This is a genomic window from Ruegeria sp. CK3 (assembly GCF_056536565.1).
Map to the genome: position 1 here is coordinate 1 of NZ_JBQFPV010000011.1, position 55,784 is coordinate 55,784.

Sequence of the window (55,784 nt, forward strand, 5' to 3'; positions counted from 1 at the left end):
CTCCACCGTCTCTCCAGTGCGTCTCACCGTCTCGCCGGTGTGTCACCAGCGCCTCAGCAGCGCCGGTGAAGGGGGTTCTAAGGTTTAGCGCAGAAGGCCGCAAGCGGAAAAAGCAAAAAAGCGGAGAAAAATTCGGATACCCCATTTTGTTACACAAAAACATAAACTTAATGAAGGCGGATACCGCGCAGACACCCCCAATCGCCGCCCCGACCATCCGGAATCACTGCCACCAGATCATTGTCCACACAGTTACCCACAGACTCGGTCAAAACTTACGCGGAATCGGCCTGCCTCAGCCGAGTCAGCAGGCCCGGTATCGGCAGACGCGCGAGCAGCAGCCCTATGATCGCGGCGAGATAGAGAAGTGGCTCCAGCTGGAAACCCTTCGCCAACATCACATAGTGGATACCGCCAAGCAGAACGACCGGATAGACCAGTTTGTGCAACTTGCGCCAGCGCGGGCCAAGTTTTCGCACCGACCAATTGTTCGATGTCATGGCCAAAGGCAGTAACAAAACGAACCCCGCCATGCCGACAGTTATATAGGGGCGCTTGAGGATATCAGCCCAAATCTGGCCAAGCAGCTGAACGTCGAGCACCAGCCAGACCAGCAGGTGCAGCGCGACATAGGAAAAGGCCAGCACGCCGATTGCTCGGCGGAACTTCATGAGATTCAAGCCAAGATGCTGGCGCAGAGGGGTCACTGCCAGGCCAAGAATGAGCAGTTGCAGGGCCAGCTCCCCCAACTTATGTTCGAGCGCTGTGATCGGCTCGACCCCGAGCCCCCCTGTGAGCGCAAGATACAGGAACCAAGGGGCCGGAAGGGCCCCAGCCAGATAGACCGCCCAAACGGGGATCTTGCGTATGGCCTGGTTCACTGCTTGCATGGCTCAATAGTATTCCTTGAGGTCCATACCTTCATACAGGCTGGCGACCTCTTGTTCATAGCCATTGAACATGAGGGTCGGGATACGCTTGGCAAACAGACCGCCGCCGATCTGGCGCTCGGACGCCTGCGACCAACGCGGATGGTCCACATTCGGGTTCACGTTACTATAGAAGCCATACTCGCGCGGTGCGGACATGTTCCAGCTGGTGGGCGGCTCATCCTCGGTCAGAGTGATCTTCACGATCGACTTGATCGACTTGAACCCGTATTTCCACGGCACCACCAACCGCAGCGGAGCGCCGTTCTGGTTGGGGATCGGACGGTCATAGATGCCTGTCGCCATGATGGTCAGCGGGTGCATCGCCTCATCCAGACGCAGACCCTCGCGGTAGGGCCATTCCAGAATCGGGAAGCGCGTGCCGGGCATCTCATCGGGACGGTAGGCCGTTTCAAAGGCCACATACTTCGCGCCCTCCTGCACACCCGCCATATTCAACAGGTCGGCCAGTTCGAACCCGTTCCACGGAATCACCATCGACCAGGCCTCGACACAGCGGAAGCGGTAGATGCGTTCTTCGACTGTCATCTCGGAAATGATGTCCTTGAAGTCATATGTTCCGGGGCGATCCACCAGACCGTCGATCTCAATGCTCCAGGGTTCGGTCACGAGGGTATGGGCATACTTGGCCGGGTCGTCCTTGCCAGTGCCAAACTCGTAAAAGTTATTGTAGCTGGTGATCTCTTCCCAGGTGTTCGGCTCCAGCGCCTCTTGCGCCGCAGCGGGGCGGGCCATCGCGGTCAGCCCGACACCTGCCAGCCCGGACATAACCTGCCGCCGGTTCAGAAACGCCGCCCTTGGGGTGACGTCGGCATGTGTCAAAGTGTTGGTCCAGCGATGCGCCATTTGGGTCTCCGTATTGAATCCGCCTCAGGGTGAGGTAGTCCGCTGATAGCACAGAGCCAAGGAAACAGGCGTCACGATTGAGCGAACTGACTGTAACGCAACTGCGTCAGCCCGCGACTAAGGCATTTTTGGCGGCTGGTTCTAGCAGTCTCAATCAAGTATGCGGGAATCATCTAATAGTTGATCAGAGTTGGTCCCGTGCTCGTATTTCAGGCCTTTCCTTTTTCGCTGTCCGTTTTGTGGCGCTATATTATTGTCTTTCCCGTCCTGCTGGTCGCGCTTGTCGTCTACGGGTTGATAGGCGGTATACTGAGCGCGCTGATCGGGCTGCTCATTCCAGGCCTATCGGTTCTGATCTCGTTCTTTGTAGGCGCATCCTCAGGCGTAATCCCAATACTGGTCGGCAGCCGTTTGGGCCTTCAGGCCTGCGAGGTTTCTCCGAGTAACGGTTACCGCAAGTTTGTCTTTCCGGCAGTTGTCTACGGCGCCGTCGAAGCCATTGGGATCAGTGTGGCCGCCGCCCTGATTGCCGCGCTCGCCGTCGGTGCCGTCAGCGTAGGTGGCGGCGTTCCCGAGGACCCGGCCGCATTTTTTGCGAACCTGACGCCCGTGCATATCACGATGTTCTCAGGTGTTGTGATCCTGCTCTTTGCAGCGATCTGCGCGCTGAGGGCCGGATTTCTAGTACCGATTGCGGCGGCCTCGATCGGGCGGGACCCCAATGGCCGCCCTTATACGCCATTCAACCATTTCGGTGCTTTCTTTCTGCAGCTTTTCGCCGTGGTGGCGATCAGCTTTGTCGGTGCTATCTTTTTCTTTGCTCTGTTTATCGTTGGACTTACCGCAATCTACGGTCCGAGCACACTGGTCAACGACGTTCAATTGATCGGCGAGATGACGGCCGGGACAGCCCCGTTTTCCGTCACTGCGCCGATGATCGCAACTGTCGTGGCCTATATCCTCCTTGCCAGCTGGGCCTTCAGCTATCAATGCGCAGGCGGGGTTCTGGCTTATCTGCGCCTCAGCGGTGGTGCCGCGCGCAAGACCCCAAGCACCGAGACATTGATTGAACCCACGCCGCAGCCCACGACCAGCTCAGGCCCCAAAATGAGTTCGGAAGAGCTGCGCGCCCTGCGTAAAAGCCGTGAGTTCCGCTAGGACGCCCTGTACGCCACAACAGACAGCACCCTTTACACAGAAGGGGTCAGCGCGGCACTCTACTTGACAGGTGGTACGGTCCGCGACACCGGTCGCCCGACCCTGCCACCCATCAGGGAGGATACCGTATGTGTGATATCTGCGTAATGAATGCCGTCAAAGACAAGATGCTGTCCCGTCGGAGCTTCTTCAAAGCCGCCGCAGCCACTGGCGTGGCAGCCGCCGCAACAGGCGCGAGCGCTCCGGCGGCCTTGGCCGCAGGGCATGGCGGGGTCGAGGACATGACCCACACCCTCAGCCCCGAGTTTCCGACATGGGGAGGAGAACCCGGCGTCTCCGCCGAACAGGCGTTCAACTTTGCGGATCACGGGTTCAACCTGTTCAACTTGTCGATCAACGAACATACTGGCACTCATATCGATGCGCCCCTGCATTTCTCGGCCGACGGAACCTCAGTCGATGAGATTCCAGTGACAGATCTGGTTGCGCCGCTCTGCGTCGTGGATATCGCCGCCCGCGCCGCCGAAGATGCCGATACTCGCGTGACGCCCGATGACCTCAAGGCGTGGATCGCGGCGAACGGAGACATCCCCGACGGTGCCTGTGTCGCCATGCATTCCGGCTGGGGTGGAAAAACGGCGACCGACGCGTTTCGCAATTTCGACGGAGAAGCGCAGCACTATCCCGGCTTCCACGTTGAGGCCGCGCAGATGCTGATGGAGGAAACCGGCGCGCGATCCATGGCGGTCGACACGCTGTCGCTGGATCACGGCATGTCCGCCGATTTCGCCACCCACTACGCCTGGCTGCCCACCGGCCGGTTCGGGATCGAGTGTCTGGCCAATCTCGACCGCGTCCCAGCCGCCGGGGCCACCCTGGTGATAGGAGCGCCCAAACACAAAGGCGGCACCGGAGGCCCCGCCCGGATTTTCGCGTTGATCTAGAGGTATCTAAACGCAGAGACTTGTTTACGTTCTCTTGTAAGCCGGGTGGATCTGCATCATCGTTCAAAATCCACCCGGTTCCTTGAGAAGACGCAAAACCAATGATTACAAGTCAACAAATGATGGATGCAACGGCCCTGCCCCCCGTGGCCGACCTCTGTTTTGATGCTTTTTCCAAGCAGGATCTCGTGAACCTGATCATGCAAAGATCCAGGATTATTTTCGACCAACCTCGTTCTGGCAGAATAACCAAGGCGTGGAGCGCCGGAAACGCTGAACCCGCTCTATCGCTAGTCGAAAAACACGGTATCGAGCTGGCCAAGCGAGCCGCTGCTGTCATTTATCTTGAATACCTGCAGATCCGAGACGCGATTCAGGACTTGAATCCACGATCTGTCGCAGACATCGGGTGCGGCTACGCCATGTTTGATTTGTTTTTGTGGAAAGATTGCCGATGCAGCCTGAACCTCATTGATCTAGAAACCTCTGAGGAAAGGCATTTCGGTTATCAGGAAAAGGGGGCAGCCTATTCAAGCTTGTCTGTCGCTCATTCGTTTTTGACACAAAATGGCGTCGACAGTAGCGACATAACTTGCTTGAATCCCAGAACAGACGATCTGGGCGAGGTTGGACCGATCGACCTTGCCATGAGTTTCATCTCCTGCGGCTTTCACTATCCGGTAAAAACCTACGAGACGTTCTTCAAGACCGCCGTCAAACCGAACGGTGTCATAATTCTTGACCTGAGACCGCGTCAATCAAGAGAGGGCAGGCGGATCCTCAAAGAACTTGGATCAGTTTCTAGCCTTATTGACATTGAAACAGGTGGTAAGGATCGGGTGCTGGTCAGAAAACAGTAGCAGATTGCCAATCTTTTGCTCATCTGCGTGACTATGAGTAGATCCGCGAACCTTTTGTTTTACAGTCCAGATCAAACGGTCTGGAACTCAACACCTTAAAATGGCGACCCGCCGCGTTTGGCGGGTCGCCTTTCACTCAACGTGTTTAATGCACTACGGCATCATCCGGGCGGGGGCGGTCGGAGGTGCCCAGTCGGTCGCCGATGATCAGGCCCTCAGCGCCAGCGGTGACGGGGACGGTCTCGCCATCCTTGATCTCACCGGCCAGCAGCGCCTCGGCCAAGGGGTTCTGCAACGCGCGCTGGATCACACGCTTCAGTGGGCGCGCACCGAAGACCGGGTCATAGCCTTCATCGGCAAGCCACTGTTTTGCGCCCTCGTCCAGAACCAGCTCGATCTTGCGCGCGGCCAGACGTTTTTGCAGACGCGCCATCTGGATATCGACGATGCCATCCATATCGGCCCGCTTGAGCCTGTCAAAGATGATCGTCTCGTCCAGTCGGTTTAGGAATTCGGGCCGGAAATGTGCCCGGACCGCGTCCATCACATCCCGCCGCGCCTGCGCGCTGTCTGCCCCTTCGGGCAGTTGGCTGAGCGCCTGAGAGCCAAGGTTGGACGTCAGGATAATCAGCGTCTGCTTGAAGTCCACAGTGCGGCCCTGACCGTCGGTCAGCACGCCATCATCGAGAACCTGCAACAGCACGTTGAACACATCCGGATGCGCCTTTTCGACCTCGTCAAATAGCACGACCTGATAGGGTCTGCGCCGCACGGCTTCGGTCAGCACACCGCCTTCGTCATACCCAACATAGCCCGGAGGGGCACCAATTAGACGCGCGACCGCGTGTTTCTCCATGAACTCGGACATGTCGATGCGCACCATCGCATTGTCGTCGTCGAACAGGAAGTTCGCTACGGCCTTGGTCAGTTCGGTTTTACCTACGCCGGTGGGCCCGAGGAACAAGAACGAGCCCAGCGGGCGGTTTTCATCGTTCAGGCCCGCGCGCGCGCGTCGCACGGCGTTGGACACGGCGGTCACGGCGGCATCTTGGCCGATCACACGGGAGTGCAGATCGTCTTCCATCCGCAGCAGTTTCTCGCGTTCCCCTTCCAGCATCTTGGCAGTCGGGATACCAGTCCAGCGTTCAACCACGGATGCGATCTGTTCCGGGCGCACCGTTTCCTCGGCCATCATGGCGTTGCTTTCGGCGTTTTCGGCCTCGGTCAGCTTTTTCTCAAGCTCGGGGATGATGCCGTAGGACAGCTCACCTGCCTTTGCCAGATTGCCTTCGCGTTTGGCGATTTCCAGATCAGCGCGCGCCTTGTCGAGCTGTTCTTTCAGATCACGCGCACCCGCGAGCTTGTCACGTTCGGCCTGCCACTGGGCGGTCATCTCAGCCGATTGCTCCTGCAGATCGGCCAGATCCTTTTGCAGGGTTTCCAAACGATCCTTCGAGGCCGCGTCGTCTTCCAGTTTCAGCGCCTCTTCCTCGATCTGCATCTGCAGGATCTGGCGATCCAACTGATCGAGCTCTTCCGGCTTGGAGTCCACCTCCATCCGCAACCGCGACGCCGCCTCATCGACAAGGTCAATGGCCTTGTCGGGCAGGAACCGGTCGGTGATATAACGATGCGACAAGGTCGCCGCCGACACCAATGCGGAATCCGAAATACGCACGCCGTGGTGCAGCTCGTACTTTTCCTTGATGCCACGCAGTATGCTGATCGTGTCCTCGACGGTCGGTTCGGTGACCATCACGGGCTGGAACCGGCGCGCAAGGGCCGCGTCTTTTTCCACGTACTTGCGATACTCATCCAACGTGGTCGCGCCGATACAATGCAGCTCACCCCGAGCAAGCGCAGGCTTGATCAGGTTGGCGGCATCCATCGCGCCGTCAGATTTGCCGGCACCGACCAGCGTGTGCATCTCGTCGATGAAAAGGATGATCTCACCAGCGGCCTCGGTCACTTCGGTCAGCACCGCCTTGAGGCGCTCTTCGAACTCACCGCGATACTTCGCACCAGCAATCAGCGCGCCCATGTCAAGCGCCAGCAGCTTCTTATCTTTCAGCGATTCCGGCACGTCGCCGTTGATGATGCGCAGGGCCATACCCTCGGCAATCGCGGTTTTACCAACGCCGGGTTCCCCGATCAGAACAGGGTTGTTCTTGGTACGGCGCGACAGAACCTGCATCGAGCGGCGAATTTCCTCATCCCGCCCGATGATCGGATCGATCTTACCCTCGGCCGCGGCCTCGGTCAGATCGCGCGCATATTTCTTGAGCGCGTCATAGCCCTCTTCCGCCGACGCACTGTCCGCGGTGCGACCCTTACGGATATCATTGATGGCTTCGTTCAGTTTCTGAGCAGAAACGGCCCCGGCCTCCAAAGCTTCCTTGGCTTTGGATTTGACCATGCAGAGCGCCATCAGCACCCGTTCCACGGGCACAAAGCTATCGCCTGCTTTGGTGGCAATCTTCTCGGCCTCGTCCAAAACCTTGGCGGTCTGGCCATCCATGTAAGTCTGGCTAGCGTCACCGCTGACCTTCGGGATTTTCCCCATCGCGGCATCCAACGCCTCAACCACGCGGTTCGGCGCGCCGCCCGCGCGGGTGATCAGGTTGCTCGCCAGCCCCTGATCATCGTCCATCAACGCCTTAAGTATATGTGTAGGCTCCAGCCTCTGGTGCCCCTCGCGCAGCGCAATAGTCTGCGCTGCCTGCACGAATCCCCGTGCCCGCTCGGTGAACTTGTTCAAGTCCATAGCATTCTCCTTTTCTCAAGCGCCCCGTTTTGATGCGCCCGCTTGGCGGCACGCGTCGATTGAGGCCTCACATTCAATTTGGGTAATGTCGGCGTGTATTCAAGATTGTCTTGGCAGAATAACATGATGCATGCTGGGAACCTGAATGATCTCGGTCAATTGCGAAAAAAACCGTCTTAGGAGCGCACCTCTATGATCTCAGCCTCCGCGCTACGCAGCTGCATTGCAGAACAATGGTCGCCCACCATTGGCGACCCAAGCGTGATCGGTTGGCTCACGGTTGCCGCATACGGTTTCGCCGCACTGCTATGCCTGCGCGCAAGGCGAAATTCCCACGTCCGGTGGTTCTGGCTGATCCTCGCGCTGCTGTTGTTTGCTTTGATGATCAACAAACAACTGGATCTGCAATCCGCGCTTACGGCCAGCGCCCGCTGTCTGTCGCAGATGCAAGGCTGGTACGAGGATCGCAAGTCTGTCCAGATCGGCTTTATCATTGTTGTCGTGTTCAGCGGCTTCTGGATCTCGCTTGTCAGCCTCTGGTTCCTTCGTAAACACTTGCGAGAGGTCGGCATCGCCCTGATCGGCTTTGTCACTCTGATCTGTTTTGTGATGATCCGCGCCGCCGGGTTTCACAACTTCGATGCCTTTCTGGGCGCCGAGATCATGTCGATCCGAATAAACTGGCTTCTGGAACTGTCCGGAATCACCCTGATTGCGGCGAATGCAGCATGGGTGGGCAGACGCCGTCAGCCGCGCGGAATGGAGTATACCGAATAGCCGCCGGTTTGCGCCACCGGCTCTAACGTATATGTCTCGACCAAGGATTGTTCGGCGCTGCTGCCGGTCGGGCACGAGACAAGATCGGCGGTGTGATCCAGAAATTCGACGGTAAAGGCGCTCTCACCTGTAAGCTGGCACCAATCATCCTCGGATCGGTAGCCGCGAACCAAAGGCAGGTTGTCATTGGTCGGCGCGGGCGCCGCGCCTGTGTCCGATGTGCCTGAGGCGGGTTCGTCGCAGGCGCCCATCATCAGCGCCACTCCGAGCAAGGCAAGCTTTCTCATCTTCTGTCCCTTCATGTGACCTATTGATCGATTTGAGCCACTGTAACACAGATCATCCTCTTTCGATTGGGCGGACCCGCATGGACAGTTGCGCCCGAACCCGCTAGGAGGCAGACGTTTGCCAGCAAGGAGACCCAACATGTCCGATGACCGCCTGATCGTAGCCCTTGACGTCCCGAACGCTCTGCAAGGTTTGGCGATGGCCGAACGGTTGGGTGATGCGGTGTCGTTCTACAAGATCGGGCTGGGAATGCTGACGGGCGGCGGTCTGGCTTTGGCCAATGAGCTGAAACAGGACCATGGCAAGCGCATCTTTCTGGACATGAAGCTGTTCGACATCGGCAACACGGTAGAAAACGCGGTGCGTGGTCTGGCGCAGTTCGATCTTGATTTCCTGACCGTTCATGGCGACCCGCATGTGGTGCGCGCGGCGAAAGAAGGCGCATCCGGCAAGGACCTGAAGATCCTTGCAGTGACTATCCTGACCTCGCTCAACCGTGATGATTTGGATGCCAGCCTGTTGAAGGCAGGCGATGTGCAGGATCTGGTGGTTGAGCGCGCGGCCAAAGCGCTGGAGGCCGGAGCCGACGGTGTGATCGCCAGCCCGCAAGAGGCCGCGCTGATCCGCGCCCTGCCCCAGGCCGAGGGCCGCTTGATCGTGACACCGGGCGTGCGCCCTGCCGGGGCCGCTCTGGGCGATCAAAAACGCGTCGCAACGCCGGCCAGTGCGATCGGAGATGGGGCGGATCATATTGTTGTCGGGCGTCCGATCTATCAGGCGGAGGACCCGAAAGCCGCAGCCGAGGCCGTTCTGGCCGAGTTAAAATCATTGACAAGCCATTGATCGCAGACGGGCATTCAACGCCTCAGACCTCCGAAACAGCAGTGATTTCTTTACCTTAGGTCAAGAGGGGGAATGTTCCCCTGGTTTCCCCCTGTGCCCGAAAACACACAAACCCGGCACAAGTTTTAGGGAATAACGCGGCCACCTATCTAAATATAGCGTTTTGAGCGATTCTGGGGCGGAGTTACTCCCCAACGAACTACCTCTTCCTGTGGTTCGTTACCTTCCCCCCGCCCCAAGCGGGGGGTTTTCTTGACAGTGCGACTCTCAGCTCAAACCACTAGATTTCTGAAGACTGTCCAAGCCTCTGTTGCGTTCACACGAAAGCCGATAGACACTATAGCTTCGAACACCCAGAGCCACCCTTTTCGGGTCGCGAAAAGTAGCCATGCCCACGATCTGCCGCGAATGCCTGACCAGTTTCCCGGACGCGCCGCGCTGCCCGTCCTGCGGTAGCCCGCGGCTGAAATCGCACCCTGAGCTGTTTGACCTTTCGATTGCGCACATGGATTGTGACGCGTTCTATGCCTCGGTTGAAAAGCGCGACAATCCTGAATTGGCGGACAAGGCAGTGATTGTGGGGGGCGGGAGACGCGGGGTCGTTTCAACCGCTTGCTACGTGGCGCGCATCCGGGGCGTGCGCTCGGCCATGCCGATGTTCAAAGCGCTGCAACTGTGTCCGGACGCTGTGGTGATCAAACCGCGCATGTCGGTCTACGCCGAGGTATCTCGTCAGATCCGCGCGATGATGGATGAGCTGACGCCCAAGGTCGAACCACTGTCGCTGGACGAGGCTTTCCTCGATCTGTCCGGCACCGAACGCCTGCATGGCGCGCCGCCTGCGGTGATGCTGGCGCGTTTGGTCAAGCGCATGAAGGATGAATTGGGGCTGACAGGCTCCATCGGTTTAAGCCACAACAAGTTTCTGGCCAAGGTCGCCTCGGACCTCGACAAGCCGCGCGGGTTTTCCGTGATCGGGAAGGCCGAAACGGCTGACTTCCTGCACGACAAACCTGTATGGCTGATCTGGGGCATCGGCCCGGCAGCGCAGGAATCGTTGGAGCGCGCGGGGATCCGTACCTTCTCGGACCTGCTGCGCTGGGATCAGGAGGCGCTGACCGCGCGGTTCGGATCGATGGGGTATCGCCTGTGGCATCTGGCACGCGGCCAGGACAAGCGCCGGGTCTCGGCCCACGAACCGATGAAATCGATCAGCAACGAAACCACGTTTTTCGAAGACACCTCCAACCTCGAGATTCTGGATGGGCATCTGTGGCGCATGGCGCTGAAGGTCTCGGACCGGGCCAAGGCCAAGGATCTGGCGGGTCGGGTGGTGACGCTGAAGCTGAAAAAGGCGAATCACAAGATCATCACGCGCCGCGTTTCGCTGCGCGATGCGACGCAAATCGCGGATCGCATCTACAGAACCGCGCGCGGGCTGTTCGATCAGGTGGGAGATAAGGGTCCCTATCGCCTGTTGGGATGCGGGCTGTCCGATCTGTGCCCAGCGGAGCAGGCAGACATCTCAGGCGACTTACTGGACCCTAACGCGACACGCAGGTCTCAGGCCGAACGCGCCACGGATGAGATTCGCAAACGGTTTGGAACCGATGCAATCGTTAAAGGCCGCGCGCTGCGGTGACGCCTATTCCGCCGCCAGCCGCTGCGGTTCGGAACCGATCTCGGCAATCTCCGCGATCACTTGCCGCAGTATCTTGGAGAACGCCATGAAATTGGCATTGGGCGAGATCGTGTCTTCGTTCATGTAGATCGAGCGGTCGATTTCAACCTGAATCGCGTGTTGCTGACGACCAGGGCGACCGTAGGTTTGGGTCACATAAGCCCCAGCAAAGGGCGCGTTCCGCGCGACGACCAATCCCGCCGAGGTAAAGGCAGCCTCAATTCGGTCCACGATCTCGGTTGATGCCGATGCACCGAAACGATCGCCCAGCACGATCTCGGGGCGTGTGTTGCGTGCGGTACTGGCCATGGCCACCGCCTCATGCGGCATCGAATGGCAATCGACCAGAATCGCCTGCCCGAATTTCGCATGTGACTCCGCCAGCAAGGTCTTGAGGCGGCTGTGATAGGGGCGCCAATAGGTGTCGATGCGCAGGCGCGCCTCATCCATGGTCAGTTTGCCACGATAAATCGCACGCCCATTTGCCACCACGCGGGGAATCACCCCAAGCCCCGAGGCCACGCGCGGATTGTGCCCTTGCCGTTTTGCGCCTTGAATCAGGGCTGGGTCCAGTTCATCCGCGCTGCGGTTGAGGTCCAAATAAGCCCGTGGCATTGCCGCCTTGATCAGCGGCGCCCCGAAATCCGAGGCCGAGGCAAAGAGCTGATCTACAAAGGCATCTTCCGAGGATCGAATCACATCAGACCCCAAAACCGAGCGCTTCAGAAACGCTTCTGGATAGTCACGGCCACTATGCGGCGATGAAAAAACAACGCATGAACTGCGGTTTTCGGGCATATCCAGAAAATAGGAAGGGTTCTTCATGGTCTCTCCGTGTTCAGGATTAACATAGACTGGAAAATAGTTCTTCCAAACCCCTTGAACCCATTTGCGACTCCTTTTATAGACCCCGCTACCGGCGCGGGTATCCGCGCCCCATTTCGTTATGGGGCAGGACACGCAAAGGGACGTGGGCGGTTAGCTCAGCGGTAGAGCACTTCGTTGACATCGAAGGGGTCACAAGTTCGATCCTTGTACCGCCCACCATCTATTCACTGCTTCGGCTTGCCGAGGCACCCGACAAACCCAGGCGCTGGCCACGTCTTTGATGAAGGCGCCGCAGATTGGAGACAGACCCATGAAGGTCAAGAACTCGCTCCGCTCGCTCAAGAACCGGCACCGTGATTGCCGTATTGTGCGTCGCAAAGGCCGCGTCTACGTGATCAACAAGACGCAGCGCAAGTTCAAAGCTCGCCAGGGCTAAGAACTGCACATATCTCTTCGAAAGAACCGCGCCTTTGGGTGCGGTTTTTTTTGTGCCTGTTGGCTTCGTTCAGCGTCGCCGTCCAAAGCGCCCCATATGTCGCACGATTTTTGTCGGGTTTTACTTGCAAACCGAAATCAATACGTTAATTGAGTGTTTAACTCGGGTTTACCCCGGTGGAATACTCAATGTTGGGAGCAATCATGTTTAAATCCACGACCTGTATCGCGGCTGGCCTTGCAGCCATGGTCGCCACGTCCGCAACAGCAGAAGGCGAGCTGAACATCTATTCGTCGCGCCACTACGACACCGACGAGCGCCTTTATTCGGATTTCGAGGATGCAACCGGCATCACCATCAACCGAATCGAAGGCAAGGCAGATGAGCTGATCGCGCGCATGGAAGCCGAGGGCGTGAACTCCCCTGCTGATATTCTGCTGACCGTCGACACCTCGCGTCTTGAGCGCGCGAAGAACGCGGGCGTGCTGCAGACAATCGACAGCGCCGTATTGGAAGAGCGTATCCCGTCGAACCTTCAGGACAGCGACAACCAGTGGTTCGGTTTCTCGCAGCGGGCGCGCATCATTTTCTACAACAAGAACGCAGTCTCCGAGCCGCCGCAGACCTATGCTGATCTGGCAGACCCCAAATACAAGGGCCAGCTGTGCATCCGCTCGAGCACCAATGTCTACAACCAGACGCTGCTGGCCTCGATCATCGAAAACGCCGGATCCGAAGCCGCCAAAACCTGGGCCGAAGGCGTCGTGGCCAACATGGCGCGTGACCCGCAAGGCGGTGACACCGACCAGCTGCGCGGCGTCGTCTCGGGTGAGTGTGACCTTGCCGTGTCCAACACCTACTACTTTTCCCGCGCAATCCGGAAAGACGTCGATGGCGTCTCGGCCGAGCGTGACGTGATCGGCTGGGTGTTCCCGGATCAGGACGGCAATGGCGCGCATGTGAACCTGTCGGGTGGGGGTGTAGCCGCAAATGCGCCCCACAAGGACAATGCCATCAAGTTCCTGGAATACCTGGCAAGCGATCAGGCGCAGCAGTACTTCTCGGCCGGCAACGACGAATACCCAACGGTTAAGGGCGTCGCCGTTTCCGAGTCCGTGGCCGAACTGGGCGATTTCAAAGCAGACGATGTCGATCTGTCTGCCGTTGCCAAGAACCTGCCCGAAGCGCAGAAAACCTTTAACGAGGTTGGCTGGAAGTAAGACGCCTCCATACTTAGGAAGTATAAGGGGCGCGGTAAATTCCGCGCCCTTTTTCTTTTGCAAAATTATATTTTAAAGCTACTATTCTCACATGCGGAAATTTCTCTCATAATTGATCAATGCTGGATTCCCTCGCAAACCGCCTTGCCATTCGCCTGAAAGAGCTGCGCCAAAGCCGCGGCTGGTCATTGGATCAGCTGGCGGACAGTAGCGGCGTCAGCCGGGCAACCCTGTCGCGTATGGAAAAGGCTGGGGTCAGCCCGACGGCAGAAACACTCGGCCGACTTTGCGCCGCTTACGGTTTGCCAATGTCGCGTCTGCTGATGATGGTCGAGGAGAGTTTCGACCCCAAGGTCCCGTTTGAACGGCAACCCGAATGGCGGGATCCGGAAACAGGGTTCACGCGCCGATCCGTCTCACCCCCTTCAACCGGGTTGAGCGGTGAGGTGCTGGAATGCCACCTGCCGCCGGATACGGTGGTTCGGTACGAAACGCCTCCGAAACCGGGGCAGGAACACCACCTGATCGTTCTGGATGGAAGCCTAACGCTCACCGTGGACGGCACCGCGCATACGCTCGGTGGAGGTGACTGCCTGCGATACCACCTATCCGGCCCAACACAATTTGAAACCGGCGCCACCCGGGGCGCGCGCTACATGCTGGTGCTGATATGATCACACGACTGACCGATGCCACCTTCGACGCGGCGCTCAATGACCTGACCGAGATCCTGCATGGTTGCGTGCATGCGGGCGCGAGTATCGGGTTCATCTTGCCGTTCCACCACGCAGACGCCCAGCGCTATTGGGAGACTCGCGTTCGCCCTGAACTGCGCGCAGGGGCCTTGGACCTGTTTGTTGCGGAAAGCGGAGGGCGTATCCGTGGGACGGTACAGTTGATTCCGGCCTCAATGCCCAATCAGCCGCACCGCGCCGATGTCGCCAAGCTTTTGGTCCATCCCGATGCGCGACGCCAGGGCCTAGGGCGCAGCTTGATGAACGCGCTCTTCGCTCGCTCATCTGAGCTGGGCAGAACAACGCTTGTGCTCGATACGCGCAGCACCGACCCATCGCGGATTCTCTACCAAGGCCTTGGCTTTCAAACCGCAGGAGAGATTCCGAACTACTGCCGCAACCCGTTCGAACCCGCGCTGGAGCCGACAACCTTCATGTTCAAGGACCTCACCCAAGCGCTAAAGCCATAGACCGGAGACGCACTTTGAGTTGATCTGTCCAGGTCGTCAGGTTTTCGGACGGAAAGCATGCGACCCTCGCGACAGATCAAGCAGGACTATTTGAACAGAGGCCATGGGTGCCTCGTATCAAGAAATGAGCGATCCTTGCATGTGTAGCGCAGTCACCCCGCAGTTCACTTTTCGATCTTGGTGATCTTAGTGCCCTGAAGACCGGCGCCTGCCATAAGCCCTTCTTGACCAAAGATGATTGGCACGATGTCGCCCTGCAGATCGTTTGTTCCCATCGATGCCGACCAGCCTTCGTCACCGCCAACGAGCGTGGGGCCACTGCCGACCTCCCACCCATCGTTGTTCTGCATATAGGCAAGGGCGTCAGAATTGAGGAAAAACAGAGCGTAAGAGAAATGCTGAATGCCAGCCTGAAAACCATAGGACGCACCGGCAATATTGTAGTACCCGGTCGTGACGCCGTTTTCCCGCATCGCGCCTTCTCCAAACTGACCCCCAACCATCAGGCCACCTTTGGTGATCCTGGGAAAAACCAAAACAGCGACTGACTTGTTGGACAGATCCGCCGCCTCAGGGGAACTCGCGAGAAGTTGCGCCAGTGCGGCATCTACACCGGCGTCGATCTCGGACGCAGACGCACCGTCCGCCGCATGCAGTACGGTCTCACCCGCCGATTCAGCGACATCCCCAACTTTTTTGGCCGCATCAGAAACCCCTTCTGTCACTTTGTCTAAAAAGTTCTGAGCGTTGGCAGTTGAACTGCTTGAAAGGTGGAAAAAAACCACCATCGCGATGAAAGCCAAAGGCATAAAGCGCAGCATTTCTTCCTCCTCTCGGTTTTGTTTTTTGCAGAATCGTACCTGAGACCCTTCGCGGTGAAAACCCGTTGGCTAGCATGTGGTACGAACGCTTGCTTCGCATGGCTTTGGTGTCCGAAACCGCCAGCCTTCGACCGATTGTTTTCACAAGTGAATTTTCGCCGCCAGCCTAGTTCAGATACCGGTTGCGGAGGGTTTCAAAATCCGCATCCGTCAGCCCCAGCCCCTGGCGAAGGTAGTCGTCCACCGAGCCATAGCTTGCCTCAACGCTCTTGTAGAACTCATCAAGATAGGCCTCTCGCACCCCCAGCGATGGCCAGACTGCTTCCGGCGTCATATTTGTCCCTTCGGCCGCATTGACTTCGGCCGCGATCTGTTGGGCCTTGTTGTCCGCGTCCTTGAGCGCATTGCTCATCATGAAATCCGATTGGATCTCGTCTTTGGAAACACCAAGCGCTGTTAGCACAAGCGCGGTCGCGACACCGGTACGATCCTTGCCGCCCGAACAATGATACAGAACCGCCTCACCCTCCGGCTGGTCCAGCAAGACATCGAACAGATCTCGATATTCCTCAGTGTAGTCAGTTGCGATATAGCCAAAGGCCCCCAAGAACAAAGCATCTGTTTCTGCTTCGGTTGCCGTGCCCGCCTTGATGCTGGCACGCATATCATCAATCATCTGGCTTTCATTCTCCATCACCGGGAAATGATGGCGCGCGGGCCCCTCTCCTTCGGGCCATTGCGCGGGATGCGCCGTTGCCTCTGACGTTGTTCGCAAATCAACGATTGCGCTAACACCCATATCGTCCAGGCGCTGCATGCTGGGTGCGTTGATCTGATCGATCTCACCGGATCTGATGAGCTGCCCTGCCCGTACGGTGCGACCGTCTTCGGTTGTAAGGCCACCCAGGTCGCGCGTATTCAAGACACCCTCTAGCGGGATGGCACGATCTTCGGCTGCAAGAACAGGATGAAAGGTACCGGCGACAAACAGCAGGGTCGCAGCACCGATAGATCTGAAAAGACTCATGTCTCTCTCCATTGCTGTATCGAGCGGGACTGTGATCGACGCGCCCCGAAAGGCGCGCCGTTGAAGGCTATTCTTGCCAGCTCATGAACACCTCGCGGGCCTCTTGGCTTTCGGGGCGCAGGTTTTCGATGCCGCCATAGGGGATATCTTTGCCGATCTCAGAGTTTGGATACTTGGCGATCATTTTCTGATGGCGCTTGATCATATCCTGGAACGAGGCACCGGCCCAAAGAGAGTATCCAACCAGCGGGTGTTCTTCGCGGGGGTCGCGATAGACGTTATAGGTCGGCGCTGCGGCCCCGGGGGCGCCGGGCGCGGGTAGATGCATCTTGAATTCCTGCTTGACAACCGAACGCAGAACCGGCCCCTCGTAGACGTACACGTAGTCGCGGCGGCCATTGCCCTCACCCTCAAGCAGCAGGGCGGTCTGGTCGATACCGTCAATCACCCGGTCGCGCGGGATGAAATCCGTTGCACCTGCAATGCGGGCCATCGTCGTGTAGATATCCGAGACGTGAAAGATGTCACCGGCAGCACTGTCAGCTTCAATCACTCCGGGCCAGCGAATGAAGGCATCTGTGCGGACGCCGCCCTCAAGATGCTGGGTCTTGCCGCCGCGATAGATCAACTGGTTCAGGCCCGACGTCCCCTCGTAATGATACATCAACCCGTTATCCGCCATGATCATGACGATGGTGTTGTCGGCCTCGCCGGTCTCGTCCAGTTTGGCCAGCACCTCTCCGATCCAGCCGTCGAGCAGTTGTAGCTTGTCCGCATGAAAACCCCCATTCCGCGACAGCGCCTGATCCGGGTAGGCGAAGTTCAGCGGGTAAAGCGGCCAGTATTGCAGAAAAAACGGCTCATCCTGCGCGGCGACTTGTTCAAGCTGCTCCAGTGCCTGCGCCTGATAGCGTTCGTTCATCTGTTCGTACTTGGCCTGCGTCCATTCTTCGCCCGCTTCCATGTCAACCTCGCGCGCGGTGCCGCCTGCCTGCGCCTCGACACCGGTGACCAGACCATAGGGCTTGAACCGTTCATCCAGCAGAAACTGGTTGTTCTGCCCCGAGGAGTGATATCCCAGCATGTTGTTGGCCTCCATGGCCTCGCGGGTCATCAGGCTGAGTTGAACCTGCTGGTGCAGCGGAAAAACCGCGTAGTCAAAGCCCTGATTGTGCGGATAGGCTTCTTCGATATCGCCCTGATGCCACTTCCCTACATGCGACGTGTTGTAACCGGCCTGTTTCAGGATCTCCGGCAGGGTAACCTCGCTTGCGGGCAGTCCCTCGCCGACCAGGGCAACCTTAACCTCTTCCACTCCGGCCCGGATCGGGTGCCGACCGGTTAGCATGGCCGTGCGTGTTGGCGTGCAGGAGGGCTCCGTATACATGCGCATCAGCGACATGCCTTCACTGGCGAAGTCGTTGATATTGGGGGTCTCGATCCCCATCACATAGTTCATCTTGCGCTCGCCCATCTGGCCGAAGCTGATGTCGTCGATAAGAATATAAAGAAAGTTCGGAGGCTTGCCGTCATTGGCCTCGCGGATCTCGGCCAACCTGGCCTCAATCTCAGCATCCTGCGCGTCCCATTGATCCCCGAACTGGGCCCGCAGGAATTCGAACTCACCATCATGAACGATCGCCTCTTGCTGCGCGCTTGCAGGCATGACGCCCAGCATGGCAAACAAACAGGCTGCGACACTGGTCTTACCTAAGGCTTTAGTCACTCTCGGACCTCCTTTTGACACTCGTAGATTCCAACGCCTGAACGATCAGTTCGTGGCATTTTGCGGAAAGGGATTGATTTGATCGTTTTGCCAGCTCTGAAAGCTGGCAATGTTCCGAAGGCGTCAGGAACGTCACCACCCGTTCGGATCGGGCATCCCCCTTCGGTAGCCGAGGGCGGCCCATTGTCGTATCGCTTGAAGACTCCGGCTTCACTTGACATTCCACCTATCGAATTCGTTACATTACCGGTAAACTGTCAGGATCTGGGGGTGGACCACATCAAGAATTCGCCAAATATGCGAAACGCGGCGCCGTCCGGTTGGGGCGGAGCGTCACCGGCGATGGCCCTATCTCTTGATCATCCAAACAGAATCGGAGAGCTCACGCCTTGGGAGATCGACTTTCGGCAGCTCGATCCCGGTCGGTTGTCCACAGCGATAACCGTGCGTTCAGGACAGGCTGTTTCTGCCCTCAACATCTCGATGAACCAGCGCGTCCACCAGCGTGGTGTTTCGCCTGACGGATGGAAGACATTTGGTATCCCCATGCGCGGCTCAATCGAAAAATGGCAGGCCAAAGACGTCACGGACAGCGCCTTTCTGGTCTTCGGTGATCAGGATGGCTTTGATGGCATCACGACCGCAGGGTTTTCAGGAAGCGTTGTTTCGTTTGCAACCGAAAGGCTAGAAAAGCTGGCCGAAACCTGCGGGTTTTACATCGAGGGCGACGAACCGGAAGCCCGCAAATTGGGCACCAAAGCGGGGTTGGCCAGCATGGCGCGACTGCAGGGGGCCGTCGTCCGATTGCTGAACGACGCAACTGCCATCTGGTATCAGGACACTGAAGAGGCGCTGATGCTTGAGGCCCTCAAGATCCTGACCGATACGGACGCGCATTTTGACAAAAGCCAAGCCGAAACCAGGCGGCGCGCCCTGAGCCGCGCAATTGATCTGATGCTTGCCAATCTGGAGGACCCGATCTCAATCGAAGAGATCTGCTCGGAATGCGCAGCCTCGTGGCGCACATTGGACCGCGCCTTCAAGGAACAGTTCGGCCTTGGCCCGAAGTCATATTACATGAGGCTCCGGCTGAACCGGGTTCGCGAGGACCTTCTGAACAGATCCTTCGATGGCTCAATAGCGGATGCTGCCAACCGCCACGGGTTTTGGCATATGGGCCAGTTTGCGAAAGACTACCGACTGTTTTTCGGCGAGCTGCCTTCGGAAACAAGATAAGGTGCCCGCTGGAGGGTGGGATCAATTACATTGATCATACCTGTAGTCCCCGTACTCCAGCCAGTTTGACGAGCCTTCGCTAAAAATCAGAAACTCGGATCTGTCTTCCCCAAGCAGGGCAACGACAAATCCGGCGGGCGGCTCATAGTTTCCGAAGTAACTGTAGGCCGTCATGGCTCTGATCGACTCGCCGTTGACCGTTACTCGCGCGTCCCACTCTCCCTCCGGGTTGTCCAAAATTACGGGTTCGATGACTCGCTCTACCGCTCCGCCACCACAATAGACGATGCCTTCTGGGGGTTCGTAGGAGGCCCCCTGGCTAGCACCTGAATCGCAGACTGAACGAAGGGACTGAATTGCCGCGCTGGAACCTTTCAATTCAAAGATTCCGTAGCTCACATCTTGATCAATCATGGACAGATTGACGGATGCATTGGCAGCAAGCTGGTCCAGTACAAAACCATAATCCTGCTGGCTATCGAAACTGACTTCGACAGGATAATTGTCGACGATCTGCACAGCAGCGTTTTCTGCGCCAACCTGAAATGCGCCAACTTCGGTCGTGCCGTTCTTCAAAAATCGAATGGAGAGCCCCTGCTTGTCCACAATATCCTGGCTGTCCTCATATCCAGCCGGAGCAAAGCGGATACGGTTACACTGAAGTTCCAGGGTCATGTTTCCGGTCTGAATAAAAGCATTGGGGTCAGGCCCGGAGTTGAACGACCACTCCGCTGATGCTGTGGTTGCCATTGTCATCATCAGCGTTCCAATGGAAATCTTTTTGAAACTCATTTTCTCTCTCCATGGTGTTGTGGTTCGTACTGTCATTCAGCCAGAGTTTCCGGGCCGATACTCGGGCAACCAGGTTAGGAAACAGGTGCGCCGTATTCGTTTGCGCCTTCTTGGGAAGGTCGTGTCAGCCACCAGATCATAAGGATGGACAGAACCAATTGAAGAATTGAGACAACAACAATACCGGTCACGCCCAGGACGGCCGCAGGTCCTCGCAATGCATCGGGGTTTTCGGTCCCTTGCTCCAATACCGAGAAGAACGCCACCCCACCCAGCATAACAAAAAGAGTTACAATGCTGAGCGCCATCGGCAGCAGCAAGTACCAGCCAGGTCGCCCTGTATCATGTAGCCTCCGCCAACCGGCGGCCAGCATAGGTATGAGAACCGCCATTTGGAAAACAGAGGACAGAACCCGTGATCCCTGCCCTGTTTCGGGGTTGGTCCCGAATAGGATCGTATCCAACACAGCCAAAGCCGCACTCACGAGAACCACAAACAAGAAGAACCACCAGTATTCTGAGCGTATAGCCCGACCGGAGAACTGGAAGTATTTCGAGAAACACGTTTTAACGGCTTCACCAAATCCCATTATTCAATCCTTTCTTCGTTTCTGTGCGGCCTCAGAACGCCTCGCGGACCCAAAAGTACGCCTTCGCCCTTCTGGGTTTTCCCGCCTTCTATTTTTGTTTGAACGCCAAAAACCTATCTTTCAAAAGGGTAGCGAAATTTACGCGCGGAAAAAATGTTGATTTATGAAAAATAAGATTCAAACATGCGAATTCGACTAGGCTTTATTTGACCCCCGTTGTTACCGGCCCCGGCAATCAACTCAATATCGATCTCCCGACCAATCCGTTGGCGACAAATCTTTGGGATAGGTAAGCACCGGATCGAGCTGTGCTCAATTGGCTGAATAGAAGCGGGCGCTTCAAAAAGGAGTGTCCAAATTCATTAAGTTCGAAGGACCCTGATGGAGAAGAAAATGACCAAAAAGACAGTGATGATTGCAGGCACAACTTTGTTTGCATTGCTTGCGGCATGTGACGAAACGAGTACGTCGGGCGCATCTGCCGAACCCACGCCCGCTCAGCAGGCGTGTTTGCGAGATGTGGCCAAAACAACGAACAATTCGCAAGTCGTTGTTCTCTCGTCCGCGTTTAGCGAAGCTGGAACACAAGTCACTGTCGGTGTTGGTGAGGATCGCGCTCCTTGGAATTGTATTGCTTACACGGATGGTGCGACAGCTGGTATCGAGTTCCTGGGCGACGAAGGCGCGCTGTAATCTGGTCGCTGTGTATCTCGAAAGCACCAGTCGTGATCAAATTTGAATACCGGCAAGCTCAGACATTCAAACCTCGTAATAGGATTGGGTTCTAACATGCTCAATCATGCTAAGGTTGTGGAAAATGCCCGTACCAAACTCGGTTGTATTTGCGATCATCTGCACTTTTGTGGCTATTGTATCGGTCCCAAAATACAGCGTGGCCCAGACTTGGGACATAGCATCCCAGCACTCTGTAAGCGGCGTAACTGTGTATGATACGGATGAGCTGCTAACTTTTGCCGGTCAATTGGCCTTTGATCGGTCGGGGCGCATCACAGCGGCGGAGGTCGCATCAACGATCACGCAGATCTACCGAGAAGACGGTTACTTCTTGGCTGAGGCCTGGCCTGGTCCCGATGGACAGAGCATTGTTGTTGATGAAGGGCGTATTCAAACCATCGAAATTGAAGGTGTAGATACGCGCACGTTCCAAACCTTGGAAAAGATTTTTCGCCCCCTCACCACCGCATATCCAATAACTCTCAAACGATTTGAGCGGGCCGTTATGTTGGCCGAGGACATACCCGACTTGGATGTGTCGACCGAACTTGATTACCCGGATCAAGCTGGTGCTCGGCTGAGAGTATTGGGAGAGCCTTTGCGCAAACAAGCCGGCAGTGCGACACTCGACAACCCTCCGCGAGAGCTTGGAGAGGCGCTCAGTTTTTATGTCGTACAAGAGTTTTATTCGACGCTGACCGTCGGGGATTTGCTGCGCTTTGAAGGATCAGGCAACTACAATTGGGACAAAGACGACGAACACTCTTTGTGGGGCGCTGTTACCTATCGCACGCCGCTGAACAGCAATGGTCTGTACGGTGAGATTTTCTACGGAAACATAAATGCAAAACGTGACCTCTCGGGTGATTTTGCAAGAACAGATGTTGATGGCGAGAACTTCACCGTCGCGTTGGGTTACCCCGTGATCCGCGATGTGGCCCGCTATGGTTATCTTCTGCTGGATTATCGCCTTTCCGAAGCGGACTCAGTCAGTGGCGGCGTTCCATTGTCCAGTGACGCGAGTGTCGTTGGCCTCACATATCTTTACGGGCAAAACTATCCAAAAGGACAAGCTCTGGAAGCGGGGCTAACCTTGTCTTTTGGTGATAATGACAACGACACGACAGACGCGAATTTTGACGACGGAGATTCTTCGTTCTGGCATCTGCGGGGCGGCATCGGGTATGAAAGCCCGCTAACAAGCTTGTCGCCCAACACAGCTTGGCGCACTGAGATTTGGGGGCAGTACACAACCGATCGGCTGCCCTCGGTCGAGGAGTACTTCCTTGGTGATCGCTATGCTTTGCGTGGATATCGGTTTGACGAAGTGGATGGTGATTCCGGGATTTCCGCGATTTTCGAAGTGTCTCACTCCTACTTTCCAAGTTCCCAAAGCATTCATCGCTTAACGCCCTTTGTCTTTTTCGACGTGGGCTACATCTCGAACAATGACCCTGCGAGTTTTGAAGTTGATAATGCTACACTGGCCTCGACAGGTCTGGGTTTGGACATTGAGTTTAAGCAAAACCTATTCCTGTCCGGATATGTCGGTGTCCCTTTGAGAGACGGTCCGTTGACTGACTCTGGAGATCCTGGCGCGTATCTTGCTCTGACAACAAGTTGGTGAGGATGTTATGAAACTGAACCGCATTGCTTTAATTGCCGCAGCTTGTTTGTTTGCAGAACTGGCCGCGACGCAGGTCGCCGCGCAGGGAAATCATTACGGTTGGTGCCGTGGCGTAGGGAATCCGCACCGGTCGAGCCAAGGATGTGGGCAGGCCGGTGGGCAAGGGGTAGGCAACCAAATTACTGGCCCAACGCAACCGGTAGCAAATCAATTGCCGCCTCAGGGAACACAGCAAACACCCACGTCCGTTGCTGTGCCGGTCCTTGCGCCGGGCGCGGTCCCGAACGCAATTCCCGGTCGGGTTCCGATCGCAACGCCAATAGCGGTTCCGGGTCAAGTTCCAACGCCCGTCGTAGCGCCGACCTTAGCTCCGCCCTTGGTGCCAAATCCGACACCAAACCGGGTTCCGACAGCCGTTCCCAATCAGGTTCCGCCATTGGCTACTGTGCCGCCGCAAGTTCCGACCGCGACTCCTAATCAAGTTCCGATAGCTGTCCCTGGCCAGGTTCCGCCTCAGCCTAATGTGCCGCCCCTTGTGCCAACCGCGACACCCAACCAAATACCAGTCGCCGTTCCTGGTCAGATCCCGCCTCAGCCTACCGGCCAAACTGCTGTGCCACCGCTTGTCCCAACCCCGACTCCCAATCAGGTTCCCATAGCGGTTCCTGGCCAGGTTCCACAATTGACACCAAGACCCACGGCAACTCATGTAGCCGTCCCAGGACATCAGAATCCACAAGGGGTCGTGACAATCATGCGCCCAAGGCCGAGGCCGACAACCGGTACTGTTCAGCAACCTGGCTCAACACAAGTGATCCACCATTTAACCCACCAAAGCAATTCAAAGAAACACGATCATGTCGCAGCGACACCTGGACGGCATGACCCGCACGACCTACCGAGATTCCGCAACGCTGCGGCCAAGGAAAACTGGGAATGCGTTGCCAGCGGATTTGGACAGCGCCGGTATGATGCTGGTCGAGGCGTGTTGCTGAACAACGGAGCGTTGCGGCATCTCGGAAACGTGGACGCAATGGCACGGGATGTACCAGCGCGGCATCCAAAACACTCTGGCTGCATTATATCGGTGAAACGAAAGCAGCGGTGACAAGGTTTGTTGGATTGTAGGTTTACGAATTGCATTTCACACACCTAAATCTTGTGTAGGTGAGCGCGGAACGCTGCGCCACCGTCACTGACTACATTCAGAAAATTACTGAGTACACGCCCATAGTCTTGCGCGCCGTTTGCGCAAAAGTTTGCACGATTTACCCAAAACGCGGCTCTGTTCAAATAGCCTATTCAATTGCTGGCAGTTGTCAGGCAAACCCATCAATTATACGCGTTACTTCTCAATCAAAGGTGCACTTTGACTAGCAGAGTTCAGCCCCTTCGAGAAGGATGCAAGGCGACTGACAACGACTTGGGACTAGCTCACCGATCTTCTTGTTGGGCATCAAAACCACTTTTTGGTGCAGTCTTGTTATAAGCATAGAAACCTTGATCAGCATTGGCACCGAGATGGTCAGGCCCGCCCTTTCTCCAAATTCCTATAAGCTGACGGCGACATTCCAGACCATTTTCGGAAGGCCCTCGAAAACGCGGTGGAGTCTGCGTAACCAAGCCGCAGTGCGGTCTCACCAACGGACTTCCCTGCCGGACCCAGCAGCTTCCTTGCTTCTTCCAGTTTGACACCAGATATGACCTGAGATGCTGATAGTCCATAAGGGGCCAGCCGATTGTTCAAAGTCTCCCGGTGGAAACCACACAGGCGCGCCAGTTCGTCTACGCCAAATCCCGGCTCCCCAAGATGAATCCGTATTAGGCCCTGAAGCCCGGCTAAGAAATCTTGAGGCGCATGCTGATTGAGGGTAGCGCTTGTCAGGTCTGACGGGTTTTCCAATATTTCCGAGAGCAACTGATGGCTAAGCCAAGGTGAAGGAAACCGGATCGAAAAACCCTGTGGGCCGCACTTGATGGCTTGAACACCATGAAAGTGCCTAGGTAGCACGTCAGGTTCGCTTACCCGTAAAATGATTTGGCTCGGGTCCCACCTGAAATCCAGAACCCGGTGCAGTAGTGATATCCAAATGCTCGCCAGAAAGGCGTCGGTCTGTCCGGGCGAAACCGAAATGCTGAAATTCCGCTTGGCACTGAAATAAGCATGCTCGCCTTCCACAAGCAGCGATTGTGTAACCGCATTGGATTCTTTCGAGACGGCTTGAGTGTAGCGCGTAAAGAAGTCGCCCAGCGTCAACGCCTCGGCCAACATGTCACCAAGAGGCAGAAACCGAACAAGGTCAATTGATTGACCAACTTGCGCGCAGAAGTCTGGTGATGTTGCGTCAGCAGCGGCTTGATGGATTTTATAAATCGTCTCGTGCGGCAGGAAATTCTGGCGATCCATCACCTGAGCTTCGCTCACGCCCAGAGGGTCCAGAACAAAAGCCGGTTCAACACCGGCGCCACGCAAAGCAGCTACCACGGGTGCAGCAACTGATGCCCGAACCAACGGCAAGGCCTTTTTGGCGTTTTGGTCAAATGCGTCCATGCCGACCTCAAATATCATGAAGGTAACGACAGAAAGACAGAAAGCACACAAAAAGGTGCCAAAAGCATGCAGAATGCCAAATCAATTTGGCCAAGCCCGCCATACTGTCAGGCAAAATCCGGCAATCACTCTAAAATCATATTCAGAAACATACATCTGTGATTCGTATTTGGAGGGCCTCAATGACACCGAAATTCAAACACCTGGTGGCCATGACAGCCTTTTCTGCAGGCCTGGCAATCGCGGGCCAAGGTTTGGCGCAGGAAGAGAGCTTTCCGATCCTATTTACCAACGTGCACGTTTTTAACGGTGTCGATGAACAGCGAATTGAGAACGCAAACGTTCTGGTCGTGGACAACCTGATCGCAGAAGTATCGGCGGAATCACTGGTCGTCGCCAATGCCCAAATCATTGACGGCGGTGGTCGCACACTAATGCCGGGCTTGATCGACGCACATGTGCATATGACGGTCACCGAACCGGTGGCTGACCTGCGCGATAACTTCGACTGGATGTATTGGGGTGCAGTTTCGACGATTGAAGCTGAGAAAATGCTTCTGCGAGGGTTCACAACCGTGCGGGATGCGGGCGGCCCGGCAATTGGTCTTCAAAAAGCGATTGATCGGGGTAAGGCTATTGGCCCGCGTATCTACGCCTCTGGGCCTGTGATCTCGCAAACCTCGGGGCATGGCGAACACCGGGTCTATACCGAACCCCATCCGAACTTCATGGGGGCGCAGCCGTCTTTCTTCAACCAGCATGTCGAGTTCTTGGCCGATGGCGTGCCCGAAGTACTGCGGGCAACGCGCGAAGCGCTGCGTATGGGCGCGGTGCAAATAAAGGTGATGGCAGGCGGTGGTGTGTCATCTTCGGTTGATCCGTTGCACACTGTTCAAGGATTGCCGGAAGAGTTGGAGGCATCGGTTCGCGCGGCGGCCGATTGGGGAACCTATGTCATGGTCCACGCCTATAACGACGACTCGATCCTGCGATCGCTGAAAGCGGGCGTCATCAGCATAGAACATGGGCAACTGATGACTGAAGTGTCGGCGCAGGCCATCAAGGATTCTGGCACCTGGATTGTCCCGTTTTATTCTCTGCTTGGGCTTGATGAGGAAGTTGTCAAGAAGGCGCTTGGCCCGGCAGCAGCGCCCAAATTCCTTGATGTTCAGGCCGGTGCGCGTAACCAGATGAAACTGTTGAAAGAGTACGAGATCGAAAACGTCGCATTCTCGACCGATATCATCGGCGACCCGGTGGCTCTGACCAAGCAGAATGACGAGTTCAAATACCGGCTGGAGGCGTGGACTTCGTACGAAATCCTGCAACAGGCCACGTCAAAATCGGCCGAACTTCTGGCACTGTCAGGAAAACTCAATCCCTACACAGCAGGCCCGCTGGGCGTGATCGAACAAGGCGCATACGCCGATCTGCTGCTTGTTGAAGGAAACCCGGTCGAGGACGCCGAGATCCTGGTCGACTACACCAACAACATCGACCTGATCATGAAAGATGGCGTGATCTACAAGAATGCACTCGATTGAGTGTCGCGCGGGGTGAATTTACCTCGACATCCCGCGCCCCCTTAACTTGGAAAATGGGAGTACTGACACGTGAAAACACTGGCCTCACTGACAGCAATCGCTGGTTTTGTTTCCTTGGCAGCAAGCGACGCGTTGGCGCAGGACGCACTCCCGCAGACCTTGTTCACCAATGTGCATATCTTTGACGGAATTAGTGAAGAGCGGATCGAAAACGCGAATGTTCTGGTTGAAGGCAATCTCATAAAGACAGTCTCGACCGACGGTATTGATGCGCCCGAAGCGACGCTTGTTGACGGAGGTGGGCGCACGCTGATGCCAGGCCTTATCGACAGCCATACCCACATTTATGCTACTGGTGTGTTTCAGACATTCGTCGGTATGCAGGCGGCTAAATGGGATCAGATTGGAGCGGTCTCTACCGAGAACGCAGCCGACTATCTTTATGATGGCTACACGACTATTCGAGATACCGGTGGAATGGGTTCCGGTTTGAGAGAACTGATTGATCGAGGCGTTGTAGAAGGTCCTAGAATTTACACTGCAGGGGCAGTGATCGGACCGACCTCCGGACATGGTGATTGGCGCAACCCAACTCAGCGGACGTATGATTATGAAGCTGACGAATTGGGAAAGAGACTGAATCTTTCTTACATCGCTGACGGCCCGGATGAAATTCGAAAGGCATCGCGACTGAACTTCGCCCATGGCGCAAGCTTCCTGAAACTGATGGCCGGTGGCGGAGTGTCGTCAGAACTCGATCCACTTTGGTCAGTGGCATACAGCGTTGATGAAATTGCTGCAGCAGTTGAAGCGGCTTCATTCTTTGATACCTATGTGACTGTCCACGCCTATACGGATGAGACAGTGAACATTGCGCTGGACGCAGGTGTCAAATCACTGGAACACGGCCAGATGGTGAGCGAAGAGACCGTTAAGCGCATTGCGGATGAGGGAATTTTCTGGGCGCTAAATGTTGCAGGTTTGGATCCACAGCTACTCAATCATCCAAACTACGCGATGCCGACGGTGAAACCGAAACTGGAGTCCTATCTTGATGGGTCAAAAAATCTTGCTGACTACATTAAGAAACACAAGCCCAAGGTTGTGCACAACGTAGATACGGTATTGTCAACAATTGGTTTTGGTCGTTCGCACCGGGATTTTGAGAAGTACTTTTTTTCTCAGATGTTTGGAAACCACGCGATGTTGGTGTCCGCAACGTCAACCGGTGGCGAGTTGGCGCAGCTGACGGGCAAGCGGAACCCGTACCCTGGCAAACTGGGCGTGATCGAAGAAGGGGCCTATGCAGACATCCTGATCGTCGACGGAAACCCGCTGGAGGATCTGTCGGTTCTTGGAGCAAATCCAAAGTGGTTTGATGCAGCACCGCGGGATCGGGGGTTCGAGACCATTCGCGTGATCATGAAAGATGGCGTCTTCTACAAGAATACACTCGAATGAGCGGAGTATGCGGGAATTTGACACCTGCGCCTTGCATCGTCGATCCTGAACAGGGGAGCGATCAATGAACAAAGTAATCGCAGTAGCTCTTTGCGTTTTTGGGATCGGCGTTGCTGGAGCAGCAGCGGAACAAACCCAAAGCCGATACTATCTGGGGATCGGGGAACCAAACCCCGATGCCTGGCAAACCATGATCGACAACCCGACCGACCGGGAAAAGGACATGGGCGCTGCACTCGCCGCAATGGGCGGTGAGATGATAAGCTATTTTTGGGGACTGGCAGATGGCAAGAACTACATCACCGTCCGTTTCCCGGACGATCCAGGCATGGTGCAGGTCATGTATTTTTCGCGTCTGAGCCAAGGGGTGCCAAAAGACTACAGGTTCATCGAACTGATGACGAGCGCGGACATGGTTGAAGCCCTGAAGCGCGTGCCGGAATTTTCAACTCCGGTTGAATGAAGTTAGGAAGCAAAGGAACAGTCTATGAAGATCGTGTACGGAATTCTCGCAGCCTTATCAGTTGTGTTTTTCATCCTTGGAGGCAGCGATGCTTATGCCAAAGACAACAAGGGTAAGAAGCCGAACAAGGGCGGCAAGGACGGAGATGTCAGCATTCAGATCGAAGACAAACCCGGCAAAGGCCCAAAGGCTGTGCCACCTGGCCAGATCAAGCGCTACACGCGCGGTGCCAAGCTCCCATCTGACCTGGAGTTCGAAGAAATCGGGGACCTTTCCAAATGGAAGCTGAAGGAGCCGGGCAATGGAAACCGCTACATTCAGGTCGATGGCGAAGTCCTCGAAGTTACGAATGACCTCTCTACCGTTGTTGATGCTGTCGGTATCGTCGGTGATCTTCTCAACTAGACTAAGGTACGGTGTTTCAGGGCAAGAATTACCTCGTTTGCCCTGACGCTGGCCGGGGCGATCTTTCTGTGAACCCCGGCCCAAGGTCAAAACCCGGACACCAGGCCCAGCGATGGAAAAAGCCCTTCTTGTACTTTTTGCGCTTGCTACCCTTTCGTCAGCACGCGTCCGACTCTCGCAGGAATCCGTTGGAACTGAGTGATGACACGTAGGAGCCAGTGGCAATGGGAGCTGTTTTGCGGACAATTGAGGAGCATATGACAATGCGTCTTTCCTTTGCAGTAATAGCCGCGTGCTTTTTGGCTTTGCCGGCTCATTCGGAGGGCACTCGTGTTGAGTGGCCAGACCTGATCGATGAATCCGCTCAAGACTACGAAGATCCTTTCGTTGAATTGACTGACAAACAGCTTAACGCGCTTCGGAAATTGGTCCGTTTGCGCGCACGGCAAGAAAAAGGCGGGGCCACACCAGAACAGCTGGACCAGATTCAAGTGGATATTGAGGCAACCGAAGCAACCCTTGCTGAGGAAGGCATTGATGCGAACTGGCTGATTTCCCAACGCTGGGTTGTGATGGAAAGACGTGAAAAGGCGGGCACAGCCGCCAACGTCGACATCGATGGCGTGACCGTTTCATTGGGCGGATTTGTGATCCCGGCACCCCGCGACGAAGATGGCTCCCAAATGGCGTATATCGTTCCGGAACGAGGAATGTGCAGCCACGTACCGCCTCCGCCACCAAACCAGATGGTACGTTTGCGCCTGAGTGAATCCTGGTCACCATCGACAGTTTACGAGCCCATCGTTGTAACCGGTCAAATCAGGATCGACCCGACGCAGAAAGAAATGCTGGTTGTTGATGGTCCCGTCCTCATGAAGGCTGCGTTTACTTTGGAGGTCGATGACGTTCAGATTTTTGGACCAACCAAGACTTCCGAAGAGGCTACGACCAATAGGGCAAGTGTACTGATGGGAAGAATAAAAGCGACTGGCGGGGCTATCAAAGACGAATAGTGACACGGCCCAACTGACCCGAATAAGGTTCAGAAAATGCATTCAGTTTAGTGGGCCGAATATCTGCTTGTGAGAGACTGAACGGCGAAGGCGGCGATAGGGGAGCGCATGAGGGTTTGGCTTTTTAGGATAATTGGGCTTGTCGCACTTCTCGCTTTCGCAGCAGTCGCGTTTGTTTGGTTGTTGTTTGCTGCTCCGATGTTCTCGGACATGCGGCGCGACCTTGTGGAAAGAGTTCTTTCGGAACAAATTGGTCGGCCACTTCTTGTCAATGATGATGTAAGCGTCGCGCTTGGCCGCACGAGTTACATTTACGTCGGTGGTGTGGTCATCCCGAGCTTGACAATGCCGGAGGAAGCTCTTGTGGAATTGAACCTGCTGGAGCTGGAGCTGGATATTGCCGCTTTGGCCAACAGGCGCCTGCACTTTGACAATCTCGTCGTGGAAGGCCTCCAAGCAAATCTTCTGACGGCCGAAGACGGAACCACAAGCTGGCGAACAGACAGGCCAACACGCAGGCCCGAATCTGAGGAAACAGTATCAACGGAAGATCAAGAAGACGTCGCGAGCGCTGATAGTACCAATGAGAGCGGTACGGAAGGCGGTGGGATCCTAAACTTTCTGAGCGACAAGAACGTAAGTTTCACATCAATCGGGTTAAACATTGACGACAAGGTCTCGGGCTTCTCATTTGTGTTTGACCTTCAATCACTCGCGCTCGAACAAGTAGACAATAGACAAAGAACAAAGGTCTCTGGTTCCGGCTCCGTCAACGGTCAGGTTTTCGAAATCGAAGGCGACTACCCACACGCCGCGCCGTTTACGACGCGCGCCAGTTTTGGCGAAATGACCGTAAGCTACGATGGCGAGCCCTTCTCCGCAGACGAAGGGGGCGGTTATCGCGCAGTCTTGGAAATGGACACAGGTGAGTTCGGTGATTTTCTGGACGTCATCGGGCTGGAACGCGTTTTAGAAGGCAATGGTCAGCTGCAAGCAGAACTCGTTTCTCAGGACGCTCTGAAGATTGAGGCGTTTACAACAACTGTAAGTCTGGAGGACGGGCAAAAACTCGAAGCTGAGGGTTCAATAGAGGACCTCTACACCGCTCAGGGCGTTGATCTGCTCTTCAACGCGCGGCTTCATCCTGAAGGACAGCCGCCGCCAGCAGCAAAAAGTATCCAGGAACTTAAATTCACCGGCTTTGAAATGCATATGGTCGGATCCCTGGCTTCCTTCGAATTCGAGAAGTTGCTGTTCCAAACCAATGCATTTAACCAGGGGCTGGACGTAATCGGCCCAGCCTCAATCCAAAGCATTCGCCGCATGCCAGACGGACGGCTCGCCATGCTGGGCATCGCGCTACAAGCCGGTCCAATTGAAGAGCCTGTCCTGAAAGCCGAAGGTGAAATCCTCGATCTGCTTCAGCTTCAGGACGCGACTTTCGATGGGGAGCTAAACGGGCCCGCCAAGTTGATTTTGCCCAACCTCGATGCAGACTACGTTGACCAGTTCGGCGGCATCAAAGCCGATTTCAACATATCCAACGCGGGTGGGCCGGTTTCACTCAACAGGTTTAACGCGACCACCTACGGCACCGATCTCTGGGCGCTCGATCTCGCACTGTCTGTCAACGAGCTAAAAGGGCTTGCCGGTCTCGATTTCGACGTGGAATTGGACATCGACGACAGTGCCGAGTTTCTGACCGCAGTGAATCTGCAACCTGTCGAAATCGGATCACTATCTATCGATGCGGAAACCTCCAAACAGGGCGAGGACTTTGATGCCGCAATCCAGTTCGAAGCCGGGTCCTCGCATCTTCTTGCGGCTTTAGACGCAAAATTTCCCGAGGGTGCTTCTGTTGTTCGGGGCAACATCACGAGCGAAAGGCTCGACCTCAACGACCTGAAGAACCTAACTGCCGTGCTGGACCAACTGAAAAGCTTGGTAGGCGAAACCGCAAAGGAACCTGAAGCCGAAGTTCAACCTTTGGTTTTACCGAAGGAGACAGACGTCCAGCCCTTGGTATTGCCAAAGGAAAAAAGTAAACCTGCCGATCTTCTGGATGTACAACGCGTGCTGCGAGAAGCTGACGTCGAGGTGCAGATCGAATTCAAAGAGATTGTAGGCCAGCTAGGCGTAACGTCTGTTTCAAGCCAATTGTCTGCCAAAGACGGAACCGTGGATTTCGGGCCTCTTCAGATGGCTTATGGTGGCGGAAACTTCAGCCTGCGGGCGGTCATGGACCTGATTGACTCACCTGATTGGCTTTCATTGTCAGGATCGACCTCAGGATGGGAATTCGGTGAAATCCTTGATGAGTTGGGCATTGGTATTGAGGCCTATGGACGTTTGAGCGGTGAGTTCAACGTTTCTGGCAGTACCGCCTCGGGCAAGGCCTTCATCAACTCCATGCGCGGCAAAGCGTCTTTGTCGATGTCGCAAGGTTACATTAGTACCAGTCTACTAGAGTTGGCCGGGCTAGGTATTTTCCCCTGGCTCTTTTCAGAAGAGTTCCGACAAGGCTATACCGACATCACTTGCGTGGTCGCCCCGGTTGATATCCAAGCCGGGCGCGTCAGTTCAAACTCCATCGTCATCGAAACAGGATCGGTTCAACTGGTGGCCAGGGGGCAAGTGGACTGGCTGAACGATAGCATCGCATTGAGAGCAGAGCCTCGTCGCGTCGGCAAACCCCTATCCCGGAGCGCTTGGCCATTTGATGTAACGGGTCAGCTTTCGTCGCCAAAGTTCAAGCTGGATGTGGGTGGGTCTAGAAGCAAGGCTCCAGAGGGCGCTGATGTTATGCCTGCCGACAGGCAACCGTGCGTGCCGGACATCAATCAATTGCAGTAGTCGGGCGTGACCTAGTTCTTCAGTGGTTCCGGCTGTTCGGCCTGACACGTCAGAACGGCCTCAATGGCTTTTGCGGACCCGCTGAGGTCGAGTTCAACCTCGGCGCCACTTTCGCCAATAATCGTAACGCTTTGGCGTTTTCCAAATTCGGTCACAAACGCTGGGTTGTCGAAAAAGGCATAGCCACCGGGAACTCCATTCTTGTAGACACCAACCGCTTCGCCTTCGAATTTTGCATCACCAAAGTCGAACTTTACGATGCCGGTCGCGCCGTCCTCGATCTGCACCCAGGCCGGATTGTAGGCGGCAAAAAAACCGCCGGCCTGATTGGGCGCCGCGCCAATTTCAACGGTCATTTCGTCTTCAAAGGGCTTCCAAGCAAGACAGCCGTTGCCCTTTTCGGGATCAATCAGGATTGTCCAGTCCCCGGATTCACCCCACCGCTCCATACCAGCAGCCCACACCGCGCCAGTGGAGATCAATGCCATTGCTGTCAGCGCCAACCTGTTCATTAAAAGCTCCACACATGTTCGGCCAATCCTTTGATGCAATCAGATTATCGCGCGGGGTCAATCAAATACAACCATTCGATTTCTGGAATGTTGAACCATCGCTAATGCGCCGTTGCCCTGAAAAAGAATTCATCTTCAACCGCCGCCAGAAAAAAATGTCGCTCAACTCCCCTAGAATTTGCCAGAGTTGTTCCAAGTCTCTTTCGGGCCGATCTGTTCCTGAACATCCCAATGTTCGACGATCTTTCCACTCTTGATCCGGGACAAGTAAAAAACGGCCCAGTCGCGCTCGTTTTGTTTTACATGGCTAAAAGCGATCACGAAATTTCCGTCGCCGAGTGGTCGGTGAACTTAGACTTATTGCACGTGTTTTCCGCCACTTGTCACCTCTCCAAGATGCTTGGAAAAGCTTCCAATCCATCGGCTACACCCGTTGAGTGTAGCGTTTAGCGATCCGTAGGATTGCCGCCGCGCGTTCAGTGCTGCCGTTCTCTGAAAAGTACGTAAAGGCCGCTAGCAGCCCAAGGCAGACCTTTGAAAATACGAAAATCCATTGGATTCCCATAGAGATAGAGCATCATTTGGCTTGGTGGGATAGGCCGATAACACGAAAAATCTGCACAGGGTTACCGATGCCCTTCAGTTCCCGCTCTCCCATTTCTTCGGTCTCTACATGTTCTTCTATGTCTAGAAGCGCCCGTTGGTTCAAAAGGATCTGCCCGTCGCTGGCAAAGTCGCAAAGTCTGGATGCTGTGTTCACAACCCCACCTATTGCGGTGTAGTCGGCGCGACCATGGAACCCTATAAGCCCAAGCGTCGCGTAACCACTACTGATCCCAATACCCAAACCCATCGCGTGTCCGAGTTTCTGCCAGGGTGCTCGGATTCCTTCGAAAGCTTCACTTATTGCCTTAGCCAGCCGCACGGCTTGCAGGACGGGCTGATCGCAGGGAACCGGGTCATTGAAGAAGACCATCAATCCGTCTCCGGCTCGGTATCCAATTGTTCCTTTGTGTTTGGCAACTAAATGGCCAACTTCATCGTGGAAATGCTGGAGAAGGGTAATGACATCCTCCGGCTCAATCGCCTCGGAAACGGCGGTGAAATTCCGGATGTCGCAGAATAGGCAAGCGATGTATTGACGATGAGTATTCAAAAGCTCGTCAGCGTTTTCTTCGACGACAAGCTCCGCAACTTGCGGCGCAAGGAATTGTTTGAGACGCCCCAGCCTGTCAATCTCGCCTTCCTGGCGCTTTACCTTCTCAGTCAGTCTTTCGTTCAACGCTTCTATTTCATGTGTCTGGTTGCGAACTGTGTGGTTCAAAGCATCGAGTATAAAGTTCTGGTTTAGCAAAGCCGCGATCACCAAAAGCACATAGGCCAAAGCTTCGACGCGTTCATCATAGCCGAAGTACAGTGTGACAATCAGGATGACGGCAGCAATCCCACCGAGGACGAGTGGGAGCTCCTTGGCATGCCGTTTCCGGTCTCTCCACAAGAAACTAACCGCCAACAATGCAAACACCCACATGAGCACCGCTTGCGCATGTGGGTTTATAGAAAGCGCTTCGTAGCCAACCAAATAGGTCAGTAAAATCCCGGAATAGCACGTGGCCAAAGAAGCCAAAGCAGCCAAGACAGCTCCGATCCCGATTGGCATCGAGATTTTGAACTCCTCCGTTGCCACGCCGATACCGTCGGCCACAGCACGCCGCGAAGGCTCCGCAGCGGAGTTATTTCTGTGTTCGGGATCAGGCATGGTCCTCGTTCGCACTTGGTCGCTGGTAGAGTACGTTTGATTTGAGATTGCGTCAAAATCACATGCCAGCATGCGAAAGCTAAGGGTTTCACCAAAACAACAACGCCCGGCGAAACAGTCTCATGCTTCACAGAACAGACTTGCAATCACCCGTCTCGGCGTAGTCACCTAATTTTAGGGGATGGAGGAAACTGATGACACAATGGAAGTTGGTGGTCTGTATCTTGTGCACGCTGACCCTTGTTGCTTGCGCCCCCAAAACTCGCACATATGAAAAGACGGTATCGGCTTCGCTGCCGGCAGACTCGCGCACAGCTCTCAGTCGGGCGGCCAATCGGCTTGGCGATCCCAAAGACGGTCGGTCGGGCGTAAAGCTGATCAGTGACGGCGAAGAAGCTCTTGTCTCGCGGCTGTTGCTCGCTGCGGCGGCCGAGCAAACGATAGATGCGCAATACTACCTTCTACACGACGACCCAACGGGCCACCTATTCGCCGCCAGTCTTTTGCAGGCAGCCGATCGGGGTGTTCGTGTCCGATTGTTGCTGGATGACATGGATACGTCCAGCTATGATGCGATGACCGCCGCGTTGGACAATCACAAAAATATTGAAATTCGGCTGTTCAATCCATTCTGGCGGGAACAAAGCCTTCTGATCGCAGGTTTGACCGATTTCAAACGCATCAATCGCAGAATGCATAACAAGTCCATGACGGCAGACAATGTGTTCACGATTGTGGGTGGGAGGAACATCGGCGCCGAGTACTTTCTCGCGCGAGAAGAAATGAACTACGCTGATTTGGATGTCCTGGCCGCAGGCCCCGTTGTACGCGAGGTGTCGCAAAGCTTTGACTCATACTGGAACAGCGAATTCGCCGTTCCGGCTCGGGTAGTCGTTGGAGAACCCCAGGAATTTGACCTTGTTGATGCGCGAGTCAGGTTGAACGAACTGGTCGAGGAAGCGAAGCAGACTCAGTATGGCGCGGCCCTCAGAAAGTCAGCGCAAGAGAACTTCGCAGATGGAGCCCTATCACTGGATTGGCTGCCTGCAAAGCTTTACGCTGATCCGCCATCAAAAGCCGCCGGTCTCGAGAACTCAGGTCCCGTTCTGGCATCTCAGTTGCTCCCATACTTTGAGAATGCCAGCAGTGAAGTGAACATCGTCTCCGCCTATTTCGTGCCGCGTAACAACGGTGTGAAATGGCTGACCGAATTGGAAAGCCGCGGCGTCGACGTAAAGGTTGTAACCAATTCACTTGCCTCTAACGACGTCGCACCCGTCTACGCGCACTATGCCAAGAAACGCCGTGCACTTCTACGCGGTGGAGTAGAGCTCTATGAGCTGCGACCGGACGCCTATCAGGTCCAACGCCGCGGTATTAACTGGGCTCAATCTAGGTCAGGCCTACATTCCAAGGCATTTGCAGTCGATGACCGATACTTGTTCGTAGGATCGTTCAACTGGGATCCGCGATCTGTCAACATCAACACCGAGATGGGAATTCTGATTGACTCACCAGTATTGGCGACACAGACCATGGGTGCCTTGGACGACGCGCTACCCGCATACACATATAACGTGACGCTCGAGAAAGCTGGTCAGCTTAAATGGACGACAAGAGGCGATGATGGCAACGTTCTTGAGTACCAATCCGAGCCGACAGGATCGGCCTGGGATCACATAGTTGCCGGATTTTTAAGTATTTTACCAATTGGGTCTCAGCTGTAGGTTTTTGGCAAATACCCGACGCTACCAGAGAACTCCGGCCTGCAAAAACGGCTGGATTGGGTTCAAAACGTCCGTTTTTCTTTTCCAGCCGGTCGTTTGGTTCATCCGCCCACCAGAATTTGCATAGTCAGCTTGCCGCGCATTGCAGACCTTCGCGAGAATCCAAGCAAAAAGGCCGCATGGCACCTAAGGTTCCTTAGAGAGGCCCTTTTTGGGGTTGAACGCCGCAAAGAAACATGACCGCAATCACTACGACAAAAACTGACAAAATTCGTCGCTAAGGCAGACAATCGCGCAGCGCAAGACTACAGGCAAACTACGCAAACTTATGGGGTACGCGTAGTGTTATGCGCAAACCTAAGCATCATGTAAGCGCGCTCATAACGGTGCGTTCCTGCAATTGATTGCATTCACTAAACCCAAGCGTGCTTGCGAATAACTTTTCACGATTTTCCCAATTGTTTGTACACTCCTCCTATCGGCGTCCGACTACATCCTTCCGAAAGTCTCTTTGAGTTCTGTGACTTGTTCAGCATCCAGTAGGCGGGTTGGCAAACCGCGCAAAGCCACCAGCAGCTTGGCCGTTTCTTCCAGCTCTTCTGCTGCACAGACAGCAGAGAAGAGGTCCTTTCCCGACACGACCGGGCCATGATTAGCCAGCAGAACAGCTCTACATTCCCCGCCCAGTTCACGGATCAAATCACCAGATTTCGGGTCACCCGGCTTAACGTATGGAACCAGTTTGACCGTGCCGACGCGCATGACCACGTATGGTGTCAGCGGCGGAATACAGTCATTGGGATCGGTGTCTTCCAAACACGACAGTGCAGTGGCCCAAGTTGAATGCAGATGCACCACGGCGCCCGCTTCTGGCCGCGTCTCGTAGAAGGCTTGGTGCAGAAAGACTTCCTTTGTCGGCTTATCGCCCGAGACGTGGCTGCCATCCAAACTAATCTTGGCGATGCGCTCGGGGTCGATATCGCCCAAGGTCGAATTTGTTGGCGTCATGAGAATCCCGTCATGTAGGCGCGCGGAAACATTGCCCGCAGTGCCGACGGAAAAGCCACGCGCAAACAGCGAGGCGCACAGTTCCGACATCTGCTGTCGTAAAGCCAATTCTTCAGATCTCATTTGCCGACCTCCATCATTCTGAGGGCTTTCGCAAAAAAGTCCGGAGCGCCAAAGTTTCCAGATTTTAGGGCCAGCGCAATGGGTTCAGATTTCCCAACGCTCAAGACTGGCACGCCCGGATCAATCTCTGGCCCAATTGACATGGCTGGAGACCCCACTGCCTCAGAGATGACCTTGGCAACAGCTCCCGACGTCTCACCTCCGGCCACGACAAGGCGCTTGTAGCCCGTTTCGGCAAGTTGTCGGGCTGTATCTGCAAAGAGATTGTCCAACCTGTCCGCAACTGCTTCCTGACCAAATTGATTTTGGATCGCGCGCACATCATCCGGGCTTCCTGATGAATACGCGAGCGGCGCCTGACCCGGATGCGTTTCAAAGAAATCCAGAAGCGTTTGCGTGGTCACATCCCCGGACATGACGCCTGGCACATCAATGGCGAAGGACGGATGGGATTGCGAATGAACATCAATCTGCCCACGTGTTGCACCCGAGCACGACCCGGCAAGGATCGCTGCAGGTCCAGCGATACCAGTGAACACACTACCAGCACTTTTAGATGAAGTCCCTCTCACGACGTTTTTGGGTAACCCCAGTGCAATCCCCGATCCCCCAGTAATGAGCTTGGCATCCTTTAGAGCCTCGCCCCAAGCCAACAAATCTTCGTCCGAAATCGCATCACCGATCACAAAGCGTTCGTCGGCGTTCAGCAAAGCTGTCGCAATCGCCTCTGATCCTCGCTTGACTGCGTCGATCGACACCAACCCAACCGCTTCTTTGGTTTGATGCTGCAACCATCGCCTAATGTTGGCATCCGTCATCGGAGTAAGTGGGTGGTTTTCCATCCCGGACTCGTTCAACGGCTTGTCGAACACAAAAAGATGGCCGTGATAGACAGTGCGACCCGTGGTCGGAAAGGCCGGGCAGAAAATCACTTTTTGCGCGCCCAGTTCGTTGGCCAGTGCTTCCGCAACGGGACCGATGTTTCCCTCCATCGTGGAATCAAAGGTCGAGCAATATTTGAAAATGAATTGCTGGCATCCTTGGTCCGCGAGCCACCGCAGGGCCCGCAGGCTGTCCGCTACCGCTTCCTCAGTCGGTGCGGTGCGGCTCTTGAGTGAGATCACACCCGCTTCAATCTCCTCGTCGGCTGGGGTATTCGGGATACCCGGGAACTGAGCCGTTCGTAGTCCACCTTCCGGCTCGACACCCTTTGCCAAGGTGTTCGCAATATCACTCGCACCGGTAAAATCGTCCGCTATGACGCCGATCTTCATAATTTGATGTCCCTGGTTGGCCCAGGATCCAGCCTATGAATATGCGGTGCCGCTCCGACTGGAAAGATCTCACGCACAAGTGGATCATGGCCGGGCACGATAAGTCGAGGATGCGAGGCCAATCTCTCTAGCGTCCCAAAACCATCCATCATGTCTTGCAGGTCGACGACGATGGGAAAGGCTTTGCGTGCCATGAAATTCTCGTAGTAATGCGAGGCATCAGAGGCGAGTACCATCCACCCGGCTGCCGTTCTAACGCGAACGCATTGCAACCCGCGTGAATGCCCCCCGATGCAGTGCACCGTGACCCCATCTGCAATCTCAGCTTCTCCATCGTAGAACACGACCTTACCTGAATAGAGACGCTTTACGACCTCGCAAACATGGCCAGCCGTGAAAGGCGCACGCAGGTGGTCATGGCACATGCAAGGACCCGTGGCGAAGGCCATTTCCGCCGACTGCATGTGCAACTTTGCGTTAGGGAACATATGCAGCCCCCCTGCGTGGTCATAGTGAAGATGGGTCACGATGACCTCAGTCACCGCTTCCGGCGCGATGCCTAGAGGACGCAGAGCCTCGCGAGGGTCCATCGCGATGGGACGACCACGGGCGGCAGCCTCATCGGAGTCGTAGCCAGTATCGACCAGAATGACTTTGTTGCCACGTTTGAGCACCCAAACGAAATAATCCATCGCATGAGGCGCGTCATGATTATCATCGACGATGAAACTATCAGCGCGTGTCCGGGCATTTCGATCCGCGTACTTCACCGCGTGGATTTCCCAATCGTTCATCGGATGACCTCGGAATACTGGTGAACCACCTTGGTGGCGATCATATCAGCCACTGCCGTATCGAAGGACTGAAAATGCGCACTTTCTAGGTGGGCAGAAAACGCCACGCTGTCATCATAAAGTTCATAGAGGAAAACTTTCTCGGGATCGTCGCCGAGGCAAACGTCAAACTGCTGGCATCCGGGTTCTTCACGCAAAGAGGTTGAAGCGTTTTCGACCATCAACGGCAAAAAGGTGTCTCTCGTACCGGGCTTGAGAGTGAAGGTGACAGTAACTACAAGCATCAGACAGAAAGTCCTTTCAGACGTGAGAAAGCGCGCTTTGCGACGGGCAGTTGGCTGAGGATCAGACCAATGTTGAGCACCAGAAGAATGGCCGCACCGGGTCGTGAAAAGAAGACCGAAAGATCCCCGTCCGACAAGAACAGCGACCGGCGGAAGGTTTCATCAAACAGGCCGCCTAGGATAACCCCGATAACCAACGGCGCGATTGGGTACTTCATAAGGCTCATGAAGTAGGCAACGGCACCGACACCGAGCATCAGGTAAAGATCATTGATGCCTCCACCAACGCTGAATGACCCAATTGTTGTCAGAACCATCACGACGGGCAAGAAGATGGTCTGCGGGATGGCGAGTATCTTGATAAAGACGCGAGCCGTGAAAATCCCCATAAGAAACATAGTCAGCGACGCGAGCACCAAAATCGCAACCACGCGCAGAATGATTTCGGGATCAATCGTCGGCCCCGGGATCACGTTGTTGATCTTGAACGCCCCCATCAAAGCGGCGGCGGGTGGTGAACCGGGAATGCCCAACACCAAAAGCGGGATCAGCGCGCCGCCAATACAGGCGTTGTTTGCGGTCTCTGAGCACAACAGACCTTCCAAGGAGCCTTTTCCGTACTTGTCGCCCTCGGCGGATACGGTCTTGCCAACACCGTAGCTGACCCAACCGGCTACATCCTCGCCTACTCCGGGAAGTGCTCCGACCCCTGTCCCGATCACTCCTGACCGGCCAATGGTGGGTAGGTAGCGTCGAATAGATCGAAGGTTTGGAAGGATACGACCTTTCAGGGCCAGAACCTTCCCGGCCTCGACGTGCCTCAAACCGTCGATGATTTGGGGAATGGCAAAAGCCCCCATCAAAACTGGCACAACTTGAAACCCGCTCATCAAGTATGACCAGCCGAAGGTATAGCGTGGCTCAGACAACAGAGGGTCGAGCCCCACCATGGACATCGCAAGCCCGATCAGACCGGCGATCCATCCCTTAATCACCAGGTCTTCGCTCATCAAAGTGCCAGAAAGCAGAATGCCGAAAAGGGCAAGCAGCGCTTTCTCCGGGCTTGCGATGTTCTTTGAAACCAAAAGCAGCGCCCAGACAAAAATCAAAAGCGTGATGGTCCCGATAACTGTACCAATAAAACTGGCCGTCGTGGTCAGCCCAAGCGCTTCGCCCCCTCGACCCGCTTTGGCCAAAGGGTAGCCATCCATGGCCGTCGCCGCGCTGGCGGCTGTGCCCGGTATATTCAATAGAATTGAGGGGTAAGAGCCGCCGTAAATCGCGCCTACATAGGCCCCGAGCAACGCGATGAGCGAATAGTCCAGTGGGATTTTGTTGCCAAAGAAACCCGTCAGAATCGTCACAGCCAGGGTTGCCGTCAGACCGGGCAATGCGCCGAACGTGATGCCGAGGAACACGGAAGCGACTAAATACAGATAGGTCAGCGGGTCTATTGCCAGGCCCACGAAGGCGGTCCCAAACCCAGCCAGTTGCGAAAAGATAAAGTCCATCCGGTCAGTCTTTCCATAGCGGACGAAGCGTCACGTAGTAGTGGTATTCGATTTGCTTGAAGATAAGCCCGCCGCGCGCAGGAACGTTCTGGCGGAAGACAAAGGCCATCGCGCAAACAAGGATCAGCGGGGCCAATATCGCGACGATTGGCACGACCCGCAAAACAGGCTCGGAAGCCGCTTTGGATAGCACCACAAGTGTGAGCGAGACCCATAAGGCCAGTGTAAACCAATCATCGCCGTGTGCATTCCAATCCGCCTGCGCGGGAAAAATGGCAAACGCAAAAAGCCCGGCAGAGGCAACCACGACACAGGCAACCAAAGCACGCCGAGCATGGCCGCCGTAGTAGCCGTACGTCAAAGCTGTTATCAGCAACCCAGAACACAAAATGAAGTCCACTCTGGGAACGAGCCCAACGACATATGCAAGAAGGATCAGGCCTATTGTTGAAGCTCGATAGGCCTCCGACTTGTCCCACCCGATCCCCAAAGCACTGAGCGCGCTTTGGGCTCCACCTGAGCGAATTGAAACAGCCAACAAAACGAAGGACAACGCAAGCAACCCTCCGAAGATGAACAGCGGCACAATTGCAGCCGAGTTGTACCAATCCGACCCACTTACACCTGCGCGGTTTTCACCCCAAAGGGGGATGTCCAACGTCTTCCAAAGAAAGAAGACGGACATTGTTGCCAGAACAATTGCTGCCCAAAAGTCGCGCGTCCGCATGACCAGTGTTTCGTCAGGTTTGTCCATTGCCTGCCTCCTTAGGGAAAGGGCGCGATCAAGCGCGCCCTTTCAAAATTGATCGGATTAGGGCTTCTCGATACCCAGCGAGGCCGGATCGACGGTCGCGGCACCCAAATCTTGCAAGGTGTAGGCAAAAGTAGCCTCGAGGTTCGCAAACAGCTCTTGAGCCTCTTCGCCGTGCTGACCACCGACGTCGTAGTTGTTTGCCGCAGCCCATTCGGCGACGGTGTCGGAAGCAATAGCCTGCTCGAACGCATCGCCTAAGGCAGCCTTAACGTCATCCCCGGCTGAGCTGTGAACCGCAAACCCAATCGCCTGTTTGAGCGGCAAATACTGGTCGAGACCGTCATAGATGCCAAAGGCAGACGGCACGGTTGCCCCTGCGATCTGCGCGTCCTCGGGCGTCAACATAGCAAGCGGTTTAAGTTGACCGCCTTCGATCAACGGCGCCTGTTCAGCCAGTGACGTCACAACCAACGCAACTTCACCCGCTATCGCTGCCTCCTGCCCGGGCGCGGAGCCTTTGTATGGCACAAACTTGAATTCTGCACCGGACCCTTTTTCGATCGCCAGAAGGTTCAAGTGGTGGATCGAACCTGCGCCGGAAGCCGCGGCGGGAATAGTGCCCGGAGCAGCTTTCGCGGCGTCGACCAGTTCTTCCAGAGTATTGTAAGGGCTGTCTGCCGGAACCGAGATCAGATCAGGTGATCCGCCAACAATGAATGGATACCAAAAGTCAAATTTCTTATCCCAACCACCCTGCACAGCAGCGGTGACATTCGATTCAGACAGACCAACCAGTGTGTAGCCATCGTCTGGTTGGTTCATGACGTAGACCATACCGTTGGAGCCTGCGACACCACCTGTTTGATTGATCACATTGATCGAGACCGGAAGGTGTTTTTCCATCTCGGCCATGATCATACGGTTGATCGCATCCGTGCCGCCACCGGCGCCCCAGACCACGGCTGTGGTGATATCACGATAGGGGTAATCCTGCGCAGCAGCTGCGCCTGCAATTCCGGTCGCCATCACAGCTGCAGCCGCCAACCGCCCTAACTTCAGTTTCATTTCCAAGTCCTCCCAAACAACATCGCGTTTATTATTGCATTTATTTGCGTATACATTAAAGAATGCGTTGTCAACGGACTGTAGTGAAGGCTGCGATCGCGCTATGAATGCGAAACAACAAGGAAGCGGGGCAAAATGAAAAAGACTTACGATATTGCAGTGTTCAACGGGGACGGGATCGGCCCGGAAATTATGGGCCCCACGCTTGAAATCCTGCGCCAGCTCTCGCTCAGCAATCCCAGCTACGACCTGGCGTTTACAGACGCGCCGGCAGGCGCAGGCCACTACGCCAAAACCGGAGAATCGTTTCCGGCTGGATCACTCGAAACTGCCCGCAATGCTGACGCGATTCTGCTGTCTGCAATGGGCTTGCCGGATGTTCGATACCCGGACGGAACCGAGATTTCACCGCAGATTGATTTGCGAAAGCAACTGGGACTTTTCGCTGGCGTACGGCCGGTGAAGGTAAGCAGCGGACAAATGACCCCATTGGCGCTGCCTCCGGGAAAAGAGATCGACTTTGTCTTGATACGCGAAAGCACAGAAGGGCTGTTCTTCACCCAAGGCGCTGGCGAAGTCACAGAACATGAAGCACGTGAGACCTTGCTGATCACGCGCGAAGTGTCCGAAAAACTGTTCCGTTTCGCGTTTGAACTCGCCCAGAACCGCAAAAGAACCGGGCGCGGCCTGGGGCGAGTTACATGTGTCGACAAGGCCAACGTATTTCGCGCCTTTGCGTTCTTCAGATCAATGTTTGATGCAGAAGCCGCTCACCATCCAGAATTGGAGGCAGACCATGCTTATGTTGATGCCACCGCCCTCTGGATGGTCCAAAAACCTTGGGAGTTTGATGTTTTGGTCACTGAGAACATGTTCGGAGACATCCTCTCCGACCTTGGTGCGGGTCTCATGGGTGGTCTTGGGCTGGCTCCGTCAGCGGATATCGGGTTGAATCACGCTGTATTCCAACCCTGCCATGGTTCCGCTCCGGACATTGCGGGACAGGGTATTGCCAACCCTTTTGCGATGATCCTGTCCGCAGCAATGATGCTGGAATGGTTGGGGTTGACCCATGACAACCCAGCCCTCTCCAAAGACGGCGAACGATTGCGTGAAGCCGTGGAAAAGGTGACTGCAAAGGGACAGAACCTAACGCGTGACCTAGGTGGCACCGCCGGAACGCAGGATGCAGCCGCATCGGTATTAGAAGCACTACGGGCATGAATACTCGACAAACCATCAGGGTCGCTTGTGTGGGCGCGGGATATTTCAGCAGGTTCCACTACGAAAGCTGGTCCCGAATGCCCGGAGCGGTTCCGATTGCGTCCTGCAACCGTGATATCAACAAGGCGAAGGAAACGGGACTGGCCGCTTACGATGATCTGTCAAAAATGCTGGAGGCGGAAAAACCAGATCTCGTGGACATCATCCTTCCACCTGTGGCGCAGGCCGGCGCCATTCGAACGGCACTGCGCACTGGCATCAAATGGCTGATCTGCCAAAAACCTTTCTGCATGTCATTGGATGAAGCGGAGAAGATCGTCTCCGAGGCTGAAGCGGTAGGCGCGACTATCGTCGTGCATGAGAATTTTCGCTTTCAGCCCTGGTATCGTGCGATCAAGGTGGCGATGACCGAGGGTCGAATTGGGACACCTCTACAAGCGACTTTCCGGCTTCGGCCCGGCGACGGGCAGGGACCACGAGCCTACCTTGACCGGCAACCGTACTTTCAGGATATGCCGCGTTTTCTGGTGCATGAAACAGCGGTTCACTGGGTAGACACATTCCGATTTTTGTTCGATGCGCCCAGCGCGGTTTATGCTGACTTGCGCCAAGTTAACCCAGTTATCGCAGGCGAGGACGCAGGTTACATCCTGTTTGACCACCCCAACGGTTTGAAAGCTCTGTTCGATGGCAATAGGTGCCTCGACCACAGTGCCGAAAACCTGCGTCAAACCATGGGTGAGGCTCTCATTGAAGGAACCGAAGGATCACTGGTTCTTTACGGTGACGGTTCAGTTGACCTCCGTAGTTTTGGAAAACAGGAGCGACAGCAGGTTCTACCTCCGAGCGATCATGATGGATTTGGAGGAGACTGCGTCCACGCCTTGCAAAGTCACGTCGTTTCAGGCCTTCTACGGGGCACGCCGCTGGAAAACACGGCCCGAGACTATTTGGACGTGATCCGCATTGAAGAGAACATCTATCTCTCGGCTGCGGAGGGACGAAAGATCAACCTGGAGACGCCGTGAAGGGTCAGGACGCGAAAACTCTTTCCAATACGCAACGCGCTGTTAGGGATTTGCGACAGATGATACTGTCTGGCGAACTCGCAGCCGGAACTGACCATCTGGAGTCGGAGCTCGCTGAGACCCTTGGCATGTCCCGCACCCCGATACGGGAAGCCGCGCTGATGTTGGAAAGTAAGGGGTTGCTGGAAATGCGGCCCCGCAAGGGCGTGCGGATACTGCCCGTTTCATCAGATGATATGCGTGAAATCTACGACATACTGACGGAGCTCGAGAGCCTCGCAGCACAGCGCGCTGCCGAAGCGGGTTATTCAGAAGATGAACTGGCTGTCCTTGCTGGATCAATTGCCAAGATGGACCAAGCCATCGAAGCCGAAGACCTTGAAGCCTGGGCCGAGGCTGACGAGTTGTTTCATCAGGAGCTCGTTCGGTTGGGCGGCAACAAACGGGTCGAAGCGATTGTCGCCATGATGAGCGACCAGGTGCGCCGCGCGCGCGCAACGACGTTGTTCATCAGGCCCCTGCCAGTAAAATCCAATGAAGATCACCGGGTTGTTTTCCAAGCGATTAGTGAAGGTCGACCGGATGTTGCCCGTGAACGTCATCGAGAACACAGGCTGCAAGCACAGGCTATGCTTTGCGGGATCCTCGAAAAGCATCGACTCAATAGCCTCTGATCTTCTCGTATTCGGTCGTCAATCAACTAAAATAACTGCTTTTTTGGCGACATAAAAGGCGCTCCGAGTACTTGTCGATAGCGGCAGTCCGCGGTTGCGTCCGGTTGTTCTGCTTTCCCTTTTTCAAATCACTTAACCAATCACTGCATCGATTGGGGTTGAATTAGTACGATTTCGCATTATTTAGTTCGATATCGTACTACTGGAGACTCAAGATGCCAAATCGAAGACGTTTTCTTAAGATTCTAGGCGGAGGCACAATTCTGGCGGCAACAGGTGCGGTCGCGTTCCTCGCTACACGCACGCCGCATGACGCGTTGGCTCCGTGGACGCCAAAACCGTATGACGACCCACGCAAAGCCGCCTTGTCCTACGCAATTCTCGCCCCCAATCCGCACAACTTGCAACCTTGGCTGGTGGAGTTGGTTGGGCAAGACAAGGTGCGCATCCACCGTGATCATGATCGCGAACTTCCGGAAACCGATCCTTACCACCGCCAGCTCTTTATTGGCCTCGGCGCATTTGTTGAGACGATGGTTCTGGCGGCAGGTGCACAGGGATTTGATACCGAAGTCAAACTACTGCCAGATGGAGATGACGGACCAATCGCAGAAGCAGTGTTTGTTCCTGGCGGAGCGCTCGATCCACTCTCAGATCAAATCCTCAAACGGCATTCCAACAAAGAACCGTACACTGAACAGCGCCTCTCTGCCGATCAAGTGTCTACGCTTGGCAACTATGCAACTTTGATTACCGATGAAGATTTGGTGGCGAGTGTTCGAGACCTCACGAAACGCGCTTTCGAAATCGAAATGCGAACACCGCAGACCCTGAAAGAATCCGTAGACCTCATGCGGATCGGGAAAGCAGAAATCAACGCCAATCCGGACGGGATTGAATTGCGCGATCCCATGCTGGAAACGCTGCGACTTACCGGCCTATTGGACAATGAAACCCTTATGAATGTTGATCACCCAGGCACTCAGTCTCACATGCGAGGCTACTTCGCTATGCTAGACGCGACGCCGCAATACGCAGTCCTCACGACAGCTACAAATACGCGAAGCGATCAACTCGATGCCGGGCGTCAATTGATGCGTTTCTACCTGAAAACAACCGAAATGGGGCTAGGTGTGCATCCCGTCAGTCAAGCCCTTCAGGAATATCCTGAGATGGCCGATGAACACGCTCTTGCGCATGAGTTTCTTGCGTCACCGGGCCACACGGTGCAAATGTTGCTGCGTTTGGGGTATGGGCCCGAGCCAATTGCCACACCCCGCTGGCCTCTGGAGACACGAATTCTGAATGAAGCCTGAAGATGAGACCAACGAAGTCTACCGGTTCTTCACCGAGGTCGGGATCATCAACCAGCTGATCTCGACCAAGCTTGAAGCGTTCTTGCCTGGCAGAATGACCGCTACCCAATTTGGTATATTGGGCCACCTGGTCCGGCGCCCCGAGGGGGAAACGCCACTACAGCTATCGAACGCTTTTCAAGTGCCCAAGACGTCGATGACGCACATGCTCGCGAGCCTCGAAAACCATGCCCTGATTACCCTTGAAACCAACCCCAATGACAAGCGTTCGAAAATAGCCCGGTCCACGCCGCAAGGCGCGGAGTTTTTGAAAGCCTGTACGAAGCGGATGTCGGAATCCCTGGCTCCGGTTTTGTCCGAACTCGGGTCAGATCCATTTCACAATTCGCTGCCGAATCTGACGCTCGTACGCGAAGCTTTGGATAGCGAACGGGACTAGACAAAAACTAGTGTTGGCCAGAATACGAAACCAAATTCTCAGAACATCATGCAGTCTCCGCCCGGGGGAAGCGGCGGTGATCCTTCAGGCAAGGTGGGCGTGTAGTCAAATGTCACAATCGTCGCGCCGCCGTCGAATGCTACAAACAGTTGGTTTGATCCCGGCCTAATGGCGATGCCTTCCGGGTCAGTTCCGAACTCCAAAAGGCTTTGCTGGGCGAGCAGTTGACCATCTGCCGTGAACTCATACAAGCTGTTTGACCCCTCCCAGTCATCAACAATCAACATGTGACCGGTGCGTGGGTCAATGGCGATACCCTGTGCCTCACTTAAGGGGGGAGACAGCTTCATGGTATCCAACCTCGCCGTCAAAGCACCCTCTGAAGTGAACCAAGACAACCGTTCGGGGTCATCCTCTACGGTCACGATCTGCCCCTCCGCATTGATCGCGATCCCCTCGGTGTCTGCGAATCCGCCGTCCAGTTTGAAAGGCGCTCCGAGTGGCTCTCCATCTTTGGTGACACGTTGAAGGCTGCCGAGACCATCGCCCAACAACAAGTGATCCCCTTCGATAGCAATTGCTTTGATACGGAAGAGATCGCTGGATATGCGGCGCAACTCATCACCTTGCAATGTAACGAGAATAGCCTCGGGCCCCTCGTTCGCAATCCACAACCCACAAAACGTCGGATCGTAGTCAAGACTTGCGGGTTGATTGAGTTCATAACGCCCTGTTTCGCGAAGCTGCAATGCCGTGGCCGGGGTCGACACAGCAAAAAACAACAAGGCGGTGGTCCTCACAAACACTCAGGATGCTCCTAACTGAGTTAGAAAAGTGGGGCGGTGTCGTGACGGGTCAATACAAAGAACGATTGGTCTCCTAACAACAGAGGCCATCACATTGCCTCACCAGAGGAACGGAGAACGCCAAGAAACGGCCCAAGGTTGCGTGAGTTTGAAATATCCATCGACACAAACCAAGGCGATGAACTGGTGCAGTTTCTTGTATCGCAGCGGGACAAGGGGTTCCCTACCACGCAGTACTTATAGACGAGTCTGTCGCGTCACCACTCTCGTCATCGAGTGCTGTTTGGCTTTGGTGCTACCAATTGCAGAATTCGATCTGATTTAACCAAATTCACAGACAATTTAGTGTCGAACCCCGAGTCGAACCCCGAATCGCTTAAGCTTCGGCGATCAATGTGCCCCAACTGGAAAAGCCACCGTCTGTCTCACAGATGATCGTCTCCATCCCGGTTACCGCATCGTTCCCGAAATAGCAGTCCGCAAACGCACCAGTGCCAACAAATGATAGGGTCAGGGCAACAAGGCCCAAAGCTGTAATCCTCTTCATGATACTCACTCCTTTAGATGAGCTTCATGTGGGAGTTGTCTTTTGCTGAATGTATTTTGCTTTGATTAAGTTTTATTAACTGAAGACTGCCTGTGGAGTTGTCTCTTCAGAACGCAGCACGCTTCAAGTGTTTGCTCAGAAAAGACAGGTTGAGCATCTAAAATGAAGAAACAGCACATCTACGTTCAGGCATTGGCACAACTCGATCTCAACCGGTGTCAAGCAGACCTATCTGAATATCACAGCCCTCTCTTTGGAGATCTTCAATAGAAACCAATCTCACTGACATCTACGCGGGCCTTGTGATCGCGCCCGAAGGCTACAACTCCAATTGAAGTGATTTCATCAGCAACGGGAATAGCGCGCAATATGGCGCCTGAAGCCTTGAAACCTGATAGAGGCAAATAAACTTCGGTCCAGTCTTCAGAAGTTGCGAACTCGGCCTGATAGTATTGCCACGGAAGCACCGTGCCACGCGTTCTGAGGTGAACGAAGTATGGCTCACCGTTCCCCCGTACCAATAGCCTGACGCCTGATACACCCTCATCTGGTCGATCAGACAACTTGCGTCGGAATTGGATGAAACCGCCGTTGTTTTCTGTACTGACGGTTCCGGTCAGCCGCGCGAATGCTACATCACCTTCCGAACGAAATTGCACCTGTCCTGAGGAAACACCTCCCATGACGGTGTCGGCTACGTAGTCCCAACGCGTCTCCGGAGACTTGGAGAAGTCTTCAGTCAGTTTTCCATCAGCCTGAGCCATTGTGCATCCGATGATAGCAAGACCTGAAACAAGCCCAACGAAGTTGGCACGCATATTGTTCCTTCTCAGTTCAATATCGCAATGGAAAGGTTAAGCGCCGTGGCAAATGCGACCCATGCAAAATACGGCAGGAAGGCCAGTGCGGAAACCCGATCCGAATTCCTGACCCGAGCAATGAACATGACGATCACAGCCAACAACGCAACAATGACAACAAGGGCAAACCACGGCAGTTGCAGTACGAAAAAGGCTGGGGACCACAAAAAGTTCAGAACCATCTGCGCCCACCACAGCTTCATGGCGGTCGAGCTTCGGTCCGCTTCGAACTGACGCCAACCCACCATGGCGATCAAGACATAAAGCACCGTCCAAACCGGTCCAAAAATCCAATTTGGTGGGTTGAAAGCCGGTTTAGAAAGCTGCGCGTACCATTCGCCAGGTGCGGTCAGTGTCCCGATCAGGATGCCGCCGCCCACCATGAGCGCAAGGAATGCTATGCGGATCAACCAATTCGACATTGTAGGAGAGTTTTCAGCAGTCCTTGGTTGTTACGTTGACAAGTGCTTCAGAAGAGAAGGTCGCCGTACTGGTTTTATCTGCATCGGTAAATGACACTGTGGCGCCTTCGATCTCCGACCCCGTTACGGTGATTTCGCGTTGCCCGATGGTATCATCGACATCGATGGTAAAGGCGAGTTTGTCCCCGGCTGCGAGGGAGGCGATCTCAAGTTCAATTGTATCTTGCCCATCCTCGACCGCTGGAATTTGCCGCAGAGCATCCGCGCCCTCAACGAATTCGAGAGGTTGGAAGACCTCTACACCCGCGCCTTTGTCGGTAACGTCGAAAATCAGACGTCCCGCAGATTTCGACAAGTCAATTTTGACTGTCGAAGCTTCTACTTCGCAAGCTCCGACGTTTGTCAGAACAAAACGGTCCTTGGGTGCGCCTTCTATAAAGCGAATTTGTACACCAGCCTGAAGGGACGTGGCTGCAAATAGTCCAACGGTGGCTGTAAGAATACTTTTCGAGAACTTATTTATCTCCTAATTAAACGGTTCTTGATAGATACGCCTCGGCGGGTTTCCTGGATCAGACTTATACCCTTTGACTATCGTGGTTTAGCAGACAGCAGCTTTCGAAGTTCCATGCTCCGCAGTTAGAACGGCGAAGTCAAAACATGCCATTGTCATTCTCGCTGTTTGCTGGAACTTCCTGAAGAACGTCCCAGTGTTCGACAACCTTGCCATCAGCATCCAGGCGAAAAATATCGATCCCTGCGTACTCGAGACCATCTGGCCAGATTTGATGGCAATGCAGAATAACGTGATCGTCTTCAGCAAAGGCACGTTTGATATCCACACGCTTTCCCGGGTATTCGGCGGCCATGCGCTCGAAGTACTCGACAAAGGCTTGCTTGCCGTCGCCAACATGTGGGTTGTGCTGCGTATAGGTTTCCCCAACAAAGGTCGCTATGGCCTCGGCAGGTCGACACGCGTTGAACATCATTTCGTAAAAAGCGATGACGTTTTTCTTGTTTGTTTCGAGGTCCGGCATGGTGATCTCCAAATCGACGTTTGTACCGCCCAAAAAATGTTGGTCCTAGTAATTCTTGGAAGCAACCCGGCAAGGATCTAGATCATTGATCGGCAAAAAGTTACGAGCTTGATTTTGCGTTCCGGCAATTTCGAGGGTTTGCACTTACTCGGTTTCTTCGAAGTCTATATGAATATGATTTCCATCAGGATCGGCCACGTGAATTTGGACCATTCTAGTCCCCGGGACGTCAGTTTTGCGATACTGGACCTGACTCGAGCTCAGTTTTTCTTCGAATGCGCTCAACCCCGTGGCTGAGAGCGCAAAATGCTCGAGCTTGAGCTTCACTTCGGAACCGACATTTGGCGTTCTTTCGTGACCCACAAGGTGGACCACGGCGTGGTCACCCGCATACAACCAAGCTCCGGGAAACGGAAAATCAGGGCGGGCCCCGAGTTTCAAACCCAGGACCTCTTCGTACCAAGTAACCATCTCAGGCAACCTGGTCGTCACGATATTCACATGATCCAACCGCTCAATTCTCATTCAAAAACCCTCAAGCACGAGCTTCCCTTTGGCCTTGCCGCTTTCGAGGATAGCATGCGCTTTCATTAAGTTTGTAGCATTGATCCTACCGAGTGTATCGGTCGCTGTGGATCTGATCTTTCCATCATCTATCAACCCGGCGACCTGATTCAGGATTTCGCTTTGACGATTCATGTCTCCAGTCCCAAAAAGTGACCGAGTGTACATGAACTCCCAATGCAACGAGATCGACTTGGGTTTGAACGGCGCGATGTCGAAGGTCTCGGGATCATCGATCAACCCAAAGCGACCTTGGGGTGTCATCACCTCTCCAGCTTGAGACGCATAAAGCTGGGAATGGTTTGTTGAATAGATGAAATCCACGGTTTCGATACCTAGCGCCTCGAGTTGCGGCGCTAAGGCTTCCGAATGGTTGATGACGTGGTGTGCGCCCAGCTCTCGAACCCAGTCTTGTGTCTCGGGTCGGGACGCTGTCGCGATCACTGTCAATTCAGTGAGAGCCCGGGCCAATTGAATGGTGATCGATCCGACACCACCTGCGCCACCAATAACCAGCAACGTATTGGTTCCACCGGGCACGGCATCTTGGACTCGCAAGCGGTCGAACAGCATCTCAAAAGCAGTAAGCGTCGTCAGTGGCATCGCCGCAGCCGCTTTCGTCGGTATGGATTTTGGCGCGGCTCCGACAATACGTTCATCCACCAGATGAAACTCAGCATTGGTTCCCGGTCGGTTTATTGCCCCGGCATACCAAACTGTATCTCCCGGACTGAAAGTCTTGACCGTTTCGCCAACTGCTTCGACGATCCCTACTGCGTCCCACCCCAGAATATCAGGTACTGGACCCGCAGGAGCACGTTTTTGCCGAATTTTCGTATCGACCGGGTTCACTGACACGGCCTGCACCTTCACCAACAAGTCGTGCCCCTTTGGCGTCGGTTTGTCGGCCTCGAAATCGATTAAGGCGTCCGCCCGATCAATCGACCCCGTCTCACGGTATCCCACGGCTTTCATAACTTGCTCCTTTGTTCGGTTCTGTATCAACCGATGATTGTCATCTCATTCAACGTGAATTCTGCAACGGCGCCCTCTGTTGCTTCCAGGTAAGCCGTAAGGTGCTGAGCACCCATGTGGGTTTGCCAAAGCTCCCGGCTCTCCCAGTTTTCGTAGAACACGAAATGAGCCGGGTTGTCGTTGTCCTGGTGCAGGTCGTAGTTAATGCAACCCTCTTCAGCACGGGTTATGTCGATGAGCTTGATCAGCTCACCCTTTACGAGGTCGATCTTGTCGGGGTCGGCTTTGATGTTGGCGACGATTGTCAGCTTGGCCATTGGAATAGATCCCTTGTGTTCTTGAGTGATGCGCTAGATTTACGCCGCAGAACTTTCGGGATAAACAGGTCAGGTTCGAATATATAATCCGGAATTTCCGTTTAATGCTTTTAGACAATCTTCGCTTGTTTCTCACCATAGCCGAGAAAGGCAGTCTGGTGGCCGCGGCGCGCGAGACAGGGATGTCGAGCACGACAGTGTCCGAGCGGCTCGCGGCTCTGGAGGCACACTACGGTGTGGTTTTGTTCAACCGTACCACCCGCTCCATTAGCCTGACCGAAGAAGGCCGGACACTAGCCGATGGGGCAAGAAACGTTCTCAGTGAGGTTGCGGACCTGGATACACTTGTTCGGCACGGCGCCGAAACTCTGTCTGGTCCAATTCGCATAAGCGCGCCGATTGACTTGGGACGGAGCATTGTTTCCGAGGTTATCGCCGAATTCACCGAAGAGAACCCCGCCGTCTCAATCGAACTGTCCCTCTCAGACGGCTATGTCGATCTTGTCGGCCAGGGTTTCGACCTCGCCGTTCGCTTCGGCAACATCACAGACAGCTCGCTCAGGTTGCGAAATCTAGGAAGCTACCAACGTTTCGTATGTGCGTCCCCAAGTTACCTGGCCTCATTCGGAACGCCTGAAAAACCAGAAGATCTATTGAACCACAACTGCTTGGTCATGAGGTTTGGGGACATGATTGACAACGTTTGGGAGTTCGGGTCAGGACCAAATGCCCAGCGCGTATCGGTAAAGGGAAATCGAATAGTCAATGATGGTTCATTGATCCGCGATTGGGCGATCGCAGGCCATGGGGTCGTCTTGAAGTCAGAGCTGGATGTCGGCGACGATGTTCGATCTGGCAGACTTGTTTCTGTCTTGCGCAACTTCCTCCCACCGCCGAAACCTTTGCAAATGATGTTTCCGCCGAGCCGAGCCCAACCACGTCGCATAACGGCCTTGGCCGAGCATTTGCGTCGCAAATTTGGTGTGCGTTTAAGCCGTAGGGGAAGTCACTAATCTGACAGCCGCTATGTTTGCTCAATGAATTTCAAGGTTGCGAGTGCTAGCTCTCTGCCAGCGTCTTCTTGAATGAAATGCCCGGCTCTTGGCACAACGATATGATTA

Annotated in this window: 57 protein-coding genes and 1 tRNA gene (1 of these 58 running past the window's edge); 28 read left to right on the plus strand and 30 right to left on the minus strand. The window is 55.0% G+C overall.

The features are described 5' to 3' along the window. Positions 1-275: 275 nt before the first annotated feature. Both msrQ and msrP read right to left on the minus strand, forming a co-directional pair. Positions 276-890 (minus strand): protein-methionine-sulfoxide reductase heme-binding subunit MsrQ, encoded by a 615-nt coding sequence (gene msrQ / locus ACR0C3_RS17210; protein ID WP_170722157.1) that lies wholly within the window; start codon positions 888-890, stop codon positions 276-278. A 3-nt stretch (positions 891-893) separates the two neighbouring features. After that, the gene (gene msrP / locus ACR0C3_RS17215; RefSeq protein ID WP_170689300.1) at positions 894-1,796 is read right to left on the minus strand and encodes a protein-methionine-sulfoxide reductase catalytic subunit MsrP; all 903 of its coding nucleotides are present in this window, start codon (positions 1,794-1,796) and stop codon (positions 894-896) included. Between the two features lie 198 nt (positions 1,797-1,994). Here msrP and ACR0C3_RS17220 point away from each other — a divergent pair, with 198 nt between their 5' ends. The 3 genes from ACR0C3_RS17220 (at position 1,995) to ACR0C3_RS17230 (ending at position 4,758) form a co-directional block, all read left to right on the plus strand. Then, positions 1,995-2,954: a hypothetical protein gene (locus ACR0C3_RS17220; protein WP_480759637.1), complete on the plus strand. Its 960-nt coding sequence runs from the start codon at positions 1,995-1,997 to the stop codon at positions 2,952-2,954. Between the two features lie 128 nt (positions 2,955-3,082). After that, positions 3,083-3,898 carry a cyclase family protein gene (locus ACR0C3_RS17225; protein ID WP_480759638.1) on the plus strand — a complete coding sequence of 272 codons (816 nt, stop codon included), beginning with the start codon at positions 3,083-3,085 and terminating at the stop codon, positions 3,896-3,898. Positions 3,899-4,017: 119 nt separating this feature from the next. Further along, positions 4,018-4,758, plus strand: a complete 741-nt coding sequence (locus ACR0C3_RS17230; RefSeq protein ID WP_480759640.1) for a class I SAM-dependent methyltransferase — start codon at positions 4,018-4,020, stop codon at positions 4,756-4,758. 145 nt (positions 4,759-4,903) lie between these two features. Here ACR0C3_RS17230 and clpB read toward each other — a convergent pair whose 3' ends face one another. Further along, the gene (gene clpB, locus ACR0C3_RS17235) at positions 4,904-7,522 is read right to left on the minus strand and encodes an ATP-dependent chaperone ClpB (RefSeq protein ID WP_480759642.1); all 2,619 of its coding nucleotides are present in this window, start codon (positions 7,520-7,522) and stop codon (positions 4,904-4,906) included. Between the two features lie 192 nt (positions 7,523-7,714). Between clpB and ACR0C3_RS17240 the strand changes: the two genes are divergently transcribed. Then, positions 7,715-8,299, plus strand: a complete 585-nt coding sequence (locus tag ACR0C3_RS17240; RefSeq protein ID WP_480759643.1) for an isopropylmalate isomerase — start codon at positions 7,715-7,717, stop codon at positions 8,297-8,299. Here ACR0C3_RS17240 and ACR0C3_RS17245 read toward each other — a convergent pair. Then, the gene (locus ACR0C3_RS17245; RefSeq protein WP_170689306.1) at positions 8,269-8,586 is read right to left on the minus strand and encodes a hypothetical protein; all 318 of its coding nucleotides are present in this window, start codon (positions 8,584-8,586) and stop codon (positions 8,269-8,271) included. The genes ACR0C3_RS17240 and ACR0C3_RS17245 overlap by 31 nt on opposite strands. Positions 8,587-8,725: 139 nt before the next feature. Here ACR0C3_RS17245 and pyrF point away from each other — a divergent pair, with 139 nt between their 5' ends. Both pyrF and ACR0C3_RS17255 read left to right on the plus strand, forming a co-directional pair. Then, positions 8,726-9,430, plus strand: coding sequence for an orotidine-5'-phosphate decarboxylase (pyrF, locus tag ACR0C3_RS17250; protein WP_170380117.1), 705 nt, complete (start codon positions 8,726-8,728; stop codon positions 9,428-9,430). A gap of 388 nt (positions 9,431-9,818) precedes the next feature. After that, the gene (locus ACR0C3_RS17255) at positions 9,819-11,072 is read left to right on the plus strand and encodes a DNA polymerase IV (RefSeq protein ID WP_170689308.1); all 1,254 of its coding nucleotides are present in this window, start codon (positions 9,819-9,821) and stop codon (positions 11,070-11,072) included. Between the two features lie 3 nt (positions 11,073-11,075). On the opposite strand, the gene ACR0C3_RS17260 is transcribed toward ACR0C3_RS17255, so the two are convergent. Then, on the minus strand, positions 11,076-11,936 hold the full coding sequence (locus tag ACR0C3_RS17260; protein WP_170689309.1) for an N-formylglutamate amidohydrolase: 861 nt from the start codon (positions 11,934-11,936) through the stop codon (positions 11,076-11,078). A 147-nt stretch (positions 11,937-12,083) separates the two neighbouring features. Here ACR0C3_RS17260 and ACR0C3_RS17265 point away from each other — a divergent pair. From ACR0C3_RS17265 to ACR0C3_RS17285, 5 genes are all read left to right on the plus strand, one after another. Next, a tRNA-Val gene (locus ACR0C3_RS17265) sits at positions 12,084-12,158 on the plus strand. 91 nt (positions 12,159-12,249) lie between these two features. Further along, entirely contained in the window at positions 12,250-12,375 is a 126-nt protein-coding gene (ykgO, locus tag ACR0C3_RS17270; RefSeq protein ID WP_008755722.1) for a type B 50S ribosomal protein L36, read from the plus strand. A 203-nt stretch (positions 12,376-12,578) separates the two neighbouring features. Continuing rightward, positions 12,579-13,595 (plus strand): Fe(3+) ABC transporter substrate-binding protein, encoded by a 1,017-nt coding sequence (locus ACR0C3_RS17275; RefSeq protein ID WP_480759645.1) that lies wholly within the window; start codon positions 12,579-12,581, stop codon positions 13,593-13,595. A gap of 119 nt (positions 13,596-13,714) precedes the next feature. Continuing rightward, positions 13,715-14,269: a helix-turn-helix domain-containing protein gene (locus ACR0C3_RS17280; protein WP_480759646.1), complete on the plus strand. Its 555-nt coding sequence runs from the start codon at positions 13,715-13,717 to the stop codon at positions 14,267-14,269. Beyond that, the gene (locus ACR0C3_RS17285; protein WP_480759647.1) at positions 14,266-14,799 is read left to right on the plus strand and encodes an N-acetyltransferase family protein; all 534 of its coding nucleotides are present in this window, start codon (positions 14,266-14,268) and stop codon (positions 14,797-14,799) included. The genes ACR0C3_RS17280 and ACR0C3_RS17285 overlap by 4 nt, the downstream gene beginning before the upstream one ends. A gap of 164 nt (positions 14,800-14,963) precedes the next feature. Here ACR0C3_RS17285 and ACR0C3_RS17290 read toward each other — a convergent pair whose 3' ends face one another. The 3 genes from ACR0C3_RS17290 to ACR0C3_RS17300 form a co-directional block, all read right to left on the minus strand. Then, a complete protein-coding gene (locus ACR0C3_RS17290) occupies positions 14,964-15,620 on the minus strand; it encodes a lipid-binding SYLF domain-containing protein (RefSeq protein WP_480759648.1) in 657 nt (218 codons plus the stop codon). 166 nt (positions 15,621-15,786) lie between these two features. Further along, positions 15,787-16,647: a tyrosine-protein phosphatase gene (locus ACR0C3_RS17295; protein ID WP_480759650.1), complete on the minus strand. Its 861-nt coding sequence runs from the start codon at positions 16,645-16,647 to the stop codon at positions 15,787-15,789. 67 nt (positions 16,648-16,714) lie between these two features. Next, positions 16,715-18,373 carry a sulfatase-like hydrolase/transferase gene (locus tag ACR0C3_RS17300; protein ID WP_480759651.1) on the minus strand — a complete coding sequence of 553 codons (1,659 nt, stop codon included), beginning with the start codon at positions 18,371-18,373 and terminating at the stop codon, positions 16,715-16,717. A gap of 342 nt (positions 18,374-18,715) precedes the next feature. On the opposite strand from ACR0C3_RS17300, the gene ACR0C3_RS17305 reads away from it, so the two are divergent. Next, positions 18,716-19,609 carry a helix-turn-helix domain-containing protein gene (locus ACR0C3_RS17305; RefSeq protein ID WP_480759652.1) on the plus strand — a complete coding sequence of 298 codons (894 nt, stop codon included), beginning with the start codon at positions 18,716-18,718 and terminating at the stop codon, positions 19,607-19,609. A 21-nt stretch (positions 19,610-19,630) separates the two neighbouring features. Here the strand turns inward: ACR0C3_RS17305 and ACR0C3_RS17310 are convergent, their stop codons facing one another. Continuing rightward, positions 19,631-20,401: a hypothetical protein gene (locus tag ACR0C3_RS17310; protein WP_480759653.1), complete on the minus strand. Its 771-nt coding sequence runs from the start codon at positions 20,399-20,401 to the stop codon at positions 19,631-19,633. A 74-nt stretch (positions 20,402-20,475) separates the two neighbouring features. Continuing rightward, entirely contained in the window at positions 20,476-20,991 is a 516-nt protein-coding gene (locus tag ACR0C3_RS17315; RefSeq protein ID WP_480759655.1) for a DUF805 domain-containing protein, read from the minus strand. A gap of 381 nt (positions 20,992-21,372) precedes the next feature. Between ACR0C3_RS17315 and ACR0C3_RS17320 the strand changes: the two genes are divergently transcribed. From ACR0C3_RS17320 to ACR0C3_RS17330, 3 genes are all read left to right on the plus strand, one after another. Then, the gene (locus tag ACR0C3_RS17320; RefSeq protein WP_480668731.1) at positions 21,373-21,684 is read left to right on the plus strand and encodes a hypothetical protein; all 312 of its coding nucleotides are present in this window, start codon (positions 21,373-21,375) and stop codon (positions 21,682-21,684) included. A 124-nt stretch (positions 21,685-21,808) separates the two neighbouring features. Further along, a complete protein-coding gene (locus tag ACR0C3_RS17325; protein WP_480759656.1) occupies positions 21,809-23,353 on the plus strand; it encodes a ShlB/FhaC/HecB family hemolysin secretion/activation protein in 1,545 nt (514 codons plus the stop codon). 857 nt (positions 23,354-24,210) lie between these two features. Continuing rightward, positions 24,211-24,348 carry a hypothetical protein gene (locus tag ACR0C3_RS17330; protein ID WP_480566198.1) on the plus strand — a complete coding sequence of 46 codons (138 nt, stop codon included), beginning with the start codon at positions 24,211-24,213 and terminating at the stop codon, positions 24,346-24,348. Positions 24,349-24,878: 530 nt separating this feature from the next. Here ACR0C3_RS17330 and ACR0C3_RS17335 read toward each other — a convergent pair. Next, positions 24,879-25,904 (minus strand): helix-turn-helix domain-containing protein, encoded by a 1,026-nt coding sequence (locus tag ACR0C3_RS17335; protein ID WP_480759657.1) that lies wholly within the window; start codon positions 25,902-25,904, stop codon positions 24,879-24,881. Between the two features lie 182 nt (positions 25,905-26,086). Between ACR0C3_RS17335 and ACR0C3_RS17340 the strand changes: the two genes are divergently transcribed. From ACR0C3_RS17340 to ACR0C3_RS17365, 6 genes are all read left to right on the plus strand, one after another. Then, positions 26,087-27,448 (plus strand): metal-dependent hydrolase family protein, encoded by a 1,362-nt coding sequence (locus ACR0C3_RS17340; RefSeq protein ID WP_480759659.1) that lies wholly within the window; start codon positions 26,087-26,089, stop codon positions 27,446-27,448. Between the two features lie 69 nt (positions 27,449-27,517). Then, complete coding sequence (locus tag ACR0C3_RS17345) at positions 27,518-28,909, plus strand: metal-dependent hydrolase family protein (protein ID WP_480759660.1); 1,392 nt, start codon at positions 27,518-27,520, stop codon at positions 28,907-28,909. Between the two features lie 64 nt (positions 28,910-28,973). Next, entirely contained in the window at positions 28,974-29,372 is a 399-nt protein-coding gene (locus ACR0C3_RS17350; RefSeq protein WP_480759661.1) for a hypothetical protein, read from the plus strand. 24 nt (positions 29,373-29,396) lie between these two features. Then, positions 29,397-29,777: a hypothetical protein gene (locus ACR0C3_RS17355; RefSeq protein ID WP_170357419.1), complete on the plus strand. Its 381-nt coding sequence runs from the start codon at positions 29,397-29,399 to the stop codon at positions 29,775-29,777. Positions 29,778-30,001: 224 nt separating this feature from the next. Further along, positions 30,002-30,790: a DUF3299 domain-containing protein gene (locus ACR0C3_RS17360; protein WP_480759662.1), complete on the plus strand. Its 789-nt coding sequence runs from the start codon at positions 30,002-30,004 to the stop codon at positions 30,788-30,790. A gap of 108 nt (positions 30,791-30,898) precedes the next feature. After that, positions 30,899-33,643: an AsmA family protein gene (locus ACR0C3_RS17365; RefSeq protein WP_480759664.1), complete on the plus strand. Its 2,745-nt coding sequence runs from the start codon at positions 30,899-30,901 to the stop codon at positions 33,641-33,643. An 11-nt stretch (positions 33,644-33,654) separates the two neighbouring features. Here ACR0C3_RS17365 and ACR0C3_RS17370 read toward each other — a convergent pair whose 3' ends face one another. Further along, positions 33,655-34,155, minus strand: coding sequence for a hypothetical protein (locus ACR0C3_RS17370; RefSeq protein ID WP_480759665.1), 501 nt, complete (start codon positions 34,153-34,155; stop codon positions 33,655-33,657). A gap of 577 nt (positions 34,156-34,732) precedes the next feature. Beyond that, positions 34,733-35,914, minus strand: coding sequence for an adenylate/guanylate cyclase domain-containing protein (locus ACR0C3_RS17375; RefSeq protein ID WP_480759666.1), 1,182 nt, complete (start codon positions 35,912-35,914; stop codon positions 34,733-34,735). 194 nt (positions 35,915-36,108) lie between these two features. Here ACR0C3_RS17375 and ACR0C3_RS17380 point away from each other — a divergent pair, with 194 nt between their 5' ends. After that, entirely contained in the window at positions 36,109-37,641 is a 1,533-nt protein-coding gene (locus ACR0C3_RS17380) for a phospholipase D family protein (protein ID WP_480759667.1), read from the plus strand. Positions 37,642-38,130: 489 nt separating this feature from the next. Here ACR0C3_RS17380 and otnC read toward each other — a convergent pair whose 3' ends face one another. Genes otnC through ACR0C3_RS17415 form a run of 7 tightly spaced genes read right to left on the minus strand, consistent with a single transcriptional unit; the run spans position 38,131 to position 44,454 of the window. Beyond that, the gene (gene otnC / locus ACR0C3_RS17385) at positions 38,131-38,772 is read right to left on the minus strand and encodes a 3-oxo-tetronate 4-phosphate decarboxylase (RefSeq protein WP_480759669.1); all 642 of its coding nucleotides are present in this window, start codon (positions 38,770-38,772) and stop codon (positions 38,131-38,133) included. Continuing rightward, positions 38,769-40,046, minus strand: coding sequence for a 3-oxo-tetronate kinase (gene otnK / locus ACR0C3_RS17390; RefSeq protein ID WP_480759670.1), 1,278 nt, complete (start codon positions 40,044-40,046; stop codon positions 38,769-38,771). The genes otnC and otnK overlap by 4 nt, the downstream gene beginning before the upstream one ends. Beyond that, on the minus strand, positions 40,043-40,840 hold the full coding sequence (locus tag ACR0C3_RS17395; RefSeq protein ID WP_480759671.1) for an N-acyl homoserine lactonase family protein: 798 nt from the start codon (positions 40,838-40,840) through the stop codon (positions 40,043-40,045). The genes otnK and ACR0C3_RS17395 overlap by 4 nt, the downstream gene beginning before the upstream one ends. Continuing rightward, positions 40,837-41,124 (minus strand): putative quinol monooxygenase, encoded by a 288-nt coding sequence (locus ACR0C3_RS17400; RefSeq protein ID WP_480759672.1) that lies wholly within the window; start codon positions 41,122-41,124, stop codon positions 40,837-40,839. Before ACR0C3_RS17400 ends, ACR0C3_RS17395 begins: the two co-directional genes overlap by 4 nt. After that, positions 41,124-42,635, minus strand: a complete 1,512-nt coding sequence (locus ACR0C3_RS17405; RefSeq protein ID WP_480759674.1) for a tripartite tricarboxylate transporter permease — start codon at positions 42,633-42,635, stop codon at positions 41,124-41,126. The genes ACR0C3_RS17400 and ACR0C3_RS17405 overlap by 1 nt, the downstream gene beginning before the upstream one ends. 4 nt (positions 42,636-42,639) lie before the next feature. Further along, a complete protein-coding gene (locus tag ACR0C3_RS17410) occupies positions 42,640-43,389 on the minus strand; it encodes a hypothetical protein (protein WP_480759675.1) in 750 nt (249 codons plus the stop codon). Positions 43,390-43,446: 57 nt separating this feature from the next. Further along, the gene (locus ACR0C3_RS17415; RefSeq protein WP_480759676.1) at positions 43,447-44,454 is read right to left on the minus strand and encodes a Bug family tripartite tricarboxylate transporter substrate binding protein; all 1,008 of its coding nucleotides are present in this window, start codon (positions 44,452-44,454) and stop codon (positions 43,447-43,449) included. A gap of 135 nt (positions 44,455-44,589) precedes the next feature. Here ACR0C3_RS17415 and ACR0C3_RS17420 point away from each other — a divergent pair, with 135 nt between their 5' ends. The 5 genes from ACR0C3_RS17420 (at position 44,590) to ACR0C3_RS17440 (ending at position 49,135) form a co-directional block, all read left to right on the plus strand. After that, a complete protein-coding gene (locus ACR0C3_RS17420) occupies positions 44,590-45,678 on the plus strand; it encodes an isocitrate/isopropylmalate dehydrogenase family protein (protein ID WP_480759677.1) in 1,089 nt (362 codons plus the stop codon). Beyond that, positions 45,675-46,706, plus strand: coding sequence for a Gfo/Idh/MocA family protein (locus ACR0C3_RS17425; protein WP_480759679.1), 1,032 nt, complete (start codon positions 45,675-45,677; stop codon positions 46,704-46,706). Before ACR0C3_RS17420 ends, ACR0C3_RS17425 begins: the two co-directional genes overlap by 4 nt. Continuing rightward, complete coding sequence (locus tag ACR0C3_RS17430) at positions 46,703-47,380, plus strand: GntR family transcriptional regulator (RefSeq protein WP_170643587.1); 678 nt, start codon at positions 46,703-46,705, stop codon at positions 47,378-47,380. Before ACR0C3_RS17425 ends, ACR0C3_RS17430 begins: the two co-directional genes overlap by 4 nt. Positions 47,381-47,745: 365 nt before the next feature. Beyond that, positions 47,746-48,696 (plus strand): Acg family FMN-binding oxidoreductase, encoded by a 951-nt coding sequence (locus ACR0C3_RS17435; protein ID WP_480759680.1) that lies wholly within the window; start codon positions 47,746-47,748, stop codon positions 48,694-48,696. Then, positions 48,686-49,135 (plus strand): MarR family winged helix-turn-helix transcriptional regulator, encoded by a 450-nt coding sequence (locus ACR0C3_RS17440; protein ID WP_480759681.1) that lies wholly within the window; start codon positions 48,686-48,688, stop codon positions 49,133-49,135. The genes ACR0C3_RS17435 and ACR0C3_RS17440 overlap by 11 nt, the downstream gene beginning before the upstream one ends. Positions 49,136-49,173: 38 nt before the next feature. Here the strand turns inward: ACR0C3_RS17440 and ACR0C3_RS17445 are convergent, their stop codons facing one another. The 9 genes from ACR0C3_RS17445 to ACR0C3_RS17485 all read right to left on the minus strand — a co-directional run bounded on the left by ACR0C3_RS17445 (position 49,174) and on the right by ACR0C3_RS17485 (position 54,663). Further along, positions 49,174-49,884, minus strand: a complete 711-nt coding sequence (locus ACR0C3_RS17445; RefSeq protein ID WP_480759682.1) for a hypothetical protein — start codon at positions 49,882-49,884, stop codon at positions 49,174-49,176. Between the two features lie 433 nt (positions 49,885-50,317). Further along, a complete protein-coding gene (locus ACR0C3_RS17450) occupies positions 50,318-50,488 on the minus strand; it encodes a hypothetical protein (RefSeq protein WP_480759683.1) in 171 nt (56 codons plus the stop codon). Between the two features lie 263 nt (positions 50,489-50,751). Then, positions 50,752-51,306 carry a CIA30 family protein gene (locus tag ACR0C3_RS17455; RefSeq protein ID WP_170643585.1) on the minus strand — a complete coding sequence of 185 codons (555 nt, stop codon included), beginning with the start codon at positions 51,304-51,306 and terminating at the stop codon, positions 50,752-50,754. Between the two features lie 11 nt (positions 51,307-51,317). Further along, complete coding sequence (locus tag ACR0C3_RS17460; protein ID WP_425085428.1) at positions 51,318-51,770, minus strand: TspO/MBR family protein; 453 nt, start codon at positions 51,768-51,770, stop codon at positions 51,318-51,320. A gap of 13 nt (positions 51,771-51,783) precedes the next feature. After that, on the minus strand, positions 51,784-52,125 hold the full coding sequence (locus ACR0C3_RS17465) for an aggregation factor core (RefSeq protein WP_480759685.1): 342 nt from the start codon (positions 52,123-52,125) through the stop codon (positions 51,784-51,786). 298 nt (positions 52,126-52,423) lie between these two features. Beyond that, positions 52,424-52,807, minus strand: a complete 384-nt coding sequence (locus tag ACR0C3_RS17470; protein ID WP_170471114.1) for a nuclear transport factor 2 family protein — start codon at positions 52,805-52,807, stop codon at positions 52,424-52,426. Positions 52,808-52,951: 144 nt separating this feature from the next. Further along, on the minus strand, positions 52,952-53,332 hold the full coding sequence (locus ACR0C3_RS17475; protein WP_480759686.1) for a VOC family protein: 381 nt from the start codon (positions 53,330-53,332) through the stop codon (positions 52,952-52,954). Continuing rightward, positions 53,333-54,346, minus strand: coding sequence for a zinc-binding alcohol dehydrogenase family protein (locus tag ACR0C3_RS17480; RefSeq protein ID WP_480759687.1), 1,014 nt, complete (start codon positions 54,344-54,346; stop codon positions 53,333-53,335). 26 nt (positions 54,347-54,372) lie between these two features. Continuing rightward, entirely contained in the window at positions 54,373-54,663 is a 291-nt protein-coding gene (locus ACR0C3_RS17485) for a putative quinol monooxygenase (protein ID WP_480759688.1), read from the minus strand. Between the two features lie 104 nt (positions 54,664-54,767). Here ACR0C3_RS17485 and ACR0C3_RS17490 point away from each other — a divergent pair, with 104 nt between their 5' ends. Next, a complete protein-coding gene (locus tag ACR0C3_RS17490; RefSeq protein ID WP_480759689.1) occupies positions 54,768-55,676 on the plus strand; it encodes a LysR family transcriptional regulator in 909 nt (302 codons plus the stop codon). An 11-nt stretch (positions 55,677-55,687) separates the two neighbouring features. On the opposite strand, the gene ACR0C3_RS17495 is transcribed toward ACR0C3_RS17490, so the two are convergent. After that, a protein-coding gene (locus ACR0C3_RS17495; protein WP_480759690.1) for a haloalkane dehalogenase crosses the window boundary here: on the minus strand, positions 55,688-55,784 show its final stretch. It continues 809 nt past the right edge of the window; 97 of the gene's 906 nt are visible here — the last part of the coding sequence; the start codon falls outside the window, past its right edge; its stop codon occupies positions 55,688-55,690.

What these genes read in the sequence shown, in the direction of transcription:
- msrQ (WP_170722157.1), bottom strand. Translation starts at nt 890, where the DNA reads ATGCAAGCAGTGAACCAGGCCATACGCAAGATCCCCGTTTGGGCGGTC.
- msrP (WP_170689300.1), bottom strand. Translation starts at nt 1,796, where the DNA reads ATGGCGCATCGCTGGACCAACACTTTGACACATGCCGACGTCACCCCA.
- ACR0C3_RS17225 (WP_480759638.1), top strand. Translation starts at nt 3,083, where the DNA reads ATGTGTGATATCTGCGTAATGAATGCCGTCAAAGACAAGATGCTGTCC.
- ACR0C3_RS17230 (WP_480759640.1), top strand. Translation starts at nt 4,018, where the DNA reads ATGATGGATGCAACGGCCCTGCCCCCCGTGGCCGACCTCTGTTTTGAT.
- clpB (WP_480759642.1), bottom strand. Translation starts at nt 7,522, where the DNA reads ATGGACTTGAACAAGTTCACCGAGCGGGCACGGGGATTCGTGCAGGCA.
- ACR0C3_RS17240 (WP_480759643.1), top strand. Translation starts at nt 7,715, where the DNA reads ATGATCTCAGCCTCCGCGCTACGCAGCTGCATTGCAGAACAATGGTCG.
- ACR0C3_RS17245 (WP_170689306.1), bottom strand. Translation starts at nt 8,586, where the DNA reads ATGAGAAAGCTTGCCTTGCTCGGAGTGGCGCTGATGATGGGCGCCTGC.
- pyrF (WP_170380117.1), top strand. Translation starts at nt 8,726, where the DNA reads ATGTCCGATGACCGCCTGATCGTAGCCCTTGACGTCCCGAACGCTCTG.
- ACR0C3_RS17255 (WP_170689308.1), top strand. Translation starts at nt 9,819, where the DNA reads ATGCCCACGATCTGCCGCGAATGCCTGACCAGTTTCCCGGACGCGCCG.
- ACR0C3_RS17260 (WP_170689309.1), bottom strand. Translation starts at nt 11,936, where the DNA reads ATGAAGAACCCTTCCTATTTTCTGGATATGCCCGAAAACCGCAGTTCA.
- ykgO (WP_008755722.1), top strand. Translation starts at nt 12,250, where the DNA reads ATGAAGGTCAAGAACTCGCTCCGCTCGCTCAAGAACCGGCACCGTGAT.
- ACR0C3_RS17275 (WP_480759645.1), top strand. Translation starts at nt 12,579, where the DNA reads ATGTTTAAATCCACGACCTGTATCGCGGCTGGCCTTGCAGCCATGGTC.
- ACR0C3_RS17280 (WP_480759646.1), top strand. Translation starts at nt 13,715, where the DNA reads ATGCTGGATTCCCTCGCAAACCGCCTTGCCATTCGCCTGAAAGAGCTG.
- ACR0C3_RS17285 (WP_480759647.1), top strand. Translation starts at nt 14,266, where the DNA reads ATGATCACACGACTGACCGATGCCACCTTCGACGCGGCGCTCAATGAC.
- ACR0C3_RS17290 (WP_480759648.1), bottom strand. Translation starts at nt 15,620, where the DNA reads ATGCTGCGCTTTATGCCTTTGGCTTTCATCGCGATGGTGGTTTTTTTC.
- ACR0C3_RS17295 (WP_480759650.1), bottom strand. Translation starts at nt 16,647, where the DNA reads ATGAGTCTTTTCAGATCTATCGGTGCTGCGACCCTGCTGTTTGTCGCC.
- ACR0C3_RS17305 (WP_480759652.1), top strand. Translation starts at nt 18,716, where the DNA reads ATGGCCCTATCTCTTGATCATCCAAACAGAATCGGAGAGCTCACGCCT.
- ACR0C3_RS17310 (WP_480759653.1), bottom strand. Translation starts at nt 20,401, where the DNA reads ATGAGTTTCAAAAAGATTTCCATTGGAACGCTGATGATGACAATGGCA.
- ACR0C3_RS17315 (WP_480759655.1), bottom strand. Translation starts at nt 20,991, where the DNA reads ATGGGATTTGGTGAAGCCGTTAAAACGTGTTTCTCGAAATACTTCCAG.
- ACR0C3_RS17320 (WP_480668731.1), top strand. Translation starts at nt 21,373, where the DNA reads ATGGAGAAGAAAATGACCAAAAAGACAGTGATGATTGCAGGCACAACT.
- ACR0C3_RS17325 (WP_480759656.1), top strand. Translation starts at nt 21,809, where the DNA reads ATGCCCGTACCAAACTCGGTTGTATTTGCGATCATCTGCACTTTTGTG.
- ACR0C3_RS17330 (WP_480566198.1), top strand. Translation starts at nt 24,211, where the DNA reads ATGTCGCAGCGACACCTGGACGGCATGACCCGCACGACCTACCGAGAT.
- ACR0C3_RS17335 (WP_480759657.1), bottom strand. Translation starts at nt 25,904, where the DNA reads ATGGACGCATTTGACCAAAACGCCAAAAAGGCCTTGCCGTTGGTTCGG.
- ACR0C3_RS17340 (WP_480759659.1), top strand. Translation starts at nt 26,087, where the DNA reads ATGACACCGAAATTCAAACACCTGGTGGCCATGACAGCCTTTTCTGCA.
- ACR0C3_RS17350 (WP_480759661.1), top strand. Translation starts at nt 28,974, where the DNA reads ATGAACAAAGTAATCGCAGTAGCTCTTTGCGTTTTTGGGATCGGCGTT.
- ACR0C3_RS17355 (WP_170357419.1), top strand. Translation starts at nt 29,397, where the DNA reads ATGAAGATCGTGTACGGAATTCTCGCAGCCTTATCAGTTGTGTTTTTC.
- ACR0C3_RS17360 (WP_480759662.1), top strand. Translation starts at nt 30,002, where the DNA reads ATGGGAGCTGTTTTGCGGACAATTGAGGAGCATATGACAATGCGTCTT.
- ACR0C3_RS17365 (WP_480759664.1), top strand. Translation starts at nt 30,899, where the DNA reads ATGAGGGTTTGGCTTTTTAGGATAATTGGGCTTGTCGCACTTCTCGCT.
- ACR0C3_RS17370 (WP_480759665.1), bottom strand. Translation starts at nt 34,155, where the DNA reads ATGAACAGGTTGGCGCTGACAGCAATGGCATTGATCTCCACTGGCGCG.
- ACR0C3_RS17375 (WP_480759666.1), bottom strand. Translation starts at nt 35,914, where the DNA reads ATGCCTGATCCCGAACACAGAAATAACTCCGCTGCGGAGCCTTCGCGG.
- ACR0C3_RS17380 (WP_480759667.1), top strand. Translation starts at nt 36,109, where the DNA reads ATGACACAATGGAAGTTGGTGGTCTGTATCTTGTGCACGCTGACCCTT.
- otnC (WP_480759669.1), bottom strand. Translation starts at nt 38,772, where the DNA reads ATGAGATCTGAAGAATTGGCTTTACGACAGCAGATGTCGGAACTGTGC.
- otnK (WP_480759670.1), bottom strand. Translation starts at nt 40,046, where the DNA reads ATGAAGATCGGCGTCATAGCGGACGATTTTACCGGTGCGAGTGATATT.
- ACR0C3_RS17395 (WP_480759671.1), bottom strand. Translation starts at nt 40,840, where the DNA reads ATGAACGATTGGGAAATCCACGCGGTGAAGTACGCGGATCGAAATGCC.
- ACR0C3_RS17400 (WP_480759672.1), bottom strand. Translation starts at nt 41,124, where the DNA reads ATGCTTGTAGTTACTGTCACCTTCACTCTCAAGCCCGGTACGAGAGAC.
- ACR0C3_RS17405 (WP_480759674.1), bottom strand. Translation starts at nt 42,635, where the DNA reads ATGGACTTTATCTTTTCGCAACTGGCTGGGTTTGGGACCGCCTTCGTG.
- ACR0C3_RS17410 (WP_480759675.1), bottom strand. Translation starts at nt 43,389, where the DNA reads ATGGACAAACCTGACGAAACACTGGTCATGCGGACGCGCGACTTTTGG.
- ACR0C3_RS17415 (WP_480759676.1), bottom strand. Translation starts at nt 44,454, where the DNA reads ATGAAACTGAAGTTAGGGCGGTTGGCGGCTGCAGCTGTGATGGCGACC.
- ACR0C3_RS17420 (WP_480759677.1), top strand. Translation starts at nt 44,590, where the DNA reads ATGAAAAAGACTTACGATATTGCAGTGTTCAACGGGGACGGGATCGGC.
- ACR0C3_RS17425 (WP_480759679.1), top strand. Translation starts at nt 45,675, where the DNA reads ATGAATACTCGACAAACCATCAGGGTCGCTTGTGTGGGCGCGGGATAT.
- ACR0C3_RS17440 (WP_480759681.1), top strand. Translation starts at nt 48,686, where the DNA reads ATGAAGCCTGAAGATGAGACCAACGAAGTCTACCGGTTCTTCACCGAG.
- ACR0C3_RS17450 (WP_480759683.1), bottom strand. Translation starts at nt 50,488, where the DNA reads ATGAAGAGGATTACAGCTTTGGGCCTTGTTGCCCTGACCCTATCATTT.
- ACR0C3_RS17455 (WP_170643585.1), bottom strand. Translation starts at nt 51,306, where the DNA reads ATGCGTGCCAACTTCGTTGGGCTTGTTTCAGGTCTTGCTATCATCGGA.
- ACR0C3_RS17460 (WP_425085428.1), bottom strand. Translation starts at nt 51,770, where the DNA reads ATGTCGAATTGGTTGATCCGCATAGCATTCCTTGCGCTCATGGTGGGC.
- ACR0C3_RS17470 (WP_170471114.1), bottom strand. Translation starts at nt 52,807, where the DNA reads ATGCCGGACCTCGAAACAAACAAGAAAAACGTCATCGCTTTTTACGAA.
- ACR0C3_RS17475 (WP_480759686.1), bottom strand. Translation starts at nt 53,332, where the DNA reads ATGAGAATTGAGCGGTTGGATCATGTGAATATCGTGACGACCAGGTTG.
- ACR0C3_RS17480 (WP_480759687.1), bottom strand. Translation starts at nt 54,346, where the DNA reads ATGAAAGCCGTGGGATACCGTGAGACGGGGTCGATTGATCGGGCGGAC.
- ACR0C3_RS17485 (WP_480759688.1), bottom strand. Translation starts at nt 54,663, where the DNA reads ATGGCCAAGCTGACAATCGTCGCCAACATCAAAGCCGACCCCGACAAG.
- ACR0C3_RS17490 (WP_480759689.1), top strand. Translation starts at nt 54,768, where the DNA reads ATGCTTTTAGACAATCTTCGCTTGTTTCTCACCATAGCCGAGAAAGGC.